The following is a 57,671-nucleotide window of genomic DNA, read 5'->3' as shown; positions in this document are numbered from 1 at the left end:
TGGGCGCTGACGGGATCGAACCGCCGACATTCTGCTTGTAAGGCAGACGCTCTACCAACTGAGCTAAGCGCCCTGAAGAGTAAAAAATAACATCGTTATTTTTTATGATGCAAGACAAGCGAAGCGCGTAGTCTTGAATTTTGATTCACATTTTCCACATCAGGGAATGAAAAATGGCGCAGCGGACGGGACTCGAACCCGCGACCCCCGGCGTGACAGGCCGGTATTCTAACCAACTGAACTACCGCTGCATCGCGTATATCTTTAGAAGATATGGTGGGCGCTGACGGGATCGAACCGCCGACATTCTGCTTGTAAGGCAGACGCTCTACCAACTGAGCTAAGCGCCCTTAAAGGGTCAAACTGTTTGATTCTTAGGATGGCGCAGCGGACGGGACTCGAACCCGCGACCCCCGGCGTGACAGGCCGGTATTCTAACCAACTGAACTACCGCTGCATCACAAAAAATCTGGTGGGCGCTGACGGGATCGAACCGCCGACATTCTGCTTGTAAGGCAGACGCTCTACCAACTGAGCTAAGCGCCCTCAAAAGGTCTATCATGTAAATGGCGCAGCGGACGGGACTCGAACCCGCGACCCCCGGCGTGACAGGCCGGTATTCTAACCAACTGAACTACCGCTGCACTTACACAATGTCGCTATTGTGGCAAACGATTCATCAAGAACTTAAAGTGGCGCAGCGGACGGGACTCGAACCCGCGACCCCCGGCGTGACAGGCCGGTATTCTAACCAACTGAACTACCGCTGCACTATAAGTGTCTCAACTTTGAAAGAAGCTTGGTGGGCGCTGACGGGATCGAACCGCCGACATTCTGCTTGTAAGGCAGACGCTCTACCAACTGAGCTAAGCGCCCTTTCAAATCGACTTCATCGCTTGATGAGGTGCATTATAGAGAATCTTCACAGACTGTCAAACGCTTTTCTGACTGTTTTCTGCTTTTTCGGTGTGAGTGATTAAAAAATAGGTTGATTGTTAAAAAAAACAACACTTTTTGTTTATTTTTTAAGTCTCTACCGATTTTTTAAGAATACTCTCTAAAACTAAAAGCCGGATTTTTACGGTTTTACTCATGAAAATTGAGACCTGAACATGCAACAAACTTCAGTATTGCTGAAAGATTATACAAAGCCTAACTCATCGCAACGTTGTGATCCTGTAATCTTTATTTTAAAAGCTTGCAGCCCTATAAAAACAAATCGATGACTTTTATTGGAGGGCTATAAATCATGTTTCTAAGTCTATTTTTCTATAAAAGTAGAGTACATAGATGATGGATGACCTCATCTACTTTCCCTTATTTAAATAGAAGATATTTCAATTAATTTTAAATCTATTACAAATCTTCTTAGGTCATTTAAACAGTCAGATTCAGAGGCTGTTCTGAAATATAGACCAGCGCATCTTCGCTCACCAGTTCAAACAGCTCGGCCACATCCGTATTCCGCATGCGGATACAGCCATGGGACATTGGAATACCCATCGGCTCAGAATCAGGCGTACCATGAATATAGATATAACGTCGGTAAGTATCACAACCTTCGCCCTGGTTGAAGCCTTCTTCAAGCCCACTTAGCCATAAAATCCGGCTAAGAATCCAGTCTCGCTGCGGGAACTGCTGTGCCAGTTCTGCATTATAAATTTCACCAGTTGCTTGACGGGCAATAAACACACTGTTTAATGGTGCTTGCTGGCCAAACTTTTCAGCGACTTTATGCCAGCCACGAGGCGTCTTGCCACTATTTTCTGTTTCACCAATACCATTCTTACCCGTAGAAATCAGGTACTGCTTATTATATTTTGGCAAATATAGTTTTTGTTGGGCGAGATCAATCAGGATTTCTGCCTGATCCAGCTGCAAATGGCTCATGACTTCTCTTTCTCTGTCTTGATGATTTCTAGTTCTACTTTCTTTGTGGCTATGTGTTCTGGATGGATTATGTCCTGAACCGGTTCAGGCCGACGCCATAACCAGATCGCCACAATCAGCATGGTCACATCAGTAAAGATTTTAACTGCCAACGGTGCTGTCGTAAATAACATGATAATACCACTGATGAACATCATGATACTGGCCAGCCATTTGGCCTTGCGTGGCACAGTGCCGTTAGCACGCCAAGCTCTTAAAGTCGGACCATATTTTGGATGATTTAGCAGCCATGCATCCATCTGTGGCCAGCCTTTGGATGCCGCCCAAGCCGCCAGAATTAAAAATACTGTTGTTGGCATGCCGGGCAAGATTGCGCCGATAAAACCCAGTACGACAAACAGTACGACCAGGCTTCGCCAAAACAATATTTTCATAAATCGATCCTACCCACAAAATTAGGGGTAGTATAAAGTGTTTTTAAAATCTGTCCGTTGTATTTGTGCACTTTTCACAGGATGTGCTATGCCCTTTTCCAGTCTAAATCACAATCTTGTAGAAGCATGGCAATATTATCAGCATCCTTTGGTGCGGCAACTGGCCTTTGCTGTTGGCAGTCCAAACCTTCTGTCTCAAATTCCAGCCGAACTTGAAGTCGTCCATGCTTTCGAATTACATGATTCTGAGACTTGGCAACATCACCTGCAAAATTATCATCCACGTCTGAAATATTTAGACCAGTATCCAGAAGAGCTGGAGCAATTCGTGCAGCAGCTTAAAAGCACCCGGTTGGGTCTACGTTTTGAAATGCTGGTCTGGTTCTGGCTGCTAGATGATGCTTATCACCCTTATAAACTTTTAGGCCATAGCATTCAGAAAATTGACGGTGCTAAAACGCTAGGTGAACTGGATTTTCTGTTACTCAATACAGAGACAGGCCAGACTGAACACTGGGAAGTGGCGCTGAAATACTACCTCGCAGAAGCCGATTTTAGCCTGCCAAACTGGTATGGCCTAAACCGTACCGATACTTTAATCCGTAAAATGAAGCATTTTACCCAGAAACAGTTTCAGTTTGAGGAGGCTCTGGATCAGCAGATTGAGCAGCGTTTCTGCATGTTAAAAGGCCAGCTTTATCTTCCAGTGCATCGGGCAGATCAGACATTACCTGGCTGGGTCAATACCCAACGTCGCATAGGCTTATGGGGCCAGCAGATTCCCGACCCAGCGGCTAATTTCTATCGTTTGCAGCGTCATGAGTGGATTTATCCTAATGCTCAGATCAGTAGTTCAAGTCCCTATTGGTGGACAAATGGACTTTATAAAAAGGCTGATCAAGAGGATTTTTATATGTATCGCAGCCCGCTTCTACTACCCTTTCCTGTGCATAAACCCTTTTAAAACATTACATTTATTAACCGAAGCACTATGAAAACCACATATTTTTTATGTCGTATATTTTCTAATCTTAGTTCCACATCATAATAATTTTATTATCGATAATACGGAGATGATGATGAAAAAAATTCTTGCTGCTTCATTGGTAATGGCTTTTGTTTTAACTGGCTGTAACACTGTAAAAGGTGTGGGTAAAGACGTTTCTAAAGCAGGCGAAGCTGTAACAGGCACTGCAGAAAAAACTTCTGAAGAAATTCGTCAAAACTAAACTCTTTCTAGCTTCTCCACAAACCCTATCTCAGATAGGGTTTTTTTATGTGGAACATTCACATTACAGGCCATATTCGCCTATCATAGAGCCGACAAATTTATCGACTTATGAATTCACCATATGACATCTTCCGCGACTCTTGATTTAAGCCTGCAATTATTACGTCAGCCTTCTGTGACCCCTATTGATCATGACTGCCAGAATATCATGGCAGAACGTTTGAAGAAGGTGGGTTTCAATATTGAATCAATGCGCTTTGAAGATGTTGATAATATTTGGGCGCGTAAAGGTACTGAAGGCCCGGTTTTCTGTTTTGCTGGCCATACCGATGTTGTGCCAACCGGCAACCTGGATGCCTGGAACTCTGATCCTTTTGCGCCAGAAATTCGTGATGGCAAGCTTTATGGCCGTGGTAGCGCCGACATGAAAACCGCTTTGGCTGCGATGGTTGTAGCCACTGAACGTTTTGTCGAAAAATATCCGAATCATAAAGGCTCAATTGCCTATTTGATCACTTCAGATGAAGAAGGTCCATCGATCAATGGTACGGTAAAAGTGATTGAAACTCTGGAAGCCCGTAACGAGAAAATTACCTGGTGTCTGGTAGGTGAACCATCAAGTACCGACAAACTGGGTGATATTGTCAAAAATGGCCGTCGTGGTTCATTGAATGCCAACCTGACTGTCAAAGGCAAACAAGGTCATGTGGCTTATCCGCATCTTGCTGTGAATCCAATTCATACAGCATCTAAAGCCATTGCGGAACTGTGCGAAACAGTCTGGGATAATGGCAATGAATACTTCCCTGCGACGTCTTTCCAGATCTCAAATATCAATGCCGGTACCGGTGCAACCAACGTTGTCCCGGGCACCATGAATCTGCTGTGCAACTGGCGTTATTCAACTGAAGTGACTGCTGAAGAACTAAAAGCACGTATGCTGGAAATTCTGGATCGTCATGGTGTGGATTATGAGATTTCATGGACTTTATCTGGCCTGCCCTTTCTGACACCAGTAGGTGAACTGGTGAATGCCGCTAAAGATGCCATTTTAACTGTGACTGGTACTGAAACTGAATTATCAACTTCAGGCGGTACCTCAGATGGTCGCTTTATTGCACCTACCGGTGCACAGGTGCTGGAACTCGGTGTACTGAATGCCACGATCCATCAGATTAATGAGCATGTCGATATTGCGGATCTTGAACCACTGGCTGAAATTTATGAGCAGATTCTGGTGAACCTGTTAGCCAATTAATCACCAGATGTAAAAAAAGGAACTCTTATGAGTTCCTTTTTTTATACATTCAAAAGAATTATAGACCGATTGAAGACTGGATATGGCTCATTTGCGGAATGTGAAATAACTGATCCCCCATACGCACATACTGGAATACTGCTGGGTCAGTCACTTGCTGATCGGCATCAACCACTTCAGAAATACGCAGACGAATGGTTTTCGGCATTTCATTGCACATCAGGGCAAAACGCTGATGCACCTCATCTCCTTCAATCACCAGCGCCACACCACTTTTACGTGTTGGATCATTAACTGCATAAACCGGTAATTGCGCATCATGCCATTCAACCACTTTAACCTGGGTATCACTATCCAGCGCAGACAGGACAATATTTTGCGGTAACAGCATTGGATCTTTGCCGTAACAGTCAATGATATAAGCATCAATAAATCCGGTAGATACCGTAATTAAATGCTGAAGTTCCTGCTGGCTAATCTGATCAGCCATTTTGGCATTAGTCGTATTCTGACTCATTTATGACCCCTGTTTTTCAGCAATTAACTGTTGAATGTTCGCCAGTAATTCAGCTTCCTGGAACGGTTTACCCATGTAGTGGGTTACGCCCAGACTGAAGGCACGTTCACGGTGTTTCTCACCGGTACGCGAAGTAATCATGATGATTGGCAGGTCACGGTGAATATCGTGGTGACGAACCAGGTTCGTAACCTCGAAACCGTCCATACGCGGCATTTCAATATCCAGCAACATCAGATCCGGACGGACATTTTCAAGCTGCTCAATCGCATCCACACCATCTTTGGCGGTGACAATATCATAGCCCTGACGCTCAAGCAGACGCGAGGTCACCTTACGAACAGTCACCGAGTCATCCACGATCATCACCAGACGGCGAGCACTACCAGAACGTGAACCATCACGTTGATCCTGCATGTGTTTCACACGCTGTGTACCATGGATCTGACGGGCAATATTCTGACCATCCAGAATCAGACAGACCTGACCATCACCAAGAATCGTCGCACCGGTCACTACACCAATATTGGCGAATTGGTGGCCAATTGGTTTCACCACGATCTGTGCACGTGAACCGACAAGTTGATCGACTAACAAGGCAATGGCTTGACCACTGTTGCCTTTTATCAGCAATACTGGCAATGAATGCACCACATTATTCAGACGTGGAATTGGCTGATTCGATACGAATTCAGACAGGTAACGCAATTTGTAATTAACGCCATCAATCTTGAAGAAATCGTCTTTACTGTTGAAGTAAGTTTCCAGAGTAGATGGTGCAATACGTACAATACGGTCGATTTGCGCCAGAGAAACGGCATATTGCTGATCGCCCACTTTTACCATCAAGGCATCACTGACTGCTACAGTCGTCGGTACGCGAATGGTGAAGGTTGTACCTTTGCCTACTTCAGAGCTGACAGATACGTGACCGCCCAGCGACTTGATCTCGCTTTGTACTACATCCAGTCCGACACCACGACCTGAAATCTGGGTTACAGATTTAGCGGTACTGAAGCCCGGGTGGAAAATGAATTGCAATAACTCTTCCGAATCCAGGGTCTGATCTTCTTTGATCAGGCCTTGGCTCAGTGCTTTCTCACGAATCTTCTCAGCATCGATACCTTTACCATCATCACTAAATGAGACGATAACATCTGTACCTTGACGGCTGATATTCAACAGGATTGAACCGACTTCTGGTTTGTTCAAGGCAATACGGTCTGCTGTATCTTCCAGACCATGGTCAATCGCATTACGCAGCATATGTTCGAATGGCGTTACCAGACGCTCCAGAATATTACGGTCTAATTCACCTTCACTATTCTGAACAATCAGTTCTGCCGGACGGTTCAAGGTCGTAGACGTCTGACGTACGATACGTTGTAAACGTGGCAACATCCGATCAAACGGTACCAGACGGGTACGCATCAGGCTTTCCTGAATCTCGGCCTGAATCCGTGATTGTTGTAATAACAAACCTTCAGTTTCACGAATCTTGTCAGATAGAGTGCTCTTGAAGTCAACCAAGTCCGAAGCAGATTCCGCAAGCGACTTGGACAACTGGTTCAGTGACGAATATTGGTCCATTTCCAGCGGGTCAAAGTCTGCATAGCGCGAGTTGTCTGAACCGTGTTTGGCAATAATCTGTGATTCCAGCTCACCTTCCATTCGGCGCAACTGATCCGCCAGACGCTTGATTGCCAGTTCCATCTCGTTCAGGGTATTGCCAAGTTGGCCTAAGTCCATCTCGATACGCGAACGGTTAATCGCATTCTCACCTGACAGGTCAATCATCTTCTCAACCAGATCAGCAGAGATACGGATCATCTCGTGGCTGGTATCGGTATTACCGGTATCGACCCACTCACCCATCATACGTGGTGGCTCAGTACCATCACCTTCGACAAACTCGAAGCTATTTTCAGTGACCAGCGTTTCTGTTTTAGCCAGACGTTCCGGCAGCTGCGCAGTAACATCCACATAAGCAATCTTTTTCAGACTGCTTTGGATCTGTTCAAAATTGCTATAGTCACGCTGGAAGATAGCTTGTCTTAACCAGGCCAGTGTTTTTTGCAGCAAGCCATCATAAGCATTCGAGTTAAAGTGATATACCGCAAACTGTTCGAATGTGGTTTCCAGTTCATACGCAATGCTGGCCACCTGTTCGTTTTCAATCATGCGCGCACCACCCTTGATACTGTGGGCAGCACGTTGTAATTGAAGCAATAAGCTACGGTCACTACGTTGATCAAACCATTGGTTCAGCAGTTTTTCGGTATTGTCGAGAATCTCTTCTGATTCTTCCAGGAAGGTTTCTTCAACAATCGACTTCAGTTCATCTTCTTCAGAACGTTCTTCTGCTACAACCTCAACGGGCTCAGTCAAAGTTTCTGTTTCAGTAAGCTCAACTTGTTTATCTTCTAAGTTTAGAGTTGGTTCTAGATCTGAACTTGTGTTTTTTGATGCAATCTCTTCCGGTGCTTCATCTGCTGTCTCTTCAGATTCAGTAGTAGCTCCTGCATATTCAAACTCGACAACAGGAATTGATGCTTCTACCGGAGCCGCAACAGCTTGACCAGCCACCAATGCCTGAATATTTTGCAGAATCGAAATTGCTTCAACCGCTGGATAATCGATACCTTCATCACGGATCGACTGGATACGGTCAGAAACGTTATCTTGCACCAGACGAATGATTTGAATCAGAGCAGGCGTTACTGCAATCTGCTGACGGATGATTCGCTCATAAATACTTTCCAGTTCGTGCGAAATCGAACCGATATGAGAAGCGGTAATCATGTTTGCACCGCCCTTCAAGGTGTGCAAATGACGCATCAGATTGTTAAGTGAAGTCGTATCATCCTGCTTTTTACTCCAGGTATTCAGATCTTCATCAATACCTACCAGTAATTCATCCGCTTCTTCCAGGAAGATATTCAGTAGATCCTCATCGAAATCACGCTGAGTTTCTGCGCTGTCGATGTACTGGCGGTCAGAGGCAATACGCTGACTTAAAGCAGCAAAGTCAATGCTGGCTGTGGTTGCAGCTTCAGGAATAGAAATTTCTTCTGATACTTGCTCAGCAGGGACATTGTCTTCGGCAAAGATTTTCAGATCCTGCTGTACGAATGCAGCAAGTTCACTCAAGGTTTTTTGCGTATCATCATTTAAAATGACACGCTGGCCTGCTGCCAGGGTATCGAATAAATGAATGAATTCCTGATGTGCCTGGGCAAACAGCTCATAGGCATAATCGCTGTTCAGCAGTACCGGTTTTTCTAGTAAGGCATCATAGGCAGATTTTAAATCTGTCGTAAACTCATGAATACCCAGTGCGGCACGGTTATCTGTATGTGCAAGCAGCTCGGCAGCCTGCTCGCTTAAAGCCTGAATATATTCTGGATAATCGACTTTAGCGCGTTTATCGAATTCAAACTCGGCATCCAGTAACAGGTCAATCTCCAGTTCAACCAGCTTGGTTACCAGACCTTGGGTTTCAACTGTTTCCGCTTCAGTGGCTGCGAAGCCATAATCATTCCAGACACGCTCAAAATTCGCATACACTGCTGCCAGTTTGCTGCTATCACCCTGACGTAACAAATGCAGATAGTCGCTGACAAATTCAGCATACTGAATTAATACAGCAGTTTCTTTTGAAGTGGATGCAATTTCATCCTGAAGCAGTGTTTTAAACAGATGTTCTACTTTAGAGCTAGCCTCGAAGATTTCTTCGATCTGTGCCATGGACGAACTGCCGCGCAAAGTATGAATAGCACGAATCAATGCATTATAATCCTGCACTTTTTCATTTTCGCTATGCAGGAACTTGGCAATCGTTTCGAGATGCTCTTCGGCTTCCTCGATAAAGATTGCTACGGTTTCTTCTACATCACTGCGTGCAGCATCTTCAGTTTCGGCTTTTTCAAGCTCAAATTCTGTTGTGCTTATTTCTATTGCTGCAATTATATCTTGATCTTCAGCCGAATCACCTAGCTCAAGACCTGTGATCTGGCCTTCGGCAGTCAGACTGTCTGCCAGTTGCAAGAGTTCTTCTAAAGCCGGCTCAGGTGTCATTTGTTGTTGTAATTGCTGACCTAAAAGCACGACTGGACGCAGGTCAACATCGAGTTCCTGCACCTGTTTGAATTTTGGATATAAAGTAAACTGGTAAATATTCAGTACAGCTTTGGCATACTGTTGAATCGTAGGCGTTAACTGGATTGAACCTGAAAGTACCCGATTTAAGGTATCTTCCACTGCCCAAGCAATTTCACCCGCAGATTTAGCCCCCACCATACGGCCTGAACCTTTCAGGGTATGAAAATGGCGGCGAATGGTTTTCAGGTTTTCCTGATGAGCCGAATCACTCAACCATTCTGGAAATAAAGCATTTAACTCAACGAAAATCTCTTCGATTTCCTCGACAAAAATTTCAAGAATTTCTGCATCTTGATCAAGATAACTGTCTTCAGGAAGCGTTGTCGTTTCAACTAAATTTTTTAATATTTCTTTCATAGCTAATGCTTCTTACGTTGTGCCGCCAAGAAGGGCGCTCAAACTTAATTGTGACCGTCACGCGAGACCTAACCTTATGTAGTCAAGTCCATCTTGTCGAGGCTTTATCTGTATTTCTGAATGTGCCTCAACCTAGGTTAAGGCACACTCCCCTCATACTTTCTGACTTTATTCTGGTAGTTTAAAGTCAGATACAGATTCACGTAATGCATCGGCCATGTTCGCCAATTCAGATACCGAACGTGCTGTATCGAAGGTTGCACTCGTAGTTTGTGAAGTAATTTCCTGTACGACATTCATCGTGGTCGCAATATGACCCGCAGATGCAGACTGAAGTTTCGCAGCATCGGAAATGTTCGCAATCAGTTTTGCCAGGTTATTCGATACCGTTTGAATCTCATCCAGTGCCACACCGGCATCTTTAGACAGGTTCGCACCACGTACAACTTCGGCTGTGGTTTGTTCCATTGAAATTACGGCTTCGTTGGTATCCGTTTGAATGGTTTTTACCAGGCCTTCAATCTGTTTGGTTGCAGATGCAGAACGTTCCGCAAGACGCTGGACCTCATCCGCTACCACGGCGAAACCACGACCAGCTTCACCCGCCATCGACGCCTGAATCGCTGCGTTCAAAGCCAGGATGTTGGTTTGGTCGGCAATATCGTTAATCAGGGCTACGATGTTACCAATTTCTTGTGAAGATTCACCCAGACGTTTAATACGTTTAGAGGTTTCCTGAATCTGTTCACGAATCGTATCCATACCTTCAATAGAACGGTGTACAACGTCTGCACCATTTGCAGCAATTTGTACTGAACGTTCCGCAACGACTGCAGATTCTTCCGCGTTGGCAGATACCTGGTCAATGGACATTGCCATTTCGTTAATCGCAGCAGATGCACCCGCAATCTCTTGTGCCTGGTGTTCAGATGCTTCAGCTAACTGGTTGGTAATGCTTTGAGTTGTCGCTGTATATTGCGCAACTTCCTGAGAAGTTTCGGTAATACGAGATACCAAGTCACGTAACTGGTCGATCGCGAAGTTAATCGAGTCGGCGATCGCACCGGTAAAGTCTTCCGATACTGTTGCATATGAACGTAAGTCACCATCCGCAAGGTCGGCAATCTCGTCTAGTAAACGTAAAATCGCATTCTGGTTACGGTCATATTCTTCTTGAAGACGGGTTACACGCTGTTTGTCCGATGCACCACGTAGGGTTAACAGGCGGAATACACACAGTAGGAAGCCGATCAATAACAGAATTAACAGTACCGCTGGAACGATTGTTTTCAGACCAGAGTTACCAGACAGTTTGTTTAGGTTATCTAGCAGGGCATCCGATTGCGAGAAAATTGACGCAGATGCCTGACGTACTTTTACGATTTGCGCAGAGTTTTTCAGGATTGTCGCAGATGCTGATTGAAGTACATCATCATATTCCGCTTTGATGCCTTCCAGAGACTCGCGCAGGTTTGGATCAGTAATACGTTGTACACCCAGTTCAGCAGAACCGTTTAACTGTGCATTTAAGTATGAACCGAAAGTTTCGGTATCGGCACTGAAGTCGTCCGCTGATTCACGTGAACCGTCGTTACCAGTCAATACCAAGCTGATCGAACGTAAAATACGTTCCGCAATGAATACCTGGTTTTTCGCAATGACCACCTGGTTAGACGGCATGTCTTGACGCGCCATCTGGTCGACCATCAAGTTATATTCAGCCTGAATCCCCGGTATGGCTTCACCAATTGCGATGTTGGTGTCATATAACTGGTTAATGATTTTTTGTTGCGATGCAATCAGGTCAATACTAGAAGACACTTCTGTCCACTGTTTATCTACTGCTTGCAGTGCCTCATTATTGGAATGAATATTTTTTACAATCTCAAGGTTTTCCGCAAAAGCTTTTTGAGAATCTGTCAGTTTTTTCATCGCTTCAGGTGTACCAGAAGCCGTTGCTTCAGTCGCCTGACGAGAAATGGTTTGTGAAAGCAGACGTAAATCACCCAGACTTTGTGTCAGCTGGTTAGCACGTGGCACACTGTAGAAAAGATACAATAAAGTGATGGTTGCCGCTAACAGACAGCCGGCTGCGCCATAAATAAACGGTTTAGACTTTTCACTATCACCAAATACACGTGACAACTGGTCTGTTTGTGATTGAATCTTGGATAAAAAAGTATTGCCACTTTTGCGGCTACCTTCACCTGTATTTTTCTTTTTAAGTTTAAAGCCCATGCAGCCTCTCCCCGATTTACGTCTTTATTACTTTCGTGCGCGACGTTTAATTTATAAATTTTATAGATGCGTTCATAAATTTTGGATTTTGCAACAGACGACTGAATAAGAACACATGCCATTGCTGGTTATGCTGGTGGAAAAATCCCTGACAGTATTCTTGTAAGTTATTATCCAATTCAGTAGTTTTAGAAAAAAAACTTTTCTTATTAAAATGTTGTATACCCAAAACTTGATCAACGACCAAACCGACATATTGGTCATTATGGTGAATACATAATACTTTTTGAGTCGGTGAAAACTGGCTACTCTGTCCTGATACATATTGAGTCAAATCAGAAACTGATAATAACCTTCCCCGAATATTGGCCAATCCTAACACCCATGATTGAGTATTAGGAACTAGCGTATATTTTGGAGGATAGATCACTTCGGATACTTCCCCCAGCGGGGCAACAAAATATTGCCCCATCATCTCAAAAGCAATGCCTGACCATCGGTTGACTTCATTTTCATTAGAAACGTAGTTTTTATTTCCCCGTTTCGCAATGCGAAGCAATTCGATAAATCCATTTGCTGCCATAGAGCTTATCCTGCGTTGAGGTGGTGCTTAATCACTTCAATCAACTGTTTTTCATCTACCGGTTTTGTAAGATAATCTGCGGCACCCTGACGTTTACCCCAAACGCGGTCAGTGGCCTGATCTTTGGTACTTACAATTACAATCGGAATATGCTTGGTGGTTGCACCACGTGCGATTTGACGTGTTGCCTGGAAGCCATTCACGCCTGGCATGACCACATCCATCAATACCAGATCTGGCAACTCAGCCTGAGCCATGGTTACCCCATCTGCACCATTGGATGCTTCAATCACCTCAAAGCCATGTTTAGAAAGAATCTCTCTAAAACGGAATGTTTCTGTCGGTGAGTCATCTACGATTAAGATACGCGCCATGCCAATTCCCCTAAAAAATCAATTATTAAGCACTAATATGGTTACGGATTGCATTAAGCAATTCATCTTTACTGAAAGGTTTAGTCAAGTATTCATCCGAACCAACAACACGACCTTTGGCCTGATCAAATAAGCCATCTTTACTCGAAAGCATAATCACAGGAATATTCTGATAATTTTGAGAGTTTTTAATCAACGCACAAGTTTGATAACCATCTAGACGAGGCATCATGATGTCTACAAATACGATATCTGGATTGGCTTCTGCGATTTTTGATAAAGCTTCAAAACCATCTACCGCAGTCACGACTTCATATCCTTCGCGCTGTAGAAGAGTTTCTGCTGTACGACGAATGGTCTTTGAGTCATCAATGACCATAACTTTTAGATTTTGGAATTTATCGTCCATTTTGACCCTTCCCATTTTAGAAACGATGCGCCATAAGGCTCATAGGATTATTTTATTACGATCGATAAACATTTTTAACACAAATCCACTTGTATTATCAATGAACATTTTCTACACAAGTGTGCAAAAATAGCGGATTTCATCAACCATTTCACATTTTTATTTTGTCATTGCTTTTTTTTTGACTGACGGTAGTTTTTAATTCGTGAGTTTGAGTCTAATATAGCATTATTATTACTTTAAAATAAGTAATTTAGTCAACTTTCAATTGGGGAGCCAATGATGAGTCAGTTTTCAGAAAAACTTGCTTTCATTGATAAAAATAAAATGACTGGCCAATTCATATTTGCAGTGACACTTTTTCTTCAGGTCACCATTTCATATGCCTCAACTAACCAGCCACCAAAAGCCACCTGGTATCGCTATTATGATAATAAAGGCGTGGCCAATATCAGCACTAACGTTACCCCCAACCATATCCGCTATGGCTATGAGGCACTTGACCAGAATATGCAGGTCATTAAACGTGCACGTCCTTATAATGTCGATAAAGATATTAAACAGGCGCCGCAACGTGCCCAGCAAGCCCAGCGCATCGCAGAAGATCAAAAGCTGAAACGTGCCTATACCAATAGCCATGTTGCTCTACAGAAAAAGAATGAAAGTCTGAGCCAACTGAAGAAACAGATTGCCTTTCAGCAAGAGCAGATGAAACAGTTGCAGCAAGACCGGGTCATGTTTGTACGCCAAGAACGTGAATATTTACGTAAAGGCAATAATCCCCCGGCCTCTTTAAAAGCCAACCTTGAAAACAACCAGAAAAACCTGATTTCTCAAAAAGAAAATATTCAATCTTTACAAACCCGCTATCGAAATATGGAAGCGGAATACGACAGAATTATTGCCCGTTTAAAAGCACTTGAATAAACACAAATAACTTGTTGTTGCTTTAAACGACCACAAGTGAAAAGGATTAATATGCCATTTGCACAGCATTTTCATATTTCAAAGACCTCTTCTTCGCGCTCTGTATTGATGATGAGTGCACTTTGCTTAAGTCTTTTTCTAAGCGGCTGCAATAAAAATGAATCTACACCGCAAGCCGAAAGTCCAAAAACAATTGAACTGATTCCTCAGGATCTGGTTGCCGTAAAGACAGGTACTTCAATCCAGAAATCCGCATTTACCGGTACTATTCGCGCAGTCAACCAAAGCAGTATTCAGGCGCAGGTTTCTGCCACTGCCACCAGTGTTAATGCTCAGGTCGGTGACAATGTAGCTAAAGGTCAGGTACTGGTTCGCTTAAATAATCAGGATAATGCCGCACGTCTGGCTCAGGCCCGTGCCAATCTGGCATCTACCCAGGCACAGGCTAATCAGGCGCGCAACATGATGCAGCGCAAAAAGCGTCTGCTCGACCAAGGCTTTATCTCTAAAGTTGAATATGAGCAAAGCCAGGTTGACTATCAGGCCCAGGTTGAAAATGTCCGCGCACAGCAAGCCAATGTCGATATTGCCGTAAAAGCCGATCGTGATGGCATTATCACTAGCCCGATTAGTGGCGTGATCACTCAGCGTCAGGTTGAGCCCGGTCAAACCGTGGCGATCAGACAAACCCTGTTTGAAATCGTAAATCCAAATCAACTGGAAATTCAGGCCCGTGTCCCGAGTGAGATGCAGGCCAGTCTGCGTTTAGGCAGCAAAATTGAATATCAGATTCAGGGCAATCCAAATACGTATACCGCTGCTATTAGCCGGGTGTCTCCAATTGCCGATCAGGCCAGTCGGCAGATTGAATTCTTCGCCAGACCGAATGAAAGTATTCCCTCTTTAAGTATTGGCTCTTTTGTTGAAGGCAATATTCTGAGTTCTCAACAAGTTTCTGGTCAGATTATTCCCCTCGATACCGTTCAGGATATCCAGAATAAACCTTATGTCTGGGTTATTCGCCAGAACAAAATTATTAAAGTGAATGTTCAGGTTCTGGAACAGCGCTATAACCAGAATACTGCAGTGATCCAGGGTCTGGAGACAGGTGATCAGGTCAGTCGCATTCCATTTACTGAGGCAGATCTCAACAAGCCAGTGACACTGCGTTCCAACTAATCAGACAGGATCATTAATATGTGGTTTACCCGAATTAGTGTGAAGTATCCCGTCTTCACCATTATGATGATGTTCTGTTTGATGGTGCTTGGACTAGCTTCCTGGCAGCGCATGGGTGTAGAAGAATTTCCGGATGTCGACTTTCCCTTTGTGGTGATTTATACCAGCTATCCAGGCGCTTCTCCAGAAACCGTTGAATCGGAAATTACCAAAAAACTTGAAGACCAGATCAATACTATTTCTGGTTTAAAACAGGTAATTTCACAATCCAGTGAAGGCCTGTCGATGATTACGGCCGAATTCAATCTGGAAGTTCCTTCTACCATGGCGGCACAGGATGTCCGTGACAAAATTGCCTCAGTCACCGCCGAATTCCGTGATGAAATTCAGGAACCGGTTGTCGAGCGTTATGATCCGACTGCCAATGCAATCATGTCGATCGTATTTGAGTCCGACAATATGGATTTAAAGGCACTGAGTTCCTATCTGGATCAGCGCATTGTTCCACAACTACGAACTGTTCCGGGAGTAGGTACAGTCAACCTTCTTGGTGATGCACAGCGCCAGATTCGCATTCAGGTTGAACCCCAGAAACTGCAAGCTTTTGGTATCGGCGTGGATAGCGTCATTAATACTCTGAAATCTGAAAATATCGAAGTTCCGGGCGGTACATTAAAATCTGGCAACTCGGAACTGGTGATTGAGATCAATTCCAAAGTGCTACATCCCCTCGCCTTTGGCGATTTGGTGATTGCCAATAAAAATGGTGCACCGATCTTTCTGAAACAGGTCGCAGAAATTGAAGATAGCCAGGCAGAACTTGAAACTGGTGCATTTCTGGATGGTAAAGCTGCAGTTGCAGTTGACATCCTGCGTAGCTCTGATTCTAATATCATTGAAGTTGTAGACAGTACTTACAAAACCCTTGAAAGCCTCAAATCCCAACTGCCACAAGGAACCACCTTAAAAGTTGTGGTAGATTCTTCAAAAAGCATCCGCGGCACCATTGGTGATGTGGCGCGTACCATTATCGAAGGTGCAGTTCTTGCTGTCCTAATTGTTCTGTTATTTTTAGGTTCTTTCCGCTCAACGGTCATTACTGGCCTCACTTTACCGATCGCTTTGCTCGGAACTTTGACCTTTATCTGGGCTTTTGGTTTCAGTATTAACATGATGACCTTATTGGCCCTGTCTTTAAGTATCGGTTTGCTGATTGATGATGCAATTGTAGTACGGGAAAATATCGTACGGCATACCGATATGGGTAAAGACCATGTCACTGCTGCACTGGACGGAACCAAAGAAATTGGTCTTGCTGTTCTGGCAACAACATTGACAATCGTCGCGGTCTTCTTGCCTGTTGCCTTTATGGGTGGAATTATTGGGCGTTTCTTTTATCAGTTCGGTGTGACGGTGAGTACCGCCGTTCTGATTTCCATGTTTGTCAGTTTTACTCTGGATCCAATGCTATCTGCACATTGGGCAGAAAAGAAAAAAGATCCCAATAAAAAGCCGGGCCGAATCAAACGCTTCTTTAACTGGATTTCAGGCAAATTAGACAATTTAAGTCATGTTTATGAAAAGCTATTGAAACTGGCTTTACGCTTTAGGTTCATTACCATTGTGATTGCAGTGGCATCTCTGTTTGGCGCTTTAGCACTCTCGAAACTGATTGGTACCGAGTTTGTACCTGTCCCGGATAAGGGTGAAATCCGGATCAAGTTTGAAACCCCAGTCGATGCTTCACTGGAATATTCACAAGCCAAACTGCAACAGGTCGATAAAATCGTACGTCAGCATCCTGATGTACGTGCAACTTATGGCGTAATTAATGGTGTGACCGATCGCGGTAAAAATCATGTCAGCTTACGTGTCACTGTAACTCCGCGGACTGAACGTGAGAAAAGCTTGAATGATCTCAATAATGAATTCCGTCAACGTTTACAATCTGTGGGCGGCATTACCATTACCTCAGTTGCTTCCGCGGATGAAACCGTATCGGGTGGTCAAAAGCCGATTATGATCTCAATCAAGGGCCCTGATTTGAATGAACTACAAAAGATTTCCGATCGCTTTATGGTCGAGATGGCTAAAATTGATGGCATCGTCGATCTGGAAACATCCCTCAAAGAGCCAAAACCGACCTTAGGTGTACAGATCAATCGCGTTCTGGCCAGTGATCTTGGTTTGTCAGTCAATCAAATTGCCAATGTAGTTCGCCCATTGATTGCCGGCGATGATGTCACCACGTGGCAGGATGAAAAAGGTGAAACTTATGATGTTAACTTACGCCTGACCGAAGACCGGCGCACCCTGCCGAGCGATCTGCAAAATATGTATATCACTTCATCTAAAATGGATGGCAATAATCAGCCGATTTTGATCCCGCTTTCTAGCGTTGCTAATTTTGAGGAAAAACTGGGAGCTTCTCAAATTAATCGTCGTGACCTGGCGCGTGAGGTGCTGGTTGAAGCAAATACCTCTGGACGCCCTGCAGGTGACATCGGTACTGACATTAGCAGACTTCAGGATAATTTCGACATGCCACCGGGTTATAGTTTTGATACCCAAGGTGCCAATGCAGATATGGCAGAATCCGCTGGTTATGCGTTGACTGCGATTACCCTGTCGATTGTATTTATTTATATTGTGCTGGGTTCACAGTTCAACAGCTTTATTCATCCTGCTGCCATTATGGCTTCATTACCTTTGTCATTAATTGGTGTATTCCTGGCGCTGTTCCTGTTTAATTCGACCATGAACCTGTTTTCGATTATCGGGATTATTATGCTGATGGGTCTGGTAACCAAAAATGCGATTCTGCTTATCGACTTCATCAAGAAAGCCATGGATCGGGGTGAAGCCCGTTATGATGCGATTCTGAATGCCGGCAAAACCCGTTTACGTCCAATTCTGATGACCACCAGTGCCATGGTCATGGGAATGGTGCCGCTCGCTCTGGGCTTAGGTGAAGGTGGTGAACAAAGTGCACCGATGGCACATGCCGTGATCGGCGGGGTAATTACCTCCACCCTGCTGACATTGGTCGTGGTTCCAGTGATTTTCACTTATTTGGATGACCTTAAGAATTTTATGCTGCGCCAAGCCCGTAAAATCATGGCATAATTTAAACCATCACAATGAGGTGACATTCACGAATGTTCACCTCATTTTTTATTGTATAATCTCTGCTTTAACGCTTAATTTTTTAGGACAGTTTCCATGCGCGCGAGTCGCTTTTTATTTGCAACGTTGAGAGAAACCCCGAACGATGCTGAAGTTATTTCACATCAGCTGATGCTTCGTGCCGGTATGATTCGTAAGTTGGCTTCAGGTTTGTACACCTGGCTGCCGATGGGCGTTCGCGTATTAAATAAAGTTGCAGCGATCGTTCGCGAAGAAATGAATAACGCGGGTTCACTCGAAGTCTTGATGCCTGTGACTCAACCAGCTTCTCTTTGGGAAGAATCTGGTCGTTATGTGCAATACGGTCCTGAACTATTACGTTTTAAAGATCGTCATACCAATGACTTTGTGCTTGGTCCAACACACGAAGAAGTGATCACTGATCTGGCACGTAATGAGCTAAAAAGTTACAAACAATTGCCTGCAAACTTCTACCAGGTTCAAACCAAGTTCCGAGATGAAATCCGTCCTCGTTTTGGTGTAATGCGCTCACGTGAATTCATCATGAAAGATGCTTACTCTTTCCATGCGGATCAGGAATCTCTGCAAGAAACTTACGATAAAATGTACGAAGCGTACTGCAAGATCTTTACCCGTTTAGGTCTGGATTTCCGTCCAGTACAAGCGGATACCGGTTCAATCGGTGGTTCAGGTTCACACGAATTCCACGTCTTGGCTTCAAGTGGTGAAGATGATATCGCATTCTCAACTGAATCTGATTATGCGGCTAACATCGAAATGGCTGAAGCGATTCTGGTGGGCGATCGTGCTGCTCCAACTCAAGAACTGAAAGTGGTTGATACCCCAAATCAAAAAACGATTGCTGATGTATCAAGCTTCCTTGGCACTGACCCTGCACATTCAGTGAAGGCATTACTGGTTCAAGGCGTTGCAGCTGAAGAAGGTAAAGCAGCTCCTGTCGTTGCCCTGTTCCTTCGTGGTGACCATGAACTGAATGAAATTAAAGCCGAAAAGCATCCAAAAATTGCTGCGCCTTTGGCTTTTGCTACTGAAGCTCAACTTGCTGAACTAGGTTTGACTGCTGGTTTTGTAGGTCCACAAGGTTTAGTAGAAAAAGGCCTAACAGTGATTGTTGACCGTGCTGCTTCTGTACTTTCTGACTTCGTCGCGGGTGCAAATGAAGCAGACAAGCACGCAACTGGCGTGAACTGGGAACGTGATGCGCAGTTTAGCGAAGTTTATGACCTGCGTAATGTGGTTGAAGGCGATCCTTCTCCAGATGGCAAAGGTACACTTCAAATCAAACGTGGTATCGAAGTGGGTCATATCTTCCAGTTAGGCAAAAAATATTCTGAAGCTTTAGGTTGTAAGGTCTTAGGTGAGGATGGCAAACCATTCACTGTAACCATGGGTTGTTATGGTATTGGTGTGACACGTGTCGTAGCATCTGCAATTGAACAGAATTACGATGAAAAAGGCATCATCTGGCCGGCTGCGATCGCTCCATTTGAAGTAGCAATTGTGCCAATGAATGCGCATAAATCACCTCGCACTTTAGAAGCTGCTGAAAGCTTATATGCAGAACTGCAAGCTGCTGGTTTTGACGTACTGCTTGATGACCGTAATGAACGTCCAGGTGTGAAATTCTCTGATCTTGAATTGACTGGTATTCCACATCGCATTGTGATTGGTGAAAAAGGTCTGGATGCAGGTACTTTTGAATATAAAGGTCGCCGTGATGCAGAATCAGTAAATCTTTCGAAAGAAGAACTACTGGCAAAATTGCTAAATAATTTTTTCTGAATCAATAAAAAATCCCGCCTAGAGCGGGATTTTTTATATGTCTGAATTAGCAGAACTTATGTCCGCCAAAGCAGTTTGAGGTCACATTCTGGTTCTGTAGCAGCTTATCCATTAAGGTTAAAGTTGCAGGAGTACCATCTACATAGTTAGTAAATTTACCTACATCAATATTCAATTTACGTACCACCGCGACATTCGCCAGAGACCCTAGAGCCTCACCCACACTGACATCGATCAAGTTTTCAGGTCGTAAAAGAAATTCAGAAATAGCAGTTGCTACCTGAGGTAACACGAATGAAATATCAACTTCATCTGTAGTTTTTAATACACCCAGTTGAATCGGGTCTTTAAAAGATAGCCACCAACCTGGTTTGGCAATATCAGCCGCGTCCGCACCTTGCCAATGCACATTCTGACTCTGTAAAGACAAATAACCGCCTGTACCATTTAATGGAATATTATGGATCATATTTAGAGCCTGAACAAAGGTGATGTCCATATTCAGGTTATCCAGACTTGAACCAGCACCCATTTGAAAGAAAGAATGTGTTCCTAAATTAAGAAGTCCAATTAATGGATCAAACTCTACATACAGCTTATCTTTTGAAAAATCTGGTGTACCAATCACATCATTTGGCAAAGTTGAACCCGTTAAAGCCTTTGCTAATGGAATCGAAGCAATAGTAGAACGGATATTACTTACAGTCGCTGACTTTAAGCGTTGCCCAGTCACGACAGTTTCTGGCATAGTAAAGTCTACCCGCATGGAAGGCACTGTAATCCCGGTATGGCCATCAGCACCTGGCTTACTGGTGAAAGTACGTGTTTGTCCTAAAGCCTTTAGATTCCCTGAGATTTTTTCATCATTTGCAATACCAAAGGTTCCCGCTTTTGTAACAGACTCACCAGTGGTTTGCGCCATTTTCATATAACCACTAAAACTTTTGAGGCCATCATTCGGATTTTCAACGTTGTCAGTTCCCATGGTTAAGAGTCCAACAATTTTATCTGCACCTAGACGGAAACCGACCACTTCTCGGGTAGAGGCACTTCCACCATTTTTAATTGCAAACTCAACAAAGGGATTACTCACACTGGCACTGGTATTAGCACGGTCGTCTGAAAAGACAGGGTTACCTTTATCATCAAGGCTGGTATTTAAGCCACTCAAAGCCAAGTTAGAAATATCAATATCACAACCATTGGTATTCCCAATACTGTTATTAGTTCCACCACAACCGAGCTGCAAAGTTTTGATATTAATGTTCAATTCCATTAAAGCTTCAATACTTAGCTTATGGAAGTTAATCCCTTGTGATGAATCATAAGCATTTTCCAAATTTAATAATGCCTGTGCATCAACTGCCGATAAAGCCTCATCGTCTAAGGCTGTCATAGCCATCGCCTGTTGAGTAAGGCCCATTAAAGTGACAATCAAGCTATTCAATATTATTTTTTTCATGAAATCATCCCTTATTTCAGCGCGGTGTAATACCAAGCGTACTGCGCATGGTTCCGCCTGTGAGTGCAATTGTTGCGATATTCTGCATATTGCCATTTGTGGTCATGGCCATGTTGGTTCTAAACGGCTCGATAATCTTCTGATCTTTATTAAATTTGATTTGATTATCTAAAGTAACAGTATCTTCACTCACGCCTATTTTGGTGATTAATCCTAAATTCCCTTCCATACGATTAAAGTTAATCGCAGAAGTATGAACTGCACCTGTGCTATCTACATCTTCATTAATCAGACTAAAATAACTACCAAGATTATTGACATCACCTTTTTCTGTAGAAGTTAATGTTCGGAACTTAAAGTTTGCATCCAGAGATAAATAATTTTCGTCTGCTACATCCAGTCCCGGAATAATCATTAACTCACCACTACCATCAAGCATCATGGCAATTGTTGTTAATACATCGTCGCGTTTAGAAAAATTGTCATCAGGAACAAACTGATCACATTTATTGCCTGATACACAGTTATATTTAGATCCCGGTAATTGTCCAATTGCCACTTCAGCTTTCGCTGCGATCAGCAATTTATCAGCTTTTACATAGATGCCTTCATCTTCATAACCAATCACCCCTTTGGATTCAATAAAGGTATCAATATTTCGAAGGCCAGCATAATAGTTTCGCGCATAGCCATTCTCTACACCACCATCAATTAAAAGAATTGAAGTTGTACTTGGTGCTCCAGTTTTAGCATCCTTACCATAACCTTCAGTTGATGCCATCACGTTATAGGCAATACCATTCTTGTCACCTTCATATTTTGTACCCGACAAGGCAACATTGGCATTCAGGTTGTAAATTGGAATACCAATCCCCCAAGAACCACTATTCCCGGAAATAACACCAGTATCATTAGAAATAAAATTTGCTTTGGCTGCAATCGACTGGAAATCCATACCCCGTATGGCAATTAGTGCAAAGTCCTGATTAGCAGACGTACTGCTTAAAGTTTGCTGCAAAATCGGATTACTTCGTCTAAGCGTTGACTTAATATTGTCATTCACTAAAAACTCTAGGCTCTGTGCCTGAATTGTATTGATATAAATATCGCCAAAATCAATATAAGCATTATTCTTTCCAGTTAATGAACGTAATTCATTAAACTGAACTGCATAGCTTCCTTTGCCGGTATGACCAATTTCCAAAGTCGTTGGCTTTAAACCCTGCGCTGCTGCCACTTCCTGATTGGTAAAATCAGCTGATAAACCAAGATGCAAGCCACCTTCACCTGCGTTATAGCTTGAAACTCTATGATCTTGTCGCGTCAGCACACCACCAACTTTATTACTTATATCAAAAGAATTCAGTTTTGACTGATCGGCACCTAACGACAAACGTGCATTACTCACTGCACCCGAAATACCATAGCGCATGATATTTTTTAAATCGCCATCTCCATTCTGATAGCGTAAATCAAAGTTTAATCCAGCTGTTTGCGCACCAGTTGTTCCTACAGCCACTGGTTTTAAATTAATTAGATGGTCTTGTGTGCCACCTTTACTGGCGAGTACGATGCCTTGTGTCGGGTCTATATACATATAGCCCGTACCAGCGAAGTTAAAATTAAAGTTATCTAGAACTAAGCTATTTGTACCTAAAGTATGTTTAATCGTGGCATCTTGCAAATTGAAATCGATAGTAGCTGTTTCATTCTTATTGAATAAACCAGCTGTCGTTTGAAGCACCATTTTAAATGGACTATCAATCGCAAGACCTAGTTTGCCCAAATTTTGATTGTTTTCGACACAGCTTGTTTCAGCACATTCCTTACTCACCAGTTTAAAATCTGCATTGGCACTAAAGGGAGCTACGCTTGCTTCTAAACGAATCCCTGCACCAGCATCGGTCGCACCGACATCAAACTTAAGCTGGCTTAAAATCGCATTTTGATCTTTGCCTAAGATTTTTACTTTATGCAATCCCAGTCCCATCTTGGTATTTACATCAGCATTCGGGTCATACCAATTGAGCTGTTCAACTTCAACTTTTGATACCTCGTGCGTAATCGTAATACCGTCTTGACCAGTGATATAACCTAATTCGGTGGTGTTTCAAAAAGTATGCTGAAACAAAGCAGGTTGAATTTTGATAAAATAGAGAAATGCGAATAACTCTAGAAATCAAATGTCCAACCTGCCTCAGTGACAGTATAAAGAAAAATGGCATCAAAGTAGATGGGAAACAAAACTATCAGTGCAAAGACTGTAAACGTCAGTTTATTGGTGACCATGCTCTGAGCTATCTAGGATGTAATTCAGGCATTACTCGAAAAATATTACAGTTGATGGTCAGAGGTAGTGGTATACGAGATATCGCTGAAGTTGAGCGAATCAGTATCGGTAAAGTTTTACGTACTTTAACCGAATCGACCTACCAAATTCAGCCTAAACAAAGTCATTATGAGTCTCTTGAAGTTGATGAGTTTTGGACTTTCGTGGGAAATAAAAATAATAAACAATGGCTTATTTACGCCTACCATCGAGAAACAGGTGAGATTGTTGCTTATGTTTGGGGTAAAAGAGACTTAGCTACAGTTCAACGATTGAAGACAAAGCTTAAACAATTAGGTATTCACTACACCCGAATTGCAAGTGATCATTGGGACAGTTTCATCACTGCTTTTAAAAACTGCAAGCAAAGTATTGGTAAATTTTTTACTGTAGGTATTGAAGGTAATAATTGCAAAATAAGGCATCGAATTAGGCGCGGTTTTAGAAGGAGTTGTAATTTTTCAAAAAAGATTGAAAACCATTTTAAAGCTTTCGACTTAACCTTTTTTTACATCAATAATGGCTTCATTTAATGTCAGCATACTTTTTGAAACACCACCCCATTTTTTATTGCCTTGGGCGTCGACATGATTGTTCGGAGAAATCGCCAAGCGACAAAACAAGGTGTTAATTCCACAATCTGTTGTTGGCTTGTAATACACTTCTAACTTATTAGCGACCGTTTCAGAAATTTGAGATTTCGTTAAATCAGTAGCGTATTGATGATTGAGTGACAAGGTCCAGCTTAAATCCGCTCCGCCTTGACCCGTTTCTGCTGTCATTTGCTGCGGATCAAGACTGACCAAGCCGGCTTGTGTCGCTAAAGAAATCCCAAGAACTGTAGCAAGCATTAACTTTTTCAACATTGCCCTATTCCTTTATAGACCCGTAGTTTTTATTTTTAGATGTTGAATCAACACACCATCAATCACTGCTGAACCAAAATTCCTCATTGAGTTATCAGTAGCCCCCCTAAATACCACACCGGTAGCATTATTATCATCTTTTGCCTTCAGCATATTGGTGTTGGCAATACGTTCAACAGAACCAATAGCGATACTACTGTGTGTCGCATCACGTCCTTGATACAAGGCAATGCTATCTGAAGCTTGAGCTTTAATTTCAGTACCACATGTATATACATTACATGTAGAGCCTAAAAGTGCTTCTGATCCTAAAAAGCCACCTTTTCCATCTGGATAACGCTGATAAATCCGGTTGTAAATATCTGGAATTTTAGGAATACGTGTCACTTCCAAAATAATATTATTTCCTTCCGAACCCACAACAAAAGGTTGGTACATAGTTCCTAGTACCAAGTTGATATTCGGGCTATATAAATACAATCCCTCGGTATCATGAAATATAGGAGCTGCAGAGCCATTTAAAGCAGGGGTCGGACCATCTCCATCAAGATTATTCTCTTTTGCTGCAGTACTAATACGAATCCCTTTACTGTTCAAATTGTTTGAATCACTGGTCAGAGTAGAGGGATCATCATTAGTATTGAGTCGGATCAGACTCGCCAGGCCCAAGGTTTGACTATATGCAAGATCAGGCGATGTAAGGGTTTGAAATAATCGGACTTGTGAACCGTTCATGCTCAAACCATTAGCAATAAATTGTGCACGAAAGCGTTCAGAAATATCTAAGCCTGAAGTAGGTGCTCCAGTAGCATAATCTACGGTATTACTTGAATTTAAAGAACGTGAGAAAATATCAGTCCAGAAACCAAGCTTAATATTATTATCTGCTTCATTTGCAGCAACTGTTGCAAGAGGTGCTTCCAAAGCTAGATAGCCCACTTCTTTTCCAGTATCCGTAAACTGTTTTACTGTTTCGGCTCCGGCATGAAATAACCAGGGATTGCTGGCTGTTCCCCAATTAAACCCCTGATTGCTATAGCGGCTACTGAGTGAGTTATCACTTTTTGATAAAGCTAAACCATAGATAAATACATCAGCCTTCGTACGTAGCGTACTGACTGAGGCACCCATTGCAGCTTCTTTGGCCGCTGTTGTTGCGCTCGCTTTAACCGCCTGCTCCATAGCAGTCACTGCATTTTTTGCCTGAATCAGTGCATACCTATCAGCTTCAATTGCTAGTTTTTCTTGAGTCCGGTTTTCAACAATTGTTGTTACCCCAGGATCGATCAAATTACTTCGGGATCCTACAGCCTGAGTCCATTTATTATTAAGAGAAACGGCTGCACGATTCCCCCATAATAATTCAATCATTTCATAAGTATTAGCTAAAGCATATTCTGCTGATTTATCTTTTAACCATAACGTAGATTCTAATGAATCAGGTTTTGTTATTGTTCCATCATTACTTAGAGCTAAAGGCCAAAGATTACCATCATAATAATCTTGATAGCGCTGATCATAATACTGCTTTATTAAATCTGAATTGCGATATTGCTCAACAAGACCAGCACGCGCATTAGCACCAATTTCATTACGGATTGCAGTTAAAGTCGAATCATAGTTTTGAGTTTTATAGGTACTGACACTATTGTTATAAGTCGTTTGATAAAGATTGGCATTTGCACTAATACCATTTAAATAGCTACTTGCATACACTCGATCATAGACTTTGTTATAGGCACGCTCACCTAACTGAGCATAGTTCTCCCCAGTCGGAATAATACGAATAAAGCCAGTGTCTGCCTGACCTGGATTGGCAATACCTCGTGCATAGCTTGAACCACTGGAAGCATCATTCGGTGCCTGAAAAACCATTTTAAAGTCATCAAGTACTAGAGCAACACCTTCACCGGTAGTATCAGAAAGAGAAGAATCAGTTAATTCCTGCATTGCATGTGCGGATGGCAATAATCCTAAACCGATCATCATTGCCAAATAGCTTTTACGAAATTGAAATTTAGCTTTTATTTGAGCCATCTCGACCTATCCCTCTTATCTGATGCTCCGCATCTTTATCCTTCAGCTTCCCAGCCTTCAATTTTTGATTTTTATGATGCTTGGCACATCTTTTTTATATATTCATTCTTCATTATGCTTATTTTTAGCAGGATTACCAAAGCCAAAAGACTAAAAACCCCGAGTTTCCGATGAATGAAACAGTAAAAAAATAAGCGAGGCATTAGCCTCGCTTATTGAATGCTTTAAAACTATTAAGCTTTAGGCAAAGTCACGCCTGTCTGCCCTTGGTATTTACCACCACGATCTTTATATGAAGTTTCACAAACTTCGTCTGATTCGAAGAACAGCATTTGAGCCACACCCTCACCGGCATAAATACGTGCAGGCAGGTTAGTCGTATTTGAAAACTCTAGCGTGACATGACCTTCCCACTCAGGTTCAAGTGGAGTCACATTCACGATAATGCCGCAACGTGCATAGGTCGATTTACCCAAGCAAACGGTCAGTACATTTCGTGGAATACGGAAGTATTCTACTGTACGTGCCAACGCAAATGAGTTGGGGGGAATGATACAAACATCCGATTCAATATCGATAAAGCTTTTTTCGTCAAAGTTTTTCGGATCGACAATTGCAGAGTGAACATTGGTGAATACTTTAAACTCACGCGCACAGCGCACATCATAGCCATAGCTTGAAACACCATAAGAAATCAGCTTTTGACCATTTTCATCCAGACGAATCTGGTTTTCTGCATACGGTTCAATCATGCCGTGTTTTTCGCTCATTTCGCGAATCCAACGATCAGACTTAATTGCCATTGATATAATCCAAAAATCTTAAAAATAAGTAATTGCGACGTACTTTAACTGAAATTGACACTAATGAAAATAAGCGAAATTCCGACAGCTAAATTTCAGGAAATTTAGCTGCTTTTTCAGGTTTAAAGACTGAGGAGTGCTGAATAGGATAAAGGTACAGAAAAGCTCATTAAAATAATGGAAGCAGTCTTTTGTAAGTTCTTTTGATTCAGCCAGCGATTGTTTTTTCTAGCCAATAAACTACCTAAAAAGGTCCAGAAAAATGCGATAGGAATAAGTAATGCCAAGAATGCCAGCATATAAGTCACATAATATTGACTGCTTTTCCACACAATGACCGGGAAAATGGCCGAAGCAAATAATAATGCCTTAGGATTCAGCAAAGTCGCCAAAAATAGTTCCCGTGCCCGAATCGAAATACATTGAAAATTTTCATCAAGTTCTGCGGTACGCCATAATTTTAAAGCTAAAAATAGAATATAAGCAGCACTACAGAGTTTGAGAATATGAGGTAATTCCGGCAAATAGACCGAGATTTTACCAATCAAAAAACCCCAGAATGTAATTGCGATGAGATAGCCGAAAGCTTCTGCAGGAATAAGGCGAAAAGTTTTTCTAAATCCAACTTGAATACCTGACGATGCCAATAAAGTATTGGTTGGGCCCGGTGTTAATAGAATGGCTGCCACTAAACCAATAAATAACCATGAAATCATAGTTTGACCTCGCTCTTAGGTATTAAGCATAGAATAATCCGGTCAAATCTGCAAAAAAATAATTGTAAGAGAACATATTAAAAAATTTTATATTTTATTATTTTTAATTAATTTCATATAATTACGTAAAAATATAAGAGAATTACCTTTCAGTCAATTTTGTCAATTTATAAAGCTATAAGCTCATAATAAAATTACTATAAAAGTAGAAGTTTCAATAGAGTATTCGAACTTAAAGTTCCTGAAATATTAGTCTCAACAACATGAAAGAAAAATCATCCAAAACTTTGAAATCATTATTTCTGGTAACCTTTGATTGAATTTTAATTCACCAAAATCCCTGCTCTTGCCTATGAACTTTGGGCACTTTAGAAAGATTTGATGATGGGAGCAACTTTTACCTAACTCCTAATGATTAAATTTCCACTCTCCATTTAAGATGTCTATCTTGCTAAATTTGTTCAACATATTGATAAAGTAAAATTTCGAAAAAAATGCTATTAAAGGTATTCAGACAAAATAATTGCTGTTAAATTGTACAAGGACAACAATTGATAATTCACATTTTTTTAACATTCAGACGGTTTAGTATATTGTTGTTTTAATTATATTTTAAGAACTACAGAATAATATCAGGAGTCATATATGAATAAATGGATCAAACTTTCAGTCATGAGTTTAGCGCTATCAGGCGTAGCTGCTTGCTCGAATGATAATGCACAAAATAAATCAGATCATCAGGCTGCATCTGGCGAGAGTGTCGCTGCAGATAAACTGCAAACCCGATTTGTCAATATTGCGACAGGCGGTGCCTCAGGTCCTTATAATGTCATCGGGACAGGATTGGCTGAAATCTATAACAAGACCTACGGCGTGAGTTCCAAAACCCAGACCACAGGGGCTTCTGTCGAAAATCTGAATTTATTAAAACAGAACAAAGTTGAAATGGCCTTTGTCATGAGCGACAGCTTAACTGAAGCAATTAATGGTCAAGGCAGTTTTAGCACCAAGATTGACAACGTGCAGCAGATCGCTGCTCTTTATCCGAACTATGTGCAAATCGTAACCTCAAAGCGCTCTGGTATCAAAAATATTGAAGATCTCAAAGGCAAACGTATTGCAGTGGGCGCCCAGAATTCAGGTGTAGAAGTGAATGCCCGTACTCTATTGAACGGTTTTGGTATCACTTATAAGGATGTCAAAGTAGATTACTTAGGTTATGCCGAAGCAGCGGATGCCTTGAAAGGCGGAAAATTGGATGCAGCCTTCCTGACCAGTGGTCTTCCAAACTCCTCCCTAATGGAACTGCAACAGGGTTTTGATCTACAACTGGTGAGTATTAATCCAGATAAAGTGAAAGCGATTGCCAAAGATCAGGCGTATTTCCTGCCAATGACCATTCCTAAAGGGACCTATGGCAATGCTGAAGATATTCCAACAGCAGCGATCATGAATGCATTGGTGGTTCGCTCAGATTTGTCTACCGATGATGTATATAAGCTAACCAAGACGTTCTTCTCCAGCCTGGATCAGCTGGCAAATTCGCATCAGGCTGCTAAAGAAATCACTTTAGAAGGTGCACAAAAAGGTCTGGTTGCTCCACTGCATCCGGGCGCGCAAAAATTCTATGATGAGAATAAAGCGAACTGATGAAATGGATACAAGGTGCAGCGATTGCTGCACTTTTTAGTTTGGCTACTTTTTTTATTACCTGTGTTTGGATGACATTTTCGTATATTTTTGTGGAAGTGAAAGAGCAAAATTTCCAGTGCAAAATTGACCAGAAATCTTTTCAGCTGAGCTGGATGCATTCGGTAGAAAGAACACAGTGGAAAGAACGTTATCTTCTAGACAAGGATCATTTCATTCTGACAGACACTCAGTTCATTTCATTTGGTGCGGGTACACCTGATCAAGGTACTATTACTCGACTGGATGATGGCAATATCCATATGCAAATCAACCGGAAGATGAAAGAAATCAATTGGGTGATTTCACGCAGAATGCAGGGAAAAATTGGGAGTATTGAGAGTGCTGATCGGATCTGGAATATTTATCAGGATTTTCCTGACTATAGCACGGTACAGATCTCTATAAAAAAAGACAGCCTATGGAAAAAAAGAGGTTTAAATGATTGCCTATGAATCCACAAGAAACAAGAAATGTGACCGAAGCACTGGATGATCAACAGCAACAAGAATTATTAGAAAAATTTGACCGTGAATCTGTCACTCGCAATCCGATCAACAAATCGGTTCGCTGGTTTATTGCTGCCTTAGCAATATCCTATTCGTTATTTCATCTTTATATTACTTTTAATCCCTTGCCAGAACTGATTCAACGTGCAGCCCATGTATCCATTGGTCTGGCGCTGATTTTCTTGTTGTATCCAGCACGTCAGGCCAGTAGCCGGCAAAAGGTCGCATGGACGGACTGGATTTGGGTCAGTGCCTCTTTTGCTTCTTTCTTTTATTTGTTTAAAGAATACCAAGCCATTATGACTACCCGGGGAGGCATTCCCAATACACTGGACATTGTCTTCTCAATTATGACGGTAGTATTGGTGGTTGAGGCTGCTCGAAGGGTAATGGGCTGGATGTTGCCGATCTTGGGACTGATTTTCTTAAGCTATCCATTTGTCAGTCATTTTGACTGGATGCCGGATCGCTTGCTCACTCGCCCCTATACATTCAGTGATATTTTCGGGCAAATGTATCTGAAGACTGAAGGTTTATATTCTTCAGCCATTGGTGCTTCAGTCACCTTCATTTTCTTGTTTATCCTGTTTGGTGCATTTTTGGCGAAATCGGGAATGGGAAAATTATTCAATGATCTGGCCATGGCACTTGCCGGTCATAAGCAAGGTGGGCCAGCCAAAGTTGCGGTGATTTCCAGCGGTTTTATGGGTAGTATTAATGGTACGGCGGTTGCCAATGTGGTAGGAACCGGTTCATTTACCATTCCCTTGATGAAAAAAATTGGCTACCACAAAAACTTTGCCGGTGCAGTGGAAGCCAGTGCTTCTGTAGGCGGACAGATCTTACCTCCAGTCATGGGGGCTAGTGCATTCATCATGGCCGAAACAACTGGTGTCAGTTATGGCACGATTGCCTTAGCCGCGGTATTGCCTGCCCTACTGTATTATCTCGGTGTAATGGCACAAGTCCATTTCAGGGCAGGTCGGGATAATCTTAAAGGCGTTCCCAAAGCAGACTTGCCACGAGTCAAAGAAGTTCTGAAAGAGCGCGGACATTTATTACTTCCAATTATTGCGCTTGTGGTGTTCTTATTCCAGTCAATTCCGGTCAGCTATGCAGCGGTTTATACTATTTTATTAACCATCGTTGTTGCTGCATTTAGAAAATCTACGCGGATGGGACCGAAGGAAATCCTGGAAGCACTGGCAGATGGTGCTAAACAGTCACTCTCTGTGATGTCTGCCTGTGCAGTGGTGGGTATTATTATCGGTGTGGTCAGCTTGACCAGTTTTGGCTCGGTAATGACCTCTTCAATTATGAGTATTGGTGCAGGCAGTCTGTTTCTAACACTGTTTTTTACCATGATTGCATCGATGATTTTGGGTATGGGCCTACCATCCATTCCTGCCTATATTATTACCGCAACCATGGCAGCTCCGGCTTTAGCCAACTTTGATATTCCAATCCTAGTTGCGCATATGTTCGTGTTCTATTTTGGCCTGTTTGCCAATATTACCCCACCCGTCGCCTTGGCCGCCTTCGCCGGTGCCGGGATTGCGGGTGGTGATCCAATGCGGACTGGCTTCCTGGCACTACGCCTATCTCTGGCTGGCTTTATTGTGCCCTTCCTATTTGTCTATAACCCGGCGATGCTGATGATTGATACAACAGATATTGCCGTGAATGCCAAAGAATTTGCCTTACCGGCATGGAATGTCATTTTAAGCATTACCGTGACGTCGATTGTCGGCATTCTGGCACTGGGGGCCGCAGTAGAAGGCTACTTTAAAACCGCGATGAATTGGTTCTGGCGTATCTTCCTGGGGGTTGGTGCACTCATGATGATTGTGCCTGAGACCATGACCGATATTATCGGCACCATCATGGTGATTATTGCAATTGGCTTTAATATCATTCAGGCAAGAAAAGAGAATACAATTACTACTAAAATTTCATAAAAAAAGAGAGTCTCGGCTCTCTTTTTTTCACTATAGAATCTTAGAAAATACGAGTTTTATCTTTTTCTGCTTTTGGCAATTTCGCTGCAATTTTCTTGGCAATGGTCATGTAACTTTCAGCAGCATCATCTCCAGCAATCACTGAAGGCTTACCGGCATCGGCATTTTCACGAATTACTGCATTCAAAGGCAGACGACCGAGCAATGGAATATTGTATTGCTCTGACAGTTTATCACCGCCGCCTTTACCAAAGATCTGTTCTTCATGACCGCAGTTCGAACAGATATGGGTCGACATATTTTCGACTACACCCATCACTGGAATCTGCACACGGTTAAACAGTTCAATGCCTTTGGTCGCATCCAGCAATGCCACGTTTTGTGGTGTGGTCACAATCACAGCACCTGTGACTGGAATACGCTGAGCGAGCGTTAACTGGATATCACCTGTACCTGGTGGCATGTCGATCATCAATACATCCAGATCCGGCCATAAGGTTTGATTGAATAGCTGCATCAAGGCACCTGTTGCTTTCGGACCACGCCAAGCAACCGGCGTATTATTATCACCCGTTAAGTGGCCAATCGATAGCACTGCCATACCATACGCATCCAGTGGGACAAACTGCTCGGCTTCGATCATCGGGGTTTTGCCAGCATTGCCGAGCATCGTCGGAATACTTGGACCATAAATATCCGCATCCAGTACACCCACTTTCAAACCTAATTTTTGCAAAGCCAAAGCCAGATTCACAGTCGTTGTAGATTTACCAACACCGCCCTTGCCTGAAGAGACTAGAATGACATACTGAATACGTGGATGCTTCGGCACATCACGTTGCTGTGGAGCAGCTTTCTGGATCGGCGGATTATTTGGGTCAGCTTCTGCTTGAGCTGCATGACCTGAAGCATCAACCACAGGTGGCAGATTCGATTTTGAAGCAGCAGTTTGCGGCTGGCTGGAACAGCTCTCGCCTTCTGCATGATGATGTCCACAACCGCCTTCTTTTTTATGACTCGTCTTTTGCTGAATCACATGCAGGTTTAGTTCTTTAATACCGCATTTCTCTAGCGCATCCGCCAGTTCATCATGAATCTGCTGTAACTGCTCTTTTTCTTCCGGATAGGTATTAATGGTGATTTGCAGAATCTCACCTTGCACATTGACCTGAGTAATCCGGTCTTTCAGTGCATTGCTAGAATTTGGCAAGACATAATTTTGCAGTACGTTCTGCACAGCTTCTTCGTTCACCTCCTTGGAAGGCGAAAAAACCGATTTAAGCGAAGAAAGCCAGGACATAGGTTACTCCAAAAATATAGATAGACATCTGAATAGCTTAGTTTAACGAGGTTTTTGGCTCAGGTTAAGCAATCTGTATTCACAAGCCTGAAAGACAAATATGATTTCCAACTATTTTACTTGGTTTTAAAGGGTTACAGGGAAGAAAATTTATAAAGTCAGCATCACATCTTATTTATTGTTTTATATTATCGATATTTAAAATTTTAAATTAAATTAATTAGATAGTAGCCATTAAAAAACCACTTCATTCAAAAACTGAATGAAGTGGTTTTCGATATGAAATGATTATTTATGATTTTTATCTTGATCGGTCTTGTTTTGCCCAGATTGATCAGCCTTATCCTGATCCTTTTTAGCATCATCTTTGTTATTGGTCTGAGCTGATTTTTGGTCCTTATCCTTAGCCTCTTTAGATGAAGAATCCTGATCCTGCTTTTTTGAATCATCTGACTGAGACTGGTCATCGCCTTTCATTTTGGTCATGGTTTCAGCCGCCATCTGTTTCAACTCATTTAGTTTCGTAGCAGCTTCATTTACCAAATCACTAATTTTGACCTTGGTATCTTCAAACTTGTGTAGCGCTTCATCTTTTAAATTTGCCATACGATCCTGGTCAGCCTGATTTGCTGATTTATCTCCAGAACTTTGATCTGCTTGTGCCTTTTTCGAATCATCTGAACCTTGTTCACCATTTTTTTGGCTGTCTGATTTGCCATTTTTCAGCTCATTCAGAATCTTTTCGCCTTTTTGCAATAGCTCTTCGCCAATTGCGATGGCTTTTGCTTTTAAGTCATCCATTTTGGTGCTTTCGGTCTTTTTATCTGATTGATCAACATTATCAAAATCAGATTGGTCATTTTTAGACGCATCTTTTTGCTCTGATTGCTGATTACCAGATGCTTTAGAGTCTCGCTGATTATCAGACTTTTCATCAGCACCATTTTTTTGGGCTTCTAGGACTTCTTCATGTTTCTGCTTATGCTGTTTATCAATCTCGTTCTGCTTCTGCTCTTGTTCAATTTTGTCATGCAGCTCTCGTGCATGTTGTTCTTTATCTTGATTCTGTTTTGAAGTACTTGTCTGGTTATTCTGAGTCATGAGTACCCTCCTAAGGCGTCATAATAAAAATGATCAGCTAAATTTTTAGCACAAAGCATGCAATGACGTGGATGAATTAAGCAAACTGCAACAAAGCCTGTACATGTTGTTGCTATTGATTGCAGGAAGTAGCATCAACTTATCTCAATCGAATTTTTACGGGCCAATTATCCGTCTATAGCCAGTTTTTGTATTCTGAATATTCAGCCTGATTTATTCCTGAGGCTTCTGTAAAAGCATTTCTTTGTAATCCCTTCTGCATCATGTAAAATTATGGCCCATTGCATAATGAATACGAATGAGAGAGTGAATCCGTGCGTAAAATCCTAGTCACCAATGCCCTTCCTTACGCCAATGGCCCGATTCATATGGGTCACTTACTCGGCTATATCCAGGCTGATATATGGGTACGTGCGATGCGTGCAATGGGTCATGACGTGACGTATGTCTGTGCGGATGATGCTCATGGTACAGCGATCATGCTGCGTGCTGAGGCAAATGGCATTTCACCTGAAGCACAGATCGCCAATGTGCAAAAAGAACACATTCGTGACTTTGACGGTTTCGGTGTGCATTTCGATCATTATGACTCTACCCACAGTGCTACCAACCGCGCCCGCGCTTCAGAAATCTATATCAAAAACCGTGAAGCCGGCAATATTGCAGTTCGCCCTGTAACCCAGTTATTTGATCCTGAAAAAGGCATGTTCCTGTCAGACCGTTTTATTAAGGGTACATGCCCAAAATGTAAGGCGGAAGATCAATACGGCGATTCATGTGAAGTTTGCGGTACAACTTACAACGCGACTGAATTATTAAATCCAAAATCGACTTTAAGCGGTGCGACTCCTGTTGAGAAATCTTCGGATCATTACTTCTTTAAACTGCCAAATTTTGGTGAATACCTGCAAAAATGGACCCGTGACGAAGGTCGTCTCCCAGTGTCTATCGCCAACAAATTGGATGAATGGTTTGATAATGGCTTGAATGACTGGGACATCTCCCGTGATGCACCTTATTTCGGTTTTGAAATTCCTGATGCACCAAACAAATATTTCTATGTTTGGGTGGATGCACCAATCGGCTATATGTCGAGCTTCGAAAATTACATCAAAACTAAACGTCCTGACTTAAGCTTTGATGATTTCTGGAAAAAAGATTCTAAAAATGAAGTCTATCACTTCATTGGTAAAGACATCGTTTATTTCCATGCCCTGTTCTGGCCTGCAATGCTGGAAGGTGCAGACTACCGTACTCCAACTGGTTTATTTGTGAACGGTTTCCTGACTGTAAATGGTCAGAAGATGTCTAAATCTCGTGGTACCTTCATTAAAGCTGAAACTTATTTACAGCATTTGAATCCTGAATACCTGCGTTATTACTTTGCTTCTAAACTTTCTGACAAGGTTGAAGATTCTGACTTGAATCTGGATGATTTCGTCCAGAAAGTGAATTCGGACCTTGTAGGTAAAGTGGTGAACATCGCAAGCCGTTGTGCAAAATTCATCAATACCAAGTTTGATAACAAGTTAAGTACAACTTGTGCTGAGCCTGAACTGGTGCAAAGCTTTATTGATGCTGGTGACTCAATTGCCAAAGCATATGAAACCCGTGAATTCTCGGCAGCGATCCGTGAAATCATGGCGCTTGCAGATAAAGCCAACCAGTACATCGATGAGAAAAAACCTTGGGCTTTAGCGAAAATTGAAGGCGAAGAACAACAGGTTCACGATGTGTGTTCTGTGGGTATCAACCTGTTCCGTCAATTGGCTGTGTATTTAGCTCCAGTGTTACCAACCTTGGCTGCTCAAGTTCAGGACTTCCTGAAACTGGCTTCTTTCGACTTTGCTTCACGTACAGAAATCTTAACAGGTCATAAAATTGCATTGTTCCAGCCGCTAATGCAACGTGTTGATCCGAAAGCTGTGGCTGCAATGGTCGATGCGTCTAAAGATTCCTTAACTGCACCTGTTGCTGAAGCACCAAAAGCTGAGAAGAAAAAAGAGAAAGCCAAAGAGAAGAAAGCTGAACCTAAAGTCGGTGAAGCTGAAATCATCACCATTGATGACTTCATTAAAGTTGACCTGCGTGTAGCGGAAGTTCTGGATGCTGCAACCGTTGAAGGTTCAGACAAACTGCTGCAATTGACTTTGAATGTTGGTGAAGCTGAGCCACGTAACGTATTTAGCGGTATCCGTGAGTTTTATAAACCGGAAGATCTGAAAGGTAAACTGGTGGTGATGGTCGCTAACCTTGCTCCACGTAAGATGCGTTTTGGTATTTCAAACGGTATGGTACTCGCTGCGGGTAATGGCGACGGTGTTTGGGTGATTTCGCCTGAATCTGGTACTAAACCGGGTGATAAAGTGTCTTAAATGAAAATTCAAACCTAATAAAAAAATCCCCTCAATTGAGGGGATTTTTTTTATTGCTGAGGACTTACTGAATTCTGTGAAAAATTCGGAGATCTTGGTCCATACAATAAACCTTTTTGCTGAGTCAAACGTGGTGAATACAACAATTGACTCACCGTGCCTGATAGTACATACGCCTTATCACTTAAATGATTCGAGATTTGATCCACCAAAGCACCAACCAACATACCCACTAAACCAGCATTATTATTGCTGTTAGCTAAGATCTGCTTTTCTGAACCTTCCCAAAGAAGCTGACCAGTTTTTAAATCAACCAATTTAGCTTCTACAGCAACCGTAGCAACCGTTTGAATCACTTGATACTTCGAACCATACTCTTTTACTTTCACATACAGAGCAGCATCAGCGCCAAAAATTTCTTGTAGCTTTTGGGTACTTACTGTTTGAGCATCAGAACCGTTATAAATACCATTTTCCTTAAACATCGTATCGACAACGCTAATAGGAAAAACGTAATAACCTGCCTCAGCAACAGGAACAGTTACTGTTGACCAATAACTATAAGTTGCACGTGTGTCAGGAGATTCATTCACTGGTGGCATCACTAAAATAGACTTTGGCATATGTGCTGTGTAAGTGCTTAAATCACGTGTATTTTTCGGTGCAACCGCACAACCAGTAAATAACAGAACCACAGTACTTAAAGCGAATAAACGTTTTAAATTTTTCATTTCTTCGCTCCTGCTGTAGTTTGACCTGTCATTTTTTTCAGTAAACGCTCCATCAAAACAGTTGATTCTGGATAAACCTGACGTTCTAACTCAAAATACTCTAGTGCTCGTGGACCATTATTAAGATTTAAATTTAATAGCCCTAAATGTGCATATAAACCTGGAGGCACAGCCGCATTTTTAGCTTTAGCCTTCTCTATATCTTTTTCAAGTTTAGTAATCTGCTCTTGAGGAGAGGTTTTTTCAGGAACACTTAACAACAAATAAGTTTGTTGTGGATATGTCCCCCAACTATATAAAGATTGGGGACCACTTGCACAACCCACCAAACTTAGTGACATCACAATACCAAGTAATAAAAATATATTTTTCATGGAATAATCCTATTACTTGGTCGACCATTTACCAGTCTGTAAATCAAGCACAAGATTATTCACTGCTTCACGTACAGCTAAATCTAAAACTTTACCGTTTAATGTTGAGTCATAAGATGCGGTAGAACCAAAGCCAAGTACTTCACGCTCACTTAACGCATACTCACCTGCTCCTTGTACTGAGTGAACTACTTCTGCAGTTTTCACATCAACTACGTTAAGATTAACTTTTGCATAAGCAATTTGCGTTTTACCACGACCTAATACACCAAATAATTGGTGATCACCCACTTCTTTACGACCAAACTCAGAAACATCACCTGTTAATACAAAACGCGCTCCTTTAATTGATTGCGTCGATTTTCCAAATCCTGCTTCTTGTTGTAATTCAGATAAATTATCACGGTTTAAAACAGAGAAATAACCTGTTTGCTGCAAATGAGTTTCTAAAATTGTTTTTGCTTGTCCGCCTAGACGATCTACATTGTCAGAAAAAATTCCACGCATATAACTTGAACGGTTATCAAATTTCCCAATAGAAACTGCAGTTTTAGTACCCGTATACTTTACTTGTGCCGTCGCAGCCGTTACTTGGGGGGCTTGTATTGTTTTTGAAGTTTCAGTTGTTGAACACGCTGTTAACGCTAAGCAGGTTAAAGAACAAACGAGTGCTGTTTTTTTCAAAATATTAATCCTTTAGACTAAAAAAAATTTTTATTAACTCAAAAAATAATCTTAACAATAAATAAACAATAACTCCACACAATAAATAAATTAACAATAGATCTCTTTCATAAATCAAAAAACGATCTTCTTTTTGGTTAATATTTGCCCTCTGGATTTCTTGGCATTCGTGCATAATCTGCGGATGAAATACATCGATTCAAACAAGCTTTCTGATCCTCAGTTCAAGCGATACACAGGCATCTCATGGTCAACTTTCTATTTGATGGTTGAGCAATTGCAGAAGCATGTCTCTGCCAAAGGCAGACCGCCCAAGCTAAGCTTGGAGGATCAGGTTCTGCTCTGTCTGAGCTATTGGCGGGAATACCGAACCTTATTTCACGTTGCGACGAGTTACGGGGTTTCAGAGCCCACAGCCTCAAGAATTGTCCGTCATGTTGAAGACTGCCTGATTCGGTCCAATCTGTTTAATTTACCCAAAGATTTACCCGAGGGCGAAGGCATCGACTGGAATATTGTGATCGTGGATGCCACGGAAATTCCAATCCAAAGGCCTAAAAAAACAGAAGAAAAGCTATAGCGGCAAGAAAAAGACCCATACCTTTAAAATACAGGCCATGATTCACTACAAAACTCAGCAAATTCTGAGTTTATGTACCAGTCGCGGTGCAGTGCATGATTTCGAGTTGTTCAAACGCAATTTAAACCAGATTCCTTTTGGGGGTTTTATCCTTGCAGATAAAGGCTATCAGGGGATTTATGTATGTTGTATCCGAATAGCCTGTTGCCCTTAAAAGCCAAAAAACACTGTAAATTGGATCCTGAATTGAAAATCTATAATCAAGAAATCAATAAAAGAAGAATCGGAATTGAGCATGTATTTGGCAGCCTGAAAACCTTCAAAATCCTTGCTGAGCGTTATCGAAATAGAGGTAAAAGGTTTGGTTTGAGATTCAATTTAATCACTGGAATCTACAACTTGGAACTGAGCAAAAAATGATTTATGAAAGAGGTCTATTACAATATATAAGAAAGATTTTAATCAAACTAGGGCGTGTCATCAATTAAGCCATATTATGCTTGAAACAAGGTAGATTGCTGACAGGAAGTTTTGAGCCAATTTATCATAGCGCGTAGCAATACCTCGATACTGCTTGAGCTTGGCGAAGAAATTCTCGATCAGATGTCTTGCTTTATAAAGATGTTGGTCATAATCACGCTGTTCAATCGCGTTACTTTTGGACGGCATCACGATCTGACCATTGATCTTATGGATTGGATCAATCACCCGATTCTTAGAATTATAGGCTTTATCAATGAGCCAAGTCTGACTTAACGATAAGTCCAGCAGCACATCAGCACCATTTAAGTCATGAGCCTGCCCGGCAGTGAGATAAAATTCTGTCGGGTTGCCTAAAGCATCCGTACGGGCATGAATTTTGGTACTTAAGCCACCTTTACTGTGTCCGATTGCCTGTTCTTTTTTTTCCGGCGCTGTGCTGATGAGCGCGCACAATGGTTGAGTCCAGCATGGCATATTCATTATCACTTTCATGTGATAGCACTTCAAAAATTCTCTGCCACACGCCTGCTTTAGCCCAACGGCTAAAGCGAGTGTGCACGACTCTAAAATCCCCAAAGCGTTCTAGTAAGTCTCGCCACGGAATACCGGAACGATACCGATATAATACTGCTTCAACAAATAGCCTGTTGTCTTTGGCAGTTACTCCAACAGTACTTGCTCGTCCGGGCAACAGATCCTTAATCTGCTCCCACTGATCATCTCTTAATGCATAGCGTTTAGTCATGAAAAAATAATGAGGACAGATTAGATTTTCTCAAGCTAATTGATGACAGGCCCTAGTAAGTAATGTAATTAAAGAAAAATTTTTAATCACATGACTTTCGACATGGATGTCGCCCGTTCGTTAGGGGCACATGGACGTGCCCTCTAACGAACAAGGGATTTTTGTTACTTTTGATCCTTCAAAAGTAAGGCTAAGAACTCCCCTTATCCCAACCTTCTCCCAAAGGGTGATGGAGCTTTCAATAGAGTTTTAAAATTTATATCAATCTATAAATCGGATAGCACTTATTTATCAAGGAAAAATTCCCAGATGACATAGCCAATGCCGAAGCCTAGCAATGAATATAAGGTAATAATGAAAAATACAAATACTGCATTGTTTTTCTTTTTCCAAAAACTCATAGCGATACCCAAGGCTGTTTGCAATACCCCATGTTAACGGGCTTTTTTATAAAAGTGAAATTTATCTAAGTATTTTATTTATAAAAATATTTTTAGATAAAAAATCTTTTATTTCCTTACAAAATCAATATACAGATTCAAACTGAATGCCTAGTACAGATAGTGAATTCCTCTTATCTCTTTAAAAAAAGGTAAATATTTTTATATTCTATTTTCATGCTTTACATGCTAATACATAGCATAAACTTCACAACCATAAGAATTGCCATGAATATTTTAAGGATATCCCTTCTCACTTCTTTACTTTCATTTTCTGTTTTGAGTGTAAGTGTGAGTCAGGCTGCTGAACAACCTGCAACGATTGCTTCACAAAAACAAGTTGCTGGCTACTACCATCACCAAATTGGTAATACTCAGATTACTGCCCTGCTCGATGGTACAAACTACTTAAATCCATCGATGTTTAAAGGCTTAAGTGATGCAGAAAAGACTGAGATTTTAAAGAAATATCATGCCGATCAAGCCAAAGGTATACAGACTTCAGTCAATGCTTTCCTGATTAATACAGATAATCAACTACTCATGGTCGACAGCGGTGCTGCAAGCTGCTTTGGTGCGCACTTAGGATCAATTTATAATAACCTCAAGGCATCAGGTTATCAGCCTGCGCAAGTGAGTGGTATTTTCCTGACTCATCTCCACCCTGATCATGTTTGTGGCATTTCAAATAACGGCGCAGCAAATTATCCAAATGCCACCTTACATATTTCTAAAACCGAATATGACTACTGGCTAAGTCCAAATACCGTTAAAAAACTACCGAAAGACCAGCAGGAGGGTTTCTTAGACACCGTAGAGAAAATTAAAGCCGCCCTTGCACCCTATGAAAAAGCTAAAAAAGTGAAAGTCTTTTCTGATAAATCTTTAGCCTTTGGTGGGATCGAGTTTAAGCCATCCTTTGGTCATACCCCAGGGCATTACAGCTTTAAACTCAAAGCAGATGGTCAAGAAGTCGTATTTGTCGGTGACATCGTCCATTCACATACCTTGCAATTCGAAAAACCTGAAACAGCCATAGAATTCGATGTTGATCCTAAAACTGCGGTGCAAACCCGTTTAAAGGATTTTGCTGAATATGCCAAGCAAGGCCAGACCATTGCAGCACCACATTTACCATTCCCAGGGATCGGTCATATTTACTCAAAAGATGGAAAGAGCTATCAATGGATTCCTGTGCATTTCAAAGATTAATTGAATACTTCAGAGATTTTAGCTCCGGATCAAACCCTAATTTTTTAGGGTTTTCTTTATTGAAGATATAGCTAAGTTATAGTCTTCATGACTTCTAAAATTTAAAACCATGATGTACTTTTGCAATTCAAAAGAATCTATCACTTAATTTTTTTAAATTTTTTCTTAAAAATCCTTTTACTTTTCATGTGCACCTTTAGCACACATTTTTAACACGCCATTTTCTGTGATAAAGCTAAATATCTAAAAAACAAAATATAAATTCAAATTTTATCTTTTCTTATGATGTCTTAGTTTGGTGCATAAAATTCTATTGTGCTTCATATCGAGTCTTGTCAGTTTCAAGAAATTCTTTATCAAAATTTCCCTTGTTAGTAACTCTTTTCGAATCAGTTTGCCTCTATATACTGGATTTCTTTTGTGATTCTATGCACTAAATTGGAACGCATAATGCAAAATATAGACTTATTATTTCTCCTTCTCGGTGCAGTTCTAGTGCTTGCCATGCATGCAGGATTTGCATTTTTAGAACTAGGGACAGTTCGCCATAAAAATCAGGTCAATGCTTTAAGTAAAATTCTCACTGACTTTTCCCTATCCGCCATCGCTTACTTTCTGGTGGGCTACTATATTGCCTATGGTCAGCATTTTTTCCATGATGCCTCTACTTTAGCAGCCGATCATGGTTATAACCTGATGCGCTGTTTCTTCCTGCTGACCTTTGCCGCAGCTATTCCTGCGATTATCTCGGGAGGTATTGCTGAACGGGCTAAAATGCGTTCGCAGGCTTTAGCGACTTTATTTTTAGTTGCTCTGATTTATCCATTTTTTGAAGGAATGATCTGGAATGGCAACTTTGGTTTTCAAGACTGGTTGGCAAATACCTTCGGTGCCACCTTCCACGACTTTGCCGGCTCTGTGGTCGTGCATGGCATGGGAGGCTGGATTGCTCTGGCTGCAGTCGTTTTACTTGGTGCACGTAATGGTCGATATAAAAATGATGGCCGGATTACTGCACATCCACCATCATCTATCCCTTTCCTTGCTCTAGGCTCATGGATTCTGATTGTTGGCTGGTTTGGCTTTAATGTGATGAGTGCACAACGCCTAGGTGCTATTTCCGGACTGGTTGCGATTAACTCTCTAATGGCGATGGTCGGTGGAACTATTGCAGCAAAAGTAGCGGGTAAAGATGATCCTGGCTTCTTGCACAACGGCCCATTAGCCGGACTGGTGGCCATCTGTGCAGGTTCTGATGTGGTACATCCACTGGGTGCGTTATTTATCGGAATCAGCGCAGGCGTGATTTTTGTAAAACTCTTTACCTATACTCAAAATAAACTCAAAGTCGATGATGTATTAGGGGTCTGGCCTTTGCATGGCGTATGTGGTGCTTTCGGTGGAATTGCGGTCGGTGTATTCGGTCAGCAATGGCTCGGAGGCATGGGTGGTGTTTCTATCATTTCACAGCTATTCGGTACCGTACTGGCAATTGTAGTGGCTCTGGCAGGTGGATTCCTGATTTATGGTCTGCTGAAAATGTTGATCGGTATTCGTCTGAGTCAGGAAGAGGAATTTACTGGTGCAGACTTATCTATTCACCGGATCTCGGCTAATTCGGAAGAAAATATTTTTTAAGCACCAAATAAAAAAAGCTCCGAATCATCGGGGCTTTTTATAGTCTGCGATAATTGGAAAATTACTTCATCCCAAAAATCAGCTTTAAGCCAAGCACGGTCATGACCGCCCCTGCTGCACGGTCAAAACCGGCTTTAAATTTTAAATACACACGACGTGGTTTTTCAGCAGAAAGTGCAACAGCCACCAGCGAGCACCAGCCTGCATCAATAAAGAAACATAAAACCGGCAATACAAAGTAAAAGTAAGTTGGAATTTCTTTTGGCAAAAGCGCAGTAAAAATACTGGCCAATACAATGGCAATTTTTGGGTTAGATAATTGGGTAATCAAACCTGTCATATAGGCACGACGCAAGGACATCTGAGTTTGACTGTCATCGCCTGCCTCGATCGGTTCTTTGGCATGCTTGATAATTTTAAAAGCCAACCAGAGTAGATATAAACCACCACAAATTTTTAGAGCCAGATAGGCAGATGGCACAGCCAGCAAAAATGCCTGCAAACCTAAAACTGCAAGCAGACCAAAAATAGCCGCCCCAGTACCCGTACCTAAAGCTGTAAATAGGCCATGCTTACGTGAGATCGCAATTGAATTTTTCGCTACATAAATAGAAGTCGGTCCTGGGCTCATTGCACCTAACATGAGGGCAAAGGCAATTGAACCTAAAATCCAAAATGATTCCACGTGACCATCCAAACTTAAAATGAATGGCTTATTTTAAGTAAAAATAATTTATTTTGCTTTAATATTTCTACACAAATGATGCAATATTTGTGCAAAATCCGGCTATTTCTTCAATTGGTCTTGAGCGGTGAGGGATGAATCAAGCATCTTATAATCATGGTCATGCACCGGCACTCCGCCAATAATCATGCTTCGTGTATCAGTTTTAGGTTTATTCAGCGGATCATCACAGCCAGATAAGCCTAAGAGCAATACGCTTAAAATCGTACAGGATAGTATTTTCATTATTCTATCCTCCTCTAAGTTCCCTATAAGATTCAGATTAGCAAATTTGTTTAAATTTTCAGCATATGAATTGTGACAATCTACAAAAATTTATTCTTAGTTTAAGGAGCTCATGATTCTGCCATCCTGCTGATTCTATTTCGCTATAATTTGCTCATTCTTAGCTTATGAAAATACCATGTTTGAAAAAATCGCCCAGCATATTCCAGACCAGCGCATCTGGCTGAAAGATAGGCTTGTAACCATACGCCGTCTGGATCTGGTGCATCCGCAAATATCCGGCAACAAGTTTTTTAAACTAAAATACAATTTTCTGGAAGCACAGCAACTTGGCTTTAAAAAGCTGCTAACTTTTGGTGGTGCTTATTCCAATCATATTGCCGCAACGGCGTTTGCATCCCAGCAGTTTGGCTTTGAGAGTGCCGGTATTATTCGGGGTGAAGAACTGGCTCATCAGCCTTTAAACCCCACTTTAGCGTTGGCACAACAATTCGGCATGCAGTTACATTTTGTGAGTCGTGAAGAATATCAATGTAAACAGGACACTGATTATCTAGAAAGGTTAGCACAAAATTTTCCCGCACATTACATCATTCCTGAAGGCGGTACTAATGCATTGGCGATTCGGGGATGTCAGGAGATTCTAAAGGACGGCGATGCACAATTTGACGTGATCTGCTGTGCTGTAGGCACGGGTGGCACGATCACAGGTTTGATTGAAGCCAGCCAGCCTCAGCAACAGGTATTAGGATTTTCTGCCTTAAAAGGCGATTTCCTAAATGAGGATGTGGCTAAGCTGACCACGAAAAGAAACTGGTCCATTCTCGATGATTATTGTTGCGGTGGCTATGCCAAAATCACTCCTGAGCTGATCCAGTTTATACAGCACTTTGAAGCTGAATATGATATTCCCTTAGAGCATATTTATACGGGAAAAATGCTGTTAGGAATTTCCGACCTGATTGAAAAAGGTTATTTTCCAGCAGAAACAAAACTACTGATCCTGCATACTGGTGGACTACAAGGTCGAAATATTTAACTCGCTTAAAGTTCTGATCGAAACTTAAATGCCTATCGGATTATTTTCATTTAAGGCAATCAGCCCTTTTACCAGTCGATAGACATGCCAGACAAAGACCAGAAAAATAATCACAAAACCGATCAGAATTACGGTGAGCAGCCCACCCAGAATATAACCTAGTAAGCTGAACCAGAAGGTTTTAATCTGCCAGTTCACATGACTTTCCAGCCAGGTGCCCCGCATTTCATCACGTTTAATATAATTCATGATAATTGCGATTAATGGGGTTATTCCCAAGAAAAAACCCAGTAGATGAAGAATATAGCTGATCAGATTATATTGTTTGTATGCTGCCGTATCCGTCATAAATTATTCCTTTTCATTGTGATTATTTTTTAGGCATGACAAAACTATGCATGAATCCGCCAGCTGCTTCAAATTATTTATGATAAATATTCGCTAACACGCTGTAATTCGGGTAGCCCCTTCCAAGAATAGAGAAAGCTGAAATAAAATTGTCTATAATGCTCCCCTTTCTTCTCCCTTGAGTGTGTCATGTCTGTTCAGCAATACGATGTTTTGGTCATAGGTGCAGGTGCATCCGGTTTAATGACAGCCTATATGGCAGCACAACGTGGTCGAAAAGTCGTAGTCGTTGAAAAAGCCAATAAGGTGGGTAAAAAAATTCTGATGTCTGGTGGCGGCAAATGTAATTTCACCAACCTCTATGTCGAACCTGAAAATTTCATCTCGCATAATCCGCATTTCGTGATTTCAGCACTGACCCGCTATACCAATTGGGATTTTATTGGTATGGTCTGCGAATATGGCATCGAGTATGAAGAACGTAAACATGGACAGTTATTTACCTTAAATGGTGCTAAAGAAATTCTGGCGATGCTGCTGTCTGAATGTGACAAGACTGGTCTGGTCGAGATCAAAACCAACTGCGAAGTGAAAGTCGTCAACACTGTAGACGATCAAGGATTTCAGGTAGTCACTTCTTTAGGATATTTTGGAGTGGAATCGGTTGTGGTTGCTTCAGGTGGCTTGTCGATTCCAACTCTAGGCGGTTCAGGCATCGGCTATGAGATTGCCAAGCAGTTTGGACATCATGTCTATCCAACCCGTGCCGGTCTGGTACCGTTTACTTTCTCGGATAATTTCAAGGAAGTCACCACTCGTCTGAGCGGTAATGCAGTCGAAGCCACGCTGTCTAATAATTTAAATAGTTTTACTGAAGCTTTACTGTTTACCCATCGTGGTCTGAGCGGCCCTAGCTCCCTACAACTGTCAAATTACTGGGATGTTGGCCAAAGTTTTAAGGTCGACTTTCTGCCAAGTATCGACTTGTTTGATTTCTTTAAATCTAAAAAACAGAGTCAGCCTAAAGTTCTGCTACGTACACTATTGACCGAACATTTACCGAAGAGCGTAGTACTAGAATTACAGAATCTGATCTGGCCTGAAGTCGCTGAAACATCTATTGGCAATATTAGTGATGACAAGTTGGAACAGATTGCCAAACGTTTAAGTGGCTTTGAATTGAAGCCTTCTGGAACTGAGGGTTACCGGACAGCCGAGGTGACTTTGGGCGGTGTGGATACAACCGAAGTTTCATCTAAAACCATGGAAAGCAAAAAGCAGAAAGGCTTGTATTTTGTGGGTGAGATACTGGATGTGACTGGTCATTTGGGAGGTTTTAACTTCCAATGGGCATGGTCATCAGCGCATGCCGCATCGGAATATGTTTAATACAGAGATGATCTAGGAAAAAGAAAATACTTCGCTTATTCCAGATAATCCGTTTTAAACAGGTTGAGATTGCCCATATTTTCTAAACGGTCAATCGTCAGTTGCATTTTCTGAGCCGCTTCCTGCAGATGTAATGGTACTCGGTCTGCCATAGATGTCATAAATTTATGCTGCAATGTTTTCCACATATTATTGATCTCCTTTTTCTTTATATTTTTAATGCAAGAAAAATACCAAAATCATTTTAGTATTCACTTGAATATTCTATATTTTTTAAAAAAGAAATTCTATGTGTAGTGACTGAGCAGTGTTCTGGCTTAGTTAAATTCGTCTGGATCAGGTATTTTCTTATCCAGCTCTCGTTCAGCCTGCTCATCCTGTTTACTTTTCACAAAGACAAATCGATAAGCAGCCGTGAAAAAGCCAATGGTAATGCCTGCTATCACTAAGGGTGCTAATAGATTATTCGGTTTCTTGGCATTCATTCAGATTTCCTCATAATTAAAAAAATCGACCACTCAAGTGTGGCCGATTTTGTTTGGATAGAACAGGTTAATTCGGGTCATCTTTTTTTGGATGACTATCGACATTCGGTTCTTCTTCACCTGTAGAACCAAATGGATTATTCGCTGGTGGATGAATTGGATCAACTTGAAGCGAATCCGGTACAGCCTGATCTACATCTGGTGTCACCTGATCTATACCTGAAGCTTCATCATCCTGTGGTGCAGTGGTCAAGGTCGCTGGTGTACTATTGGATAAATTGGTACGCATTGGCGTATTGTCATCTTGTGATTGATCTTGCTTCGGCACAATATTTTCTCCTGTAGTTGAACTGCCTGCACCTGTAGTACCACTGACATCAGCACCTAAGCCTGAAGTCATGATATTGGTTTCATTTTTCAAAGGATTCGGTTCTTTAGCTTCTCGTTTAGCTTTATCGATCAAATCAGTCAGTACACGTTCTGCTGGTTGACGGCCACCGAGACCAAAGGCCAAGGCAAAGGCCACTGCAACAGCACCCAGAGTTAAACCGAAGGCCAGATTCACGATCGAGTCAGCAATGCCCATGGCACGTAGACCCATTGCAATGACCAGACCCATGATCAGTACACGAACCAAGTTTGCTAACCAGCGTGAACTGTTGTATTCACCGCGTTGCACAATGTTGGCAACTACGTTGGCCAGCCAGAAGCCGATCACCAGAATTACAGCACCTAGTAGGATGTTTGCACCGAAGTAGATGAACATCGCAATCAGGCCACTTACCTGTTCAAAGCCTAAACGGTCCGCTGCTTCAGAAACCGCAAATAGCATAGTGAACAGTACAATCAGATAACCCACCAAGCTTGATAGTTTGGTTTTGCCCAGGAAGCGTTGTAGATCCAGTTTAGCTGGAACCTCATCTACGCCTGTTCCGGCAACGACTTCAGTTACCAGACGTGCTACCAGTCTAGAAACTACATAAGCCAGAATTAGAATCAGTGCAGCTGCAATGATATTTGGAATGGCATTCATGATCTCATACAGCATTGCAGTTGCTGGTTGAGAAATTGCTTCGATACCCAGTGCTTCAAATGCAATGATTAATGACGTAATAATTACGACTGCAAAGATGAATGAACCAATCAGTTGAGCGACATTCGAGTTTTTGAAAATGCCGACTTTTTCAGCTTGATGTTGAATATTCAAGCTGTTGAGCAAACCTTCGACAATACCGCGAACGATTTTTGCCAGAATGTATCCGACAAATACAATAACTGCAGCAATGAAGATATTAGGCAGATAACTTACGACATCCGTCAGCATGTTCTGCACAGGCAGTAATAAACCGTGTAGACCTAGAATCGACAAGACAATTGGTAAGAACAGCAGTAAAATCAGCCAGTAAACAATTTCACTGATATTTTGGCTAATCGGACTGACACCGACTTCGGCACTCAGCTTTTCATCCAGCTGAGTGCGATCAAGCATTTTTTGCAAGCCGACTTTGACCAGATTCGCCACAATCCATCCAACAAAGGCCACAGCAATAGCCGCCAGCAATTGTGGAATAAAGAGCAGGAACTGCTGGATCATATTACTGAACGGTCCGCTCACTGCTGTCAGATTCAGTACGTTAAGCGCCCCGATCACCGCAATAATCAGAATAATCCAGAACACAACACGAGCGATAATACTCTCGACATTAGAGCGATGTCCTGTCGCTGCATTTAAGTGTGTATTGGTCCCTAGTTTTTGCAAGATTTTTTTAACACCTGCCGAGACGAGTAATGCAATAATCCAACCTAGAACTAATATGGCAATTGCACTAAGAATTGGATGAAACTGATCCCAGTAGTACATGGCATCATAGCCACCACGTGGGCCTCTCATATAATCATTCATGTTTTCTGCCCTCTTTGTTATTACGCTATTTATCTGAATTCACGAGCTTATTTTCGAAATCTTTAGCTCTTTCCGATTACTTATAAAGCTTGAACTTCCTGTGCTTAGCTTGCCTGGAGATACAGAACTTTGAAAAACATCACCACCTATTGCAAAAAAGCTCTAGTCATTAACCAGAGTTTTTTTTAACAATTCCAATTATTGGGTGGCCTGTTGAGCATCAGTTGCAGTGGCTTCTGCTGTATCTTGTGACATTTCGCCTACAGTGGCTGTTGCTTCTGTCATCGCATCATCTGCGGTAGCCATTGCTTCATTGCTTTCACCGCCTGGAGTAGCCGCCGGACTACCATTATTGGCAGGGGCTTCAGTCGCTGGTACCGGTGTATTAGGCTGGGTCGCAGGCGCATCTGGCTTCACATCTGCAAACATATAGAACAGGACTGCCAGTAAAAAGATACCGACCAAAATCAGGATATAGACAGGAATGCGCTTCTTCTGCGTGATTGCTGCCTGATCATGCAAAGGTGGTTTTTTATTAAAATCATCAACCATGACCATTCTCACTCTTTCTTATTCATAAGTAGATTTTTATCATAACAAGCAGTTATCACGGCTTCTGTGACAAAAGATGGTGAGATAGTGAATGGATGTAAGTTATATGTATGAGTCTGATGAACTTGGTATTAGTTTCAAAAAGAGGCATTTTCTAGCCTGAATATACTATGCTCTTATGGTTAGAAACTCTCTTCCGAGACAGTTAATACTGGCGGTTTTTAGCTGATTTATCAGGATTTGAATTATCTATAAAATAGACAATATACCATTATGATTTTATTAAATTTTAAGCACATTTTAAGTGGGTTAAAACATGCTGTAAAAATACCGTTTTTCAATATACCTGCTACTTTGCACAAAATACGTTATAATTATCCACCTTATTTTTCATGCACCCGAGTTTTATGGCGTATCGTCAACAGAGTGTATCGCTTGATCTTGACACTGACGTCACACATCAATGTGCTTTGCACTACACTCGTGATCAGCATCTGATTGGAATCATTGAATTTAGCAAACCTAGCTTTATGCTACGCTGGCAAGATCTGGAATATTTCCGCCGCCGTACTGAAGAAATGTCGGTAATGCCTTTTCCGGACTGCATTAATGCCATGGTCATTGATGTACGGAATGTGGCGGCCTGGCTAGATAATGACGTTCCGATTATTCCATGGCGTCTGCTGGAAGAAGATTGTCCGGTACGTTTAGTTGTGCCCGCGGATCGAATCGAACATTATGCCGGTTTCTTTGAGCCGACCTGGTTAACCACCGATACAGATACTGCCATTCAGGAAATCCGTGACTTTATGGATATGTTTGTACATTAATTCCTGAATAGCAAAAAACCTCCGTATGGAGGTTTTTTTTGTGCCTAAAGAAAATAAAAGTCCCCCCTTTAACAAATGGGGATTTAGGGGGATTCTTTTTAACTTGAAAATATTTTTTCAATTTTAATCCATTTCTAACTTTTAAAAGGCTGTAACTCCCTTTCCTTTTAGGCGATAAGCAGCACTGCTACGTAAGAGAGAGGTAAAAGCCCCTCCTTTGCAAAGGAGGGGTTGGGGAGGATTCAAGAACTGGCAAATAATCTAACTTTAATCCCTCCTAACCTCCCTTTTAGAAAGGGAGGAACTCTGAAGGAATTACCAATAATTCTCTACCGCAATATTTCCTTCACCACGGCGGTTCATGGTCAGGCCACGTGCTTTTAACGCTTCTTTGGTATCTTCGACCATTTCCGGGTTACCACAGAGCATCACATGACTGGTTTCAGGATTAAGCTGGAGTCCTGCTGCCCGTTCAAGTTCTCCATTTTCAATCAAGATCGGTAAACGATGGTGAAGTGCTGCTTCAGGGTCACGGGTAATGATTGGAATAAATTTAAAACCTGTATGACCTCCGCCAAAGGTCTCGGCAATTTCCTGAATACGGTCGACATAAGCCAGTTCGTCTTGCGTACGGACGCTATAAACCAGGTTAATATGTTTATATTTATTCCAGGTTTCAAAGTCTTGCAGCATGGATAAAAATGGTGCCAGACCTGTACCTGTGCCAAGCAGCCATAAATCTTGTGGTAATGGCAATTGATAACGTGCCAAAGTCAGATAGCCATAGGGAATTTTCTCTAAGTAGAGTTCATCACTTACTTTAAGATGTTGTAAATTCGAAGTAAATTTTCCTTCCGGAACCACAATCGAAAAAAATTCCAGTGTTTCATCAAAAGGCGATGACACGACTGAATATGCCCGAACGACCAGTTCATCCCCCACTTTCAAGCCAATACGCGCAAACTGTCCTGCCGTAAACTTGAAATGCGCAGGTCTGGTCATGGTGAAACTAAACAGCGTATTGGTCCAACGGTGTACAGATAAAACCTTTTCTAAGCTAAATTTTTCAATAGGCATGATTCAAACGTGGCATCAAAGACTATGCTCATGGTAGCATGACAGCATAATTTATTAATATTTTTTAAATGTTAAGGCTCTATTCATGCGCATGACTCTACGCCAGTTGGCTGTTTTTGTAGCAGTTGCTCAAGAAGGTACCGTCACCAAAGCCAGTGATGCAGTCAAACTCACCCAAAGTGCGGCGAGTATGGCTTTAGCAGATTTAGAAGATGGTCTTGGCGCACCTTTATTCGACCGTCTAGGCAAGCGTTTACAGCTGAATGATTTAGGTCGTTTTCTTCTCCCGCAAGCACTTGAAATTCTTGGTCGCTGTGAAGCTTTTGAACAAGCTGCTAAAGGTGAACTGCAAAGCATTGACTTGCGTCTCGGTGCGACCCTGACCATTTCCGACTATCTGATGCCAGACCTAATGGCGGATTTCCTGAAAATTCAGCCACAGGCACACTTGCAACTTCAGGTGGGTAATACTCGCCAGATGATTGAAGCCGTCAACCAGTTCCAGCTGGATCTTGCGCTGATTGAAGGTTCTTGTCACTTACCACAGCTGCAATGTATCCATTGGCGTGATGATGAACTCGCGGTGTGCTGTGCTCCCGATCATCCACTTGCTCAGTTAAACCGTCTACTGACTGCAGAAGACTTTAAATCTGTAGAATGGATTCTTCGTGAAGAAGGTTCAGGCACGCGCGAAGTCTTTGACAATGCCATTCTGCAAGATGTTCCAGATGCTAATATCCGTCTGACGCTAGGTCATAATGAAGCAATTCTAAAGATTGTGGCAGGTGGTTTAGGGATGTCCTGTATTTCCAAGCTGGCAATTGAACCTTTACAGGAAAAAGGCCAACTGGTGATTCTGAATACTCCATTCTGGTCACTCACCCGTCCTTTATTTATGCTGGTACACCGCCAGAAATATCAAGGTCCAGGCCTCAAAGCTTTTATGAAATTCTGTGAAGCATAAATTTCACTTTCAATAAAAAGCGCCTTTTGGCGCTTTTTTATTACCTGAATAAATGTCTCTTACTAATTTCTTCCTTAAACTGTCTTTCACATGGAACACCATCATGATTTCCATCCATCTGAGTACCCGGGCAATTTCGCAAAAAGAATACTGCTTCATCATAAGAGCGCATCTGGCTACAATGGGTTCTACCATCACATCGATAAGGTGAAGATACTGAAGTGGATGAGGCAGTACTTCTAATAGGAGTATTTGTGGATACCTCTAAATTCTTCCTTCCTTGTTCACTTAGGCCTTGTTCTGGTAAGTCACCTAAAGCAGCACGTTGTTCTGAAACAAGCCTTTTTTGTTCTTGCATTAAATGCTCAAGTTGCTGTTGCTTTTGTATTTTATAGTTTTGGTATTTTCCATAAACCAATACAGAAAGTATCACGATAATGATTAAACCAATGCCTGTAATCAATTTTGATAAAACTGACTTTTTAGGCTGATGATAAGGTACTGCTCTTTCGATCTGAAGATCATTATGTTGACTAACAATTTTTGAAAGTGTCTTTTGATATGAGATATCTAAACGAACAATATGATCTGCTTTAAACTTGCCTGCATCCTGTATTTTGAGAAACTTTAAACTTTCCCCCAACTTTGGGTGGCACGTTCTTATTTGGGAAGTCTTTAATATGGAAGAATAAATCTTTTGACTCACCAGCTATCTCAATAAAACCAAAACCTCGTTCTTCGTTATAGGTCTTGATCTTCCCCTCTAAAAACATAATTCACTCTATTGTTTGATATTTTTAATTATTGTATTCAAAAAGCGTTTAAAATCCTAAGATAAAAAAAGCACCTTAAGATGCTTTTTTATTTGAATGATGAGACAAATATCTTAGTAAATGAGAACCTAACTTAAATTTCTCCAAAAATCATAAATCCAATTGCTGTTACCAGAATCAACCAAAGTGTAGGACTAAAGAAAATGGTATTGCGTGCCGGATTAACTATCGTAGTAGAAGCTAGAGATGGCAATGCGACTACTTCAGAAACGAACTCTTCCTGACTCTTGATATCCAAACGTACCATATTGTCCAGTTGAATCGCATTTTGCTCTTCAATTATTCTAAATTTAAGTCGTTCTCCGACTTGAGGTACTATTTCAGGTGAAGGTAATTGATCTAACTGAAAATTAAGTTCCTTCGCATTATTTGCCAATTCAATACTTCCCACCCCTCGTACAGCATCATAGGTTTTAATTCTTCCATCTGTGAACATGATATGTGTCCCTAGATCATTCAACAGATGCCTAGTTTATATGGAAGGGATTAAAGGATATTGTTAAGCTTTGGTGGGTATTTTATTGTTTTCGCAACATTCTATAAGCTTTAGATTACACAAGATTCCTACAACTTACATAAATTTATAATTCGAATAAAAAGGAGGCTTTAAACCACTGCTGTCCCATAGTTTGCTTTAAATAAAAAAACCTGAGTCCTAACAGTTAAAATATGAGTGCAAACAAACACTTTAACGACCAGGATTCAGGTTTTGTCACATCAGAATACCGTATTTCATGAGCTAATTAAACCTGTTGTGCGACAGGATTTTGAACAACTTGCTAAAGTACACCATGTTGGACAGAAATTTAGAGCGGCTTCCCGGTGGGATCAGTTTATTGCCATATTGATGTCTCAATTCTCTTGTAGGCAAAGTCTGAGAGATATTCAATCCAATTTGGAGTGCCAACAGGAAAAGCTAAGTCATCTCGGAGCAAAGTCTATTCCCCGAAGCACGCTGGCACGAATCAATGAGCAGCAGCCTGCTGCCTTGTATCAACAGCTATTTTACAAGTTGCTTAAATACTATGAACACTCAAAAGTAGCTCATAAATTTCGCTTTAAGAATCCCTTGTATTCCTTGGATGCCAGTCATATTGACCTGTCGCTTTCCTTATGTGAATGGGCCAAAGTTCACGACTCAAAAGCCAGCATGAAACTCAGTATAGGATTGAATCACAGCAATGATATTCCTGAGTTTGTTGCAGTTGAAAATGGCAAAGAAAATGACATGGTACAAGGCCGCAAATTCCAGTTTCCTGCTGGCAGCATTGTAGTTTTTGATAAAGGCTATGTCGATTACCAATGGTATGCAAATCTGACTGCTCAAAACATTGGATTTGTCACACGTTTTAGGCCTAAATCTGTGTATCAGGTGATCCAGCAACATCCAGTGCTTGAATCCAAAGGTATTCTAAAAGATGAAACCATTCAGCTGAATAGCGCACATGCCCTAAAAAGAAAAGCCCCAGTGTTAAGAAGAATTGAATATAGAGATCAGCAAAGTGGCAAGCACTTTAGCTTTCTCAGCAATAACTTTCATTTAGCCGCCTCCACCATTGCGGCGATTTATAAAGATCGTTGGAAAGTTGAGCTATTCTTTAAGGCGATTAAGCAGAATCTCAAATTAAAAGCGTTTCTAGGCCGCAGCAGGAACGCAATTCAGACACAAATCTGGATTGCGATGATCGCCTATTTATTGGTGAGTTTCGCTCAACATTTAGGAAAAACAGGTTGGACAGTTCAACGTTTACTCAGAATAATTCAAGTGAATTTGTTTGAAAGAAGAACTTTAAAAGCTTTATTTTCACCCGATAAAATACCCATAAAACAAGAGGAAGCTCAAATGAGCTTCCTCTTGTGAAAAATTGTGGGACAGCAATGGGCTTTAAACCCTCCTTTTGAATGTATTTTCCAAACAAAAATTAACGCTTTAAATTCGACAATAGTGCTGATGTAATCGAAGTATTGACTGCTACCGCTTTGGCTTTTTTGGCTTTCTTCGATCTATCTTCTACACGTTCAATTTTAATAGCTTTATAGCGATCACCATTTTGAATTACATTGAATTTTACTCGATCATTGCGCTTCGGCTCACCTGAATCGGTGGGGAAATCCGAGATATGAAAAAATACCTGACCCTCAGGTGAAGAAATAAAACCAAATCCTTTTTCTGGATTGTACTGTTTTACTTTTCCTTGGTATTGTTCGGAAGTCATAAACGTCCCCTACTCTGTATCTGTCAGTATTCAGTATATAAAAAAGAGGCTGTAAAAGCCCCTTTTCTGTTCATTTTCAAAAATATTAATCTTTTTGAACTGAACCAAAAATCTTGTCACCCGCATCGCCCAGACCCGGAACGATGTAACTATTTTCATTCAAGCCATGATCAATCGCCGCAGTGAAAATCACCACATCTGGATGAGCTTCTTCAACACGTTTAATGCCTTCAGGTGCAGCGACCAATACCATCACACGAATATCTTTACAGCCACTGGCTTTCAATACATCAATCGCAGCTACCAGAGAAGAACCTGTCGCCAGCATTGGATCAATGATCATCGCAAGACGGTTTTGTACGTCTGGAACCAGTTTTTTATAGTAAGTACGTGCCTGTAGGGTTTCTTCATCACGTTCCAGGCCCAGTACAGAAACTTTGGCACTTGGAATCAGATTCAGGAAACCGTCCAGCATACCAATACCTGCACGTAGAATTGGCACAACAGTAATTTTCTTACCTGCAA

At 41.7% G+C, this 57,671-nt stretch carries 55 protein-coding genes, 8 tRNA genes and 1 pseudogene (2 of these 64 only partly in view); 22 read left to right on the top strand and 42 right to left on the bottom strand.

The genetic code is table 11. From position 1 onward, the window contains the following. From C3F22_RS02605 to C3F22_RS02560, 10 genes are all read right to left on the bottom strand, one after another. A tRNA-Val gene (locus tag C3F22_RS02605) sits at positions 1–73 on the bottom strand (it extends 3 nt beyond the left edge of the window). 101 nt (positions 74–174) lie between these two features. Next, a tRNA-Asp gene (locus C3F22_RS02600) sits at positions 175–251 on the bottom strand. Positions 252–274: 23 nt separating this feature from the next. Continuing rightward, positions 275–350, bottom strand: a tRNA-Val gene (locus C3F22_RS02595). A 30-nt stretch (positions 351–380) separates the two neighbouring features. Then, positions 381–457, bottom strand: a tRNA-Asp gene (locus C3F22_RS02590). A gap of 13 nt (positions 458–470) precedes the next feature. Then, positions 471–546, bottom strand: a tRNA-Val gene (locus C3F22_RS02585). Positions 547–567: 21 nt separating this feature from the next. Then, positions 568–644: transfer RNA gene (locus tag C3F22_RS02580), tRNA-Asp, on the bottom strand. A 49-nt stretch (positions 645–693) separates the two neighbouring features. Then, positions 694–770: transfer RNA gene (locus C3F22_RS02575), tRNA-Asp, on the bottom strand. 30 nt (positions 771–800) lie between these two features. After that, positions 801–876: transfer RNA gene (locus C3F22_RS02570), tRNA-Val, on the bottom strand. A 501-nt stretch (positions 877–1,377) separates the two neighbouring features. After that, entirely contained in the window at positions 1,378–1,890 is a 513-nt protein-coding gene (gene elsL, locus C3F22_RS02565) for a cell wall-recycling L,D-carboxypeptidase ElsL (protein WP_034701953.1), read from the bottom strand. Beyond that, on the bottom strand, positions 1,887–2,324 hold the full coding sequence (locus C3F22_RS02560; RefSeq protein ID WP_034701955.1) for a YbaN family protein: 438 nt from the start codon (positions 2,322–2,324) through the stop codon (positions 1,887–1,889). Before C3F22_RS02560 ends, elsL begins: the two co-directional genes overlap by 4 nt. An 88-nt stretch (positions 2,325–2,412) precedes the next feature. Between C3F22_RS02560 and C3F22_RS02555 the strand changes: the two genes are divergently transcribed. The 3 genes from C3F22_RS02555 to dapE all read left to right on the top strand — a co-directional run bounded on the left by C3F22_RS02555 (position 2,413) and on the right by dapE (position 4,813). Continuing rightward, the gene (locus C3F22_RS02555; RefSeq protein ID WP_104425855.1) at positions 2,413–3,288 is read left to right on the top strand and encodes a DUF1853 family protein; all 876 of its coding nucleotides are present in this window, start codon (positions 2,413–2,415) and stop codon (positions 3,286–3,288) included. Positions 3,289–3,403: 115 nt separating this feature from the next. Continuing rightward, positions 3,404–3,553, top strand: a complete 150-nt coding sequence (locus tag C3F22_RS02550; protein WP_004784975.1) for an entericidin A/B family lipoprotein — start codon at positions 3,404–3,406, stop codon at positions 3,551–3,553. A 123-nt stretch (positions 3,554–3,676) separates the two neighbouring features. Further along, positions 3,677–4,813, top strand: coding sequence for a succinyl-diaminopimelate desuccinylase (gene dapE, locus C3F22_RS02545; RefSeq protein ID WP_034701961.1), 1,137 nt, complete (start codon positions 3,677–3,679; stop codon positions 4,811–4,813). A gap of 58 nt (positions 4,814–4,871) precedes the next feature. Here dapE and C3F22_RS02540 read toward each other — a convergent pair whose 3' ends face one another. The 6 genes from C3F22_RS02540 to pilG all read right to left on the bottom strand — a co-directional run bounded on the left by C3F22_RS02540 (position 4,872) and on the right by pilG (position 13,452). Then, entirely contained in the window at positions 4,872–5,330 is a 459-nt protein-coding gene (locus C3F22_RS02540) for a hypothetical protein (protein WP_034701963.1), read from the bottom strand. Continuing rightward, the gene (locus C3F22_RS02535) at positions 5,331–9,848 is read right to left on the bottom strand and encodes an Hpt domain-containing protein (protein WP_104425854.1); all 4,518 of its coding nucleotides are present in this window, start codon (positions 9,846–9,848) and stop codon (positions 5,331–5,333) included. Positions 9,849–10,016: 168 nt separating this feature from the next. Continuing rightward, positions 10,017–12,086: a methyl-accepting chemotaxis protein gene (locus tag C3F22_RS02530; protein ID WP_005236998.1), complete on the bottom strand. Its 2,070-nt coding sequence runs from the start codon at positions 12,084–12,086 to the stop codon at positions 10,017–10,019. 46 nt (positions 12,087–12,132) lie between these two features. Beyond that, entirely contained in the window at positions 12,133–12,669 is a 537-nt protein-coding gene (locus C3F22_RS02525; protein ID WP_004784984.1) for a chemotaxis protein CheW, read from the bottom strand. A gap of 5 nt (positions 12,670–12,674) precedes the next feature. After that, positions 12,675–13,043, bottom strand: coding sequence for a response regulator (locus tag C3F22_RS02520; RefSeq protein WP_004784985.1), 369 nt, complete (start codon positions 13,041–13,043; stop codon positions 12,675–12,677). A gap of 25 nt (positions 13,044–13,068) precedes the next feature. After that, entirely contained in the window at positions 13,069–13,452 is a 384-nt protein-coding gene (gene pilG, locus C3F22_RS02515; RefSeq protein WP_004784987.1) for a twitching motility response regulator PilG, read from the bottom strand. A 282-nt stretch (positions 13,453–13,734) separates the two neighbouring features. Between pilG and C3F22_RS02510 the strand changes: the two genes are divergently transcribed. The 4 genes from C3F22_RS02510 to C3F22_RS02495 all read left to right on the top strand — a co-directional run bounded on the left by C3F22_RS02510 (position 13,735) and on the right by C3F22_RS02495 (position 20,508). Further along, positions 13,735–14,379 carry a hypothetical protein gene (locus C3F22_RS02510; RefSeq protein ID WP_034170199.1) on the top strand — a complete coding sequence of 215 codons (645 nt, stop codon included), beginning with the start codon at positions 13,735–13,737 and terminating at the stop codon, positions 14,377–14,379. 51 nt (positions 14,380–14,430) lie between these two features. Continuing rightward, complete coding sequence (locus C3F22_RS02505; RefSeq protein ID WP_104425853.1) at positions 14,431–15,558, top strand: efflux RND transporter periplasmic adaptor subunit; 1,128 nt, start codon at positions 14,431–14,433, stop codon at positions 15,556–15,558. Positions 15,559–15,576: 18 nt separating this feature from the next. Further along, positions 15,577–18,684, top strand: coding sequence for an efflux RND transporter permease subunit (locus C3F22_RS02500; RefSeq protein WP_104425852.1), 3,108 nt, complete (start codon positions 15,577–15,579; stop codon positions 18,682–18,684). A gap of 96 nt (positions 18,685–18,780) precedes the next feature. Next, positions 18,781–20,508, top strand: coding sequence for a proline--tRNA ligase (locus C3F22_RS02495; protein WP_104425851.1), 1,728 nt, complete (start codon positions 18,781–18,783; stop codon positions 20,506–20,508). 46 nt (positions 20,509–20,554) lie between these two features. Here C3F22_RS02495 and C3F22_RS02490 read toward each other — a convergent pair whose 3' ends face one another. Together C3F22_RS02490 and C3F22_RS02485 are read right to left on the bottom strand one after the other, a co-directional pair. Further along, positions 20,555–21,970: a hypothetical protein gene (locus tag C3F22_RS02490; RefSeq protein WP_104425850.1), complete on the bottom strand. Its 1,416-nt coding sequence runs from the start codon at positions 21,968–21,970 to the stop codon at positions 20,555–20,557. 16 nt (positions 21,971–21,986) lie between these two features. Beyond that, positions 21,987–23,948 carry a hypothetical protein gene (locus C3F22_RS02485; RefSeq protein ID WP_213064458.1) on the bottom strand — a complete coding sequence of 654 codons (1,962 nt, stop codon included), beginning with the start codon at positions 23,946–23,948 and terminating at the stop codon, positions 21,987–21,989. A gap of 182 nt (positions 23,949–24,130) precedes the next feature. Between C3F22_RS02485 and C3F22_RS02480 the strand changes: the two genes are divergently transcribed. After that, the gene (locus tag C3F22_RS02480) at positions 24,131–24,832 is read left to right on the top strand and encodes an IS1-like element ISPa14 family transposase (RefSeq protein ID WP_001223318.1); all 702 of its coding nucleotides are present in this window, start codon (positions 24,131–24,133) and stop codon (positions 24,830–24,832) included. Here the strand turns inward: C3F22_RS02480 and C3F22_RS02475 are convergent. From C3F22_RS02475 to C3F22_RS02460, 4 genes are all read right to left on the bottom strand, one after another. Continuing rightward, positions 24,797–25,165: a hypothetical protein gene (locus tag C3F22_RS02475; RefSeq protein ID WP_228203569.1), complete on the bottom strand. Its 369-nt coding sequence runs from the start codon at positions 25,163–25,165 to the stop codon at positions 24,797–24,799. The genes C3F22_RS02480 and C3F22_RS02475 overlap by 36 nt on opposite strands. 12 nt (positions 25,166–25,177) lie before the next feature. After that, positions 25,178–27,202: a hypothetical protein gene (locus tag C3F22_RS02470; protein ID WP_104425848.1), complete on the bottom strand. Its 2,025-nt coding sequence runs from the start codon at positions 27,200–27,202 to the stop codon at positions 25,178–25,180. A gap of 233 nt (positions 27,203–27,435) precedes the next feature. Beyond that, positions 27,436–28,005, bottom strand: coding sequence for a dCTP deaminase (gene dcd / locus C3F22_RS02465; RefSeq protein ID WP_004785008.1), 570 nt, complete (start codon positions 28,003–28,005; stop codon positions 27,436–27,438). Between the two features lie 122 nt (positions 28,006–28,127). Next, positions 28,128–28,721, bottom strand: a complete 594-nt coding sequence (locus tag C3F22_RS02460) for a LysE family translocator (RefSeq protein WP_104425847.1) — start codon at positions 28,719–28,721, stop codon at positions 28,128–28,130. Positions 28,722–29,366: 645 nt separating this feature from the next. Between C3F22_RS02460 and C3F22_RS02455 the strand changes: the two genes are divergently transcribed. From C3F22_RS02455 to C3F22_RS02445, 3 genes are read left to right on the top strand one after another with little or no spacing between them, the layout of a single operon-like run. Beyond that, positions 29,367–30,371, top strand: coding sequence for a TAXI family TRAP transporter solute-binding subunit (locus tag C3F22_RS02455; RefSeq protein ID WP_104425846.1), 1,005 nt, complete (start codon positions 29,367–29,369; stop codon positions 30,369–30,371). Continuing rightward, entirely contained in the window at positions 30,371–30,865 is a 495-nt protein-coding gene (locus C3F22_RS02450) for a DUF1850 domain-containing protein (protein ID WP_104425845.1), read from the top strand. The genes C3F22_RS02455 and C3F22_RS02450 overlap by 1 nt, the downstream gene beginning before the upstream one ends. Further along, complete coding sequence (locus tag C3F22_RS02445) at positions 30,862–32,877, top strand: TRAP transporter permease (protein WP_104425844.1); 2,016 nt, start codon at positions 30,862–30,864, stop codon at positions 32,875–32,877. The genes C3F22_RS02450 and C3F22_RS02445 overlap by 4 nt, the downstream gene beginning before the upstream one ends. 40 nt (positions 32,878–32,917) lie before the next feature. On the opposite strand, the gene apbC is transcribed toward C3F22_RS02445, so the two are convergent. Both apbC and C3F22_RS02435 read right to left on the bottom strand, forming a co-directional pair. Further along, positions 32,918–34,177: an iron-sulfur cluster carrier protein ApbC gene (gene apbC, locus C3F22_RS02440; protein ID WP_104425843.1), complete on the bottom strand. Its 1,260-nt coding sequence runs from the start codon at positions 34,175–34,177 to the stop codon at positions 32,918–32,920. A gap of 288 nt (positions 34,178–34,465) precedes the next feature. Beyond that, positions 34,466–35,278 (bottom strand): hypothetical protein, encoded by an 813-nt coding sequence (locus C3F22_RS02435; RefSeq protein WP_104425842.1) that lies wholly within the window; start codon positions 35,276–35,278, stop codon positions 34,466–34,468. A 314-nt stretch (positions 35,279–35,592) separates the two neighbouring features. Here C3F22_RS02435 and metG point away from each other — a divergent pair, with 314 nt between their 5' ends. Further along, complete coding sequence (gene metG / locus C3F22_RS02430) at positions 35,593–37,653, top strand: methionine--tRNA ligase (RefSeq protein WP_104425841.1); 2,061 nt, start codon at positions 35,593–35,595, stop codon at positions 37,651–37,653. A 50-nt stretch (positions 37,654–37,703) separates the two neighbouring features. Here the strand turns inward: metG and C3F22_RS02425 are convergent, their stop codons facing one another. Genes C3F22_RS02425 through C3F22_RS02415 form a run of 3 tightly spaced genes read right to left on the bottom strand, consistent with a single transcriptional unit; the run spans position 37,704 to position 39,442 of the window. Further along, positions 37,704–38,384, bottom strand: coding sequence for a DUF799 domain-containing protein (locus C3F22_RS02425; protein WP_104425840.1), 681 nt, complete (start codon positions 38,382–38,384; stop codon positions 37,704–37,706). After that, positions 38,381–38,758 carry a DUF4810 domain-containing protein gene (locus tag C3F22_RS02420; RefSeq protein WP_104425839.1) on the bottom strand — a complete coding sequence of 126 codons (378 nt, stop codon included), beginning with the start codon at positions 38,756–38,758 and terminating at the stop codon, positions 38,381–38,383. Before C3F22_RS02420 ends, C3F22_RS02425 begins: the two co-directional genes overlap by 4 nt. Positions 38,759–38,770: 12 nt before the next feature. Further along, a complete protein-coding gene (locus C3F22_RS02415; RefSeq protein ID WP_104425838.1) occupies positions 38,771–39,442 on the bottom strand; it encodes a CsgG/HfaB family protein in 672 nt (223 codons plus the stop codon). A gap of 184 nt (positions 39,443–39,626) precedes the next feature. Between C3F22_RS02415 and C3F22_RS02410 the strand changes: the two genes are divergently transcribed. The 3 genes from C3F22_RS02410 to C3F22_RS18710 are packed head-to-tail and all read left to right on the top strand — an operon-like array spanning position 39,627 to position 40,442. Further along, positions 39,627–40,022 (top strand): transposase family protein, encoded by a 396-nt coding sequence (locus C3F22_RS02410; RefSeq protein ID WP_171284716.1) that lies wholly within the window; start codon positions 39,627–39,629, stop codon positions 40,020–40,022. After that, positions 39,970–40,236 (top strand): transposase, encoded by a 267-nt coding sequence (locus tag C3F22_RS18715; RefSeq protein ID WP_104425836.1) that lies wholly within the window; start codon positions 39,970–39,972, stop codon positions 40,234–40,236. Before C3F22_RS02410 ends, C3F22_RS18715 begins: the two co-directional genes overlap by 53 nt. After that, on the top strand, positions 40,206–40,442 hold the full coding sequence (locus tag C3F22_RS18710; RefSeq protein ID WP_104425835.1) for a transposase family protein: 237 nt from the start codon (positions 40,206–40,208) through the stop codon (positions 40,440–40,442). Before C3F22_RS18715 ends, C3F22_RS18710 begins: the two co-directional genes overlap by 31 nt. A 60-nt stretch (positions 40,443–40,502) precedes the next feature. On the opposite strand, the pseudogene C3F22_RS02395 reads toward C3F22_RS18710, so the two are convergent. After that, a pseudogene (locus C3F22_RS02395) lies at positions 40,503–41,250 on the bottom strand (IS5 family transposase). A gap of 284 nt (positions 41,251–41,534) precedes the next feature. Beyond that, on the bottom strand, positions 41,535–41,651 hold the full coding sequence (locus C3F22_RS18830; RefSeq protein ID WP_375725620.1) for a hypothetical protein: 117 nt from the start codon (positions 41,649–41,651) through the stop codon (positions 41,535–41,537). 267 nt (positions 41,652–41,918) lie between these two features. On the opposite strand from C3F22_RS18830, the gene C3F22_RS02390 reads away from it, so the two are divergent. Together C3F22_RS02390 and C3F22_RS02385 are read left to right on the top strand one after the other, a co-directional pair. After that, the gene (locus tag C3F22_RS02390) at positions 41,919–42,902 is read left to right on the top strand and encodes an MBL fold metallo-hydrolase (RefSeq protein WP_104425834.1); all 984 of its coding nucleotides are present in this window, start codon (positions 41,919–41,921) and stop codon (positions 42,900–42,902) included. 450 nt (positions 42,903–43,352) lie between these two features. After that, a complete protein-coding gene (locus C3F22_RS02385) occupies positions 43,353–44,540 on the top strand; it encodes an ammonium transporter (protein ID WP_104425833.1) in 1,188 nt (395 codons plus the stop codon). 61 nt (positions 44,541–44,601) lie between these two features. On the opposite strand, the gene C3F22_RS02380 is transcribed toward C3F22_RS02385, so the two are convergent. Together C3F22_RS02380 and C3F22_RS02375 are read right to left on the bottom strand one after the other, a co-directional pair. Further along, positions 44,602–45,225, bottom strand: a complete 624-nt coding sequence (locus C3F22_RS02380) for a LysE family translocator (RefSeq protein ID WP_005237028.1) — start codon at positions 45,223–45,225, stop codon at positions 44,602–44,604. A 102-nt stretch (positions 45,226–45,327) separates the two neighbouring features. Beyond that, entirely contained in the window at positions 45,328–45,510 is a 183-nt protein-coding gene (locus tag C3F22_RS02375; RefSeq protein ID WP_005237029.1) for an NF038215 family lipoprotein, read from the bottom strand. Between the two features lie 178 nt (positions 45,511–45,688). Here C3F22_RS02375 and C3F22_RS02370 point away from each other — a divergent pair, with 178 nt between their 5' ends. After that, positions 45,689–46,549: a 1-aminocyclopropane-1-carboxylate deaminase/D-cysteine desulfhydrase gene (locus tag C3F22_RS02370; protein WP_104425832.1), complete on the top strand. Its 861-nt coding sequence runs from the start codon at positions 45,689–45,691 to the stop codon at positions 46,547–46,549. Positions 46,550–46,573: 24 nt separating this feature from the next. On the opposite strand, the gene C3F22_RS02365 is transcribed toward C3F22_RS02370, so the two are convergent. Beyond that, positions 46,574–46,897, bottom strand: a complete 324-nt coding sequence (locus tag C3F22_RS02365; RefSeq protein WP_104425831.1) for a DUF4870 family protein — start codon at positions 46,895–46,897, stop codon at positions 46,574–46,576. Positions 46,898–47,086: 189 nt separating this feature from the next. Here C3F22_RS02365 and C3F22_RS02360 point away from each other — a divergent pair, with 189 nt between their 5' ends. Continuing rightward, on the top strand, positions 47,087–48,286 hold the full coding sequence (locus C3F22_RS02360; protein WP_034170095.1) for an NAD(P)/FAD-dependent oxidoreductase: 1,200 nt from the start codon (positions 47,087–47,089) through the stop codon (positions 48,284–48,286). A gap of 35 nt (positions 48,287–48,321) precedes the next feature. Here C3F22_RS02360 and C3F22_RS18320 read toward each other — a convergent pair whose 3' ends face one another. From C3F22_RS18320 to C3F22_RS02350, 4 genes are all read right to left on the bottom strand, one after another. Next, positions 48,322–48,474, bottom strand: coding sequence for a hypothetical protein (locus C3F22_RS18320; protein WP_171284715.1), 153 nt, complete (start codon positions 48,472–48,474; stop codon positions 48,322–48,324). A gap of 129 nt (positions 48,475–48,603) precedes the next feature. After that, on the bottom strand, positions 48,604–48,771 hold the full coding sequence (locus tag C3F22_RS18315; protein WP_004785046.1) for a hypothetical protein: 168 nt from the start codon (positions 48,769–48,771) through the stop codon (positions 48,604–48,606). A 67-nt stretch (positions 48,772–48,838) separates the two neighbouring features. Further along, complete coding sequence (locus tag C3F22_RS02355) at positions 48,839–50,674, bottom strand: mechanosensitive ion channel (protein WP_034702019.1); 1,836 nt, start codon at positions 50,672–50,674, stop codon at positions 48,839–48,841. A 198-nt stretch (positions 50,675–50,872) separates the two neighbouring features. Beyond that, on the bottom strand, positions 50,873–51,226 hold the full coding sequence (locus C3F22_RS02350; RefSeq protein ID WP_034702043.1) for a hypothetical protein: 354 nt from the start codon (positions 51,224–51,226) through the stop codon (positions 50,873–50,875). 407 nt (positions 51,227–51,633) lie between these two features. Between C3F22_RS02350 and C3F22_RS02345 the strand changes: the two genes are divergently transcribed. After that, a complete protein-coding gene (locus C3F22_RS02345) occupies positions 51,634–52,056 on the top strand; it encodes a hypothetical protein (RefSeq protein WP_005237048.1) in 423 nt (140 codons plus the stop codon). A 315-nt stretch (positions 52,057–52,371) separates the two neighbouring features. On the opposite strand, the gene C3F22_RS02340 is transcribed toward C3F22_RS02345, so the two are convergent. Next, a complete protein-coding gene (locus C3F22_RS02340; protein WP_104425830.1) occupies positions 52,372–53,133 on the bottom strand; it encodes a ferredoxin--NADP reductase in 762 nt (253 codons plus the stop codon). An 85-nt stretch (positions 53,134–53,218) separates the two neighbouring features. Here C3F22_RS02340 and gigC point away from each other — a divergent pair, with 85 nt between their 5' ends. After that, positions 53,219–54,097, top strand: a complete 879-nt coding sequence (gene gigC / locus C3F22_RS02335; RefSeq protein ID WP_104425829.1) for a LysR family transcriptional regulator GigC — start codon at positions 53,219–53,221, stop codon at positions 54,095–54,097. A 40-nt stretch (positions 54,098–54,137) separates the two neighbouring features. Here gigC and C3F22_RS02330 read toward each other — a convergent pair whose 3' ends face one another. From C3F22_RS02330 to C3F22_RS02325, 3 genes are all read right to left on the bottom strand, one after another. Continuing rightward, the gene (locus C3F22_RS02330) at positions 54,138–54,740 is read right to left on the bottom strand and encodes an excalibur calcium-binding domain-containing protein (RefSeq protein ID WP_376745112.1); all 603 of its coding nucleotides are present in this window, start codon (positions 54,738–54,740) and stop codon (positions 54,138–54,140) included. Further along, positions 54,691–54,870 (bottom strand): cold-shock protein, encoded by a 180-nt coding sequence (locus C3F22_RS18825; protein ID WP_376745113.1) that lies wholly within the window; start codon positions 54,868–54,870, stop codon positions 54,691–54,693. Before C3F22_RS18825 ends, C3F22_RS02330 begins: the two co-directional genes overlap by 50 nt. A gap of 133 nt (positions 54,871–55,003) precedes the next feature. Beyond that, positions 55,004–55,366: a hypothetical protein gene (locus C3F22_RS02325; protein ID WP_104425828.1), complete on the bottom strand. Its 363-nt coding sequence runs from the start codon at positions 55,364–55,366 to the stop codon at positions 55,004–55,006. Positions 55,367–55,639: 273 nt separating this feature from the next. Between C3F22_RS02325 and C3F22_RS02320 the strand changes: the two genes are divergently transcribed. After that, positions 55,640–56,791: an IS4-like element ISAbe18 family transposase gene (locus C3F22_RS02320; RefSeq protein ID WP_004646736.1), complete on the top strand. Its 1,152-nt coding sequence runs from the start codon at positions 55,640–55,642 to the stop codon at positions 56,789–56,791. 61 nt (positions 56,792–56,852) lie between these two features. Here C3F22_RS02320 and C3F22_RS02315 read toward each other — a convergent pair whose 3' ends face one another. Together C3F22_RS02315 and upp are read right to left on the bottom strand one after the other, a co-directional pair. After that, positions 56,853–57,146 carry a cold shock domain-containing protein gene (locus C3F22_RS02315; protein WP_104425827.1) on the bottom strand — a complete coding sequence of 98 codons (294 nt, stop codon included), beginning with the start codon at positions 57,144–57,146 and terminating at the stop codon, positions 56,853–56,855. A gap of 85 nt (positions 57,147–57,231) precedes the next feature. Continuing rightward, positions 57,232–57,671: the 3' portion of a uracil phosphoribosyltransferase gene (gene upp / locus C3F22_RS02310; protein WP_104425826.1), read on the bottom strand. Its footprint extends 196 nt past the window's final position; the window shows 440 of its 636 coding nt (coding positions 197–636); its start codon lies beyond the right edge, outside the window; the stop codon is at positions 57,232–57,234.

It is taken from the genome of Acinetobacter sp. ACNIH1 (assembly GCF_002934695.1).
GTDB lineage: Bacteria > Pseudomonadota > Gammaproteobacteria > Pseudomonadales > Moraxellaceae > Acinetobacter > Acinetobacter variabilis.
The sequence above is the reverse complement of the archived record's forward strand: the minus strand, read 5'-3'. Positions and strand labels throughout refer to the sequence as shown.

Excerpts from the sequence above, each read along its gene's own strand:
- elsL (WP_034701953.1), bottom strand. The coding sequence starts at position 1,890 with ATGAGCCATTTGCAGCTGGATCAGGCAGAAATCCTGATTGATCTCGCC.
- C3F22_RS02560 (WP_034701955.1), bottom strand. The coding sequence starts at position 2,324 with ATGAAAATATTGTTTTGGCGAAGCCTGGTCGTACTGTTTGTCGTACTG.
- C3F22_RS02555 (WP_104425855.1), top strand. The coding sequence starts at position 2,413 with ATGCCCTTTTCCAGTCTAAATCACAATCTTGTAGAAGCATGGCAATAT.
- C3F22_RS02550 (WP_004784975.1), top strand. The coding sequence starts at position 3,404 with ATGAAAAAAATTCTTGCTGCTTCATTGGTAATGGCTTTTGTTTTAACT.
- dapE (WP_034701961.1), top strand. The coding sequence starts at position 3,677 with ATGACATCTTCCGCGACTCTTGATTTAAGCCTGCAATTATTACGTCAG.
- C3F22_RS02540 (WP_034701963.1), bottom strand. The coding sequence starts at position 5,330 with ATGAGTCAGAATACGACTAATGCCAAAATGGCTGATCAGATTAGCCAG.
- C3F22_RS02535 (WP_104425854.1), bottom strand. The coding sequence starts at position 9,848 with ATGAAAGAAATATTAAAAAATTTAGTTGAAACGACAACGCTTCCTGAA.
- C3F22_RS02530 (WP_005236998.1), bottom strand. The coding sequence starts at position 12,086 with ATGGGCTTTAAACTTAAAAAGAAAAATACAGGTGAAGGTAGCCGCAAA.
- C3F22_RS02525 (WP_004784984.1), bottom strand. The coding sequence starts at position 12,669 with ATGGCAGCAAATGGATTTATCGAATTGCTTCGCATTGCGAAACGGGGA.
- C3F22_RS02520 (WP_004784985.1), bottom strand. The coding sequence starts at position 13,043 with ATGGCGCGTATCTTAATCGTAGATGACTCACCGACAGAAACATTCCGT.
- pilG (WP_004784987.1), bottom strand. The coding sequence starts at position 13,452 with ATGGACGATAAATTCCAAAATCTAAAAGTTATGGTCATTGATGACTCA.
- C3F22_RS02510 (WP_034170199.1), top strand. The coding sequence starts at position 13,735 with ATGAGTCAGTTTTCAGAAAAACTTGCTTTCATTGATAAAAATAAAATG.
- C3F22_RS02505 (WP_104425853.1), top strand. The coding sequence starts at position 14,431 with ATGCCATTTGCACAGCATTTTCATATTTCAAAGACCTCTTCTTCGCGC.
- C3F22_RS02500 (WP_104425852.1), top strand. The coding sequence starts at position 15,577 with ATGTGGTTTACCCGAATTAGTGTGAAGTATCCCGTCTTCACCATTATG.
- C3F22_RS02495 (WP_104425851.1), top strand. The coding sequence starts at position 18,781 with ATGCGCGCGAGTCGCTTTTTATTTGCAACGTTGAGAGAAACCCCGAAC.
- C3F22_RS02490 (WP_104425850.1), bottom strand. The coding sequence starts at position 21,970 with ATGAAAAAAATAATATTGAATAGCTTGATTGTCACTTTAATGGGCCTT.
- C3F22_RS02480 (WP_001223318.1), top strand. The coding sequence starts at position 24,131 with ATGCGAATAACTCTAGAAATCAAATGTCCAACCTGCCTCAGTGACAGT.
- C3F22_RS02475 (WP_228203569.1), bottom strand. The coding sequence starts at position 25,165 with ATGTTGAAAAAGTTAATGCTTGCTACAGTTCTTGGGATTTCTTTAGCG.
- C3F22_RS02470 (WP_104425848.1), bottom strand. The coding sequence starts at position 27,202 with ATGGCTCAAATAAAAGCTAAATTTCAATTTCGTAAAAGCTATTTGGCA.
- dcd (WP_004785008.1), bottom strand. The coding sequence starts at position 28,005 with ATGGCAATTAAGTCTGATCGTTGGATTCGCGAAATGAGCGAAAAACAC.
- C3F22_RS02460 (WP_104425847.1), bottom strand. The coding sequence starts at position 28,721 with ATGATTTCATGGTTATTTATTGGTTTAGTGGCAGCCATTCTATTAACA.
- C3F22_RS02455 (WP_104425846.1), top strand. The coding sequence starts at position 29,367 with ATGAATAAATGGATCAAACTTTCAGTCATGAGTTTAGCGCTATCAGGC.
- C3F22_RS02450 (WP_104425845.1), top strand. The coding sequence starts at position 30,371 with ATGAAATGGATACAAGGTGCAGCGATTGCTGCACTTTTTAGTTTGGCT.
- C3F22_RS02445 (WP_104425844.1), top strand. The coding sequence starts at position 30,862 with ATGAATCCACAAGAAACAAGAAATGTGACCGAAGCACTGGATGATCAA.
- apbC (WP_104425843.1), bottom strand. The coding sequence starts at position 34,177 with ATGTCCTGGCTTTCTTCGCTTAAATCGGTTTTTTCGCCTTCCAAGGAG.
- C3F22_RS02435 (WP_104425842.1), bottom strand. The coding sequence starts at position 35,278 with ATGACTCAGAATAACCAGACAAGTACTTCAAAACAGAATCAAGATAAA.
- C3F22_RS02425 (WP_104425840.1), bottom strand. The coding sequence starts at position 38,384 with ATGAAAAATTTAAAACGTTTATTCGCTTTAAGTACTGTGGTTCTGTTA.
- C3F22_RS02420 (WP_104425839.1), bottom strand. The coding sequence starts at position 38,758 with ATGAAAAATATATTTTTATTACTTGGTATTGTGATGTCACTAAGTTTG.
- C3F22_RS02410 (WP_171284716.1), top strand. The coding sequence starts at position 39,627 with ATGAAATACATCGATTCAAACAAGCTTTCTGATCCTCAGTTCAAGCGA.
- C3F22_RS18715 (WP_104425836.1), top strand. The coding sequence starts at position 39,970 with ATGCCACGGAAATTCCAATCCAAAGGCCTAAAAAAACAGAAGAAAAGC.
- C3F22_RS18710 (WP_104425835.1), top strand. The coding sequence starts at position 40,206 with ATGTTGTATCCGAATAGCCTGTTGCCCTTAAAAGCCAAAAAACACTGT.
- C3F22_RS18830 (WP_375725620.1), bottom strand. The coding sequence starts at position 41,651 with ATGAGTTTTTGGAAAAAGAAAAACAATGCAGTATTTGTATTTTTCATT.
- C3F22_RS02390 (WP_104425834.1), top strand. The coding sequence starts at position 41,919 with ATGAATATTTTAAGGATATCCCTTCTCACTTCTTTACTTTCATTTTCT.
- C3F22_RS02385 (WP_104425833.1), top strand. The coding sequence starts at position 43,353 with ATGCAAAATATAGACTTATTATTTCTCCTTCTCGGTGCAGTTCTAGTG.
- C3F22_RS02375 (WP_005237029.1), bottom strand. The coding sequence starts at position 45,510 with ATGAAAATACTATCCTGTACGATTTTAAGCGTATTGCTCTTAGGCTTA.
- C3F22_RS02370 (WP_104425832.1), top strand. The coding sequence starts at position 45,689 with ATGTTTGAAAAAATCGCCCAGCATATTCCAGACCAGCGCATCTGGCTG.
- C3F22_RS02365 (WP_104425831.1), bottom strand. The coding sequence starts at position 46,897 with ATGACGGATACGGCAGCATACAAACAATATAATCTGATCAGCTATATT.
- C3F22_RS02360 (WP_034170095.1), top strand. The coding sequence starts at position 47,087 with ATGTCTGTTCAGCAATACGATGTTTTGGTCATAGGTGCAGGTGCATCC.
- C3F22_RS18320 (WP_171284715.1), bottom strand. The coding sequence starts at position 48,474 with ATGTGGAAAACATTGCAGCATAAATTTATGACATCTATGGCAGACCGA.
- C3F22_RS18315 (WP_004785046.1), bottom strand. The coding sequence starts at position 48,771 with ATGAATGCCAAGAAACCGAATAATCTATTAGCACCCTTAGTGATAGCA.
- C3F22_RS02355 (WP_034702019.1), bottom strand. The coding sequence starts at position 50,674 with ATGAATGATTATATGAGAGGCCCACGTGGTGGCTATGATGCCATGTAC.
- C3F22_RS02350 (WP_034702043.1), bottom strand. The coding sequence starts at position 51,226 with ATGGTTGATGATTTTAATAAAAAACCACCTTTGCATGATCAGGCAGCA.
- C3F22_RS02345 (WP_005237048.1), top strand. The coding sequence starts at position 51,634 with ATGGCGTATCGTCAACAGAGTGTATCGCTTGATCTTGACACTGACGTC.
- C3F22_RS02340 (WP_104425830.1), bottom strand. The coding sequence starts at position 53,133 with ATGCCTATTGAAAAATTTAGCTTAGAAAAGGTTTTATCTGTACACCGT.
- gigC (WP_104425829.1), top strand. The coding sequence starts at position 53,219 with ATGCGCATGACTCTACGCCAGTTGGCTGTTTTTGTAGCAGTTGCTCAA.
- C3F22_RS18825 (WP_376745113.1), bottom strand. The coding sequence starts at position 54,870 with ATGTTTTTAGAGGGGAAGATCAAGACCTATAACGAAGAACGAGGTTTT.
- C3F22_RS02325 (WP_104425828.1), bottom strand. The coding sequence starts at position 55,366 with ATGTTCACAGATGGAAGAATTAAAACCTATGATGCTGTACGAGGGGTG.
- C3F22_RS02315 (WP_104425827.1), bottom strand. The coding sequence starts at position 57,146 with ATGACTTCCGAACAATACCAAGGAAAAGTAAAACAGTACAATCCAGAA.